Origin of the sequence: Pleomorphomonas sp. JP5, from assembly GCF_023721815.1 — a bacterium.
Taxonomy (GTDB): domain Bacteria; phylum Pseudomonadota; class Alphaproteobacteria; order Rhizobiales; family Pleomorphomonadaceae; genus Pleomorphomonas.
This window is the reverse complement of sequence record NZ_JAMDLI010000007.1, coordinates 425,237-482,907: the sequence shown is the minus strand read 5'-3', so window position 1 is coordinate 482,907 and position 57,671 is coordinate 425,237. Positions and strand designations below refer to the sequence as shown.

At 63.9% G+C, this 57,671-nt stretch carries 41 protein-coding genes, 1 tRNA gene and 2 pseudogenes (1 of these 44 cut by a window edge); 24 read left to right on the top strand and 20 right to left on the bottom strand.

The window, feature by feature from the left end; all coding sequences use genetic code 11:
- The 4 genes from nosZ to M4J40_RS09290 form a co-directional block, all read right to left on the bottom strand.
- A protein-coding gene (gene nosZ / locus M4J40_RS09305; protein WP_251753810.1) for a TAT-dependent nitrous-oxide reductase crosses the window boundary here: on the bottom strand, positions 1–261 show its start. The gene continues 1,653 nt to the left of window position 1, outside the view; only the first 261 of its 1,914 coding nucleotides appear in the window; it begins with the start codon at positions 259–261; its stop codon lies beyond the left edge, outside the window.
- A 23-nt stretch (positions 262–284) separates the two neighbouring features.
- Positions 285–2,534: a NosR/NirI family protein gene (locus M4J40_RS09300; RefSeq protein ID WP_251753809.1), complete on the bottom strand. Its 2,250-nt coding sequence runs from the start codon at positions 2,532–2,534 to the stop codon at positions 285–287.
- A gap of 101 nt (positions 2,535–2,635) precedes the next feature.
- On the bottom strand, positions 2,636–3,814 hold the full coding sequence (locus M4J40_RS09295) for an NnrS family protein (RefSeq protein WP_251753808.1): 1,179 nt from the start codon (positions 3,812–3,814) through the stop codon (positions 2,636–2,638).
- 1 nt (position 3,815) lies between these two features.
- Positions 3,816–4,244, bottom strand: a complete 429-nt coding sequence (locus tag M4J40_RS09290; RefSeq protein WP_251753807.1) for a pseudoazurin — start codon at positions 4,242–4,244, stop codon at positions 3,816–3,818.
- A gap of 233 nt (positions 4,245–4,477) precedes the next feature.
- Here M4J40_RS09290 and M4J40_RS09285 point away from each other — a divergent pair, with 233 nt between their 5' ends.
- From M4J40_RS09285 to M4J40_RS09270, 4 genes are all read left to right on the top strand, one after another.
- Positions 4,478–5,605: a GNAT family N-acetyltransferase gene (locus M4J40_RS09285; RefSeq protein ID WP_251753806.1), complete on the top strand. Its 1,128-nt coding sequence runs from the start codon at positions 4,478–4,480 to the stop codon at positions 5,603–5,605.
- Positions 5,606–5,679: 74 nt separating this feature from the next.
- Positions 5,680–6,639, top strand: coding sequence for an aldo/keto reductase family protein (locus M4J40_RS09280; RefSeq protein ID WP_251753805.1), 960 nt, complete (start codon positions 5,680–5,682; stop codon positions 6,637–6,639).
- A gap of 49 nt (positions 6,640–6,688) precedes the next feature.
- Positions 6,689–8,326, top strand: coding sequence for an FAD-dependent oxidoreductase (locus tag M4J40_RS09275; protein ID WP_251753804.1), 1,638 nt, complete (start codon positions 6,689–6,691; stop codon positions 8,324–8,326).
- On the top strand, positions 8,323–9,072 hold the full coding sequence (locus M4J40_RS09270) for a WecB/TagA/CpsF family glycosyltransferase (RefSeq protein ID WP_251753803.1): 750 nt from the start codon (positions 8,323–8,325) through the stop codon (positions 9,070–9,072). The genes M4J40_RS09275 and M4J40_RS09270 overlap by 4 nt, the downstream gene beginning before the upstream one ends.
- On the opposite strand, the gene M4J40_RS09265 is transcribed toward M4J40_RS09270, so the two are convergent.
- From M4J40_RS09265 to M4J40_RS09215, 11 genes are all read right to left on the bottom strand, one after another.
- Positions 9,035–10,261 (bottom strand): glycosyltransferase, encoded by a 1,227-nt coding sequence (locus tag M4J40_RS09265; RefSeq protein ID WP_251753802.1) that lies wholly within the window; start codon positions 10,259–10,261, stop codon positions 9,035–9,037. The two genes, M4J40_RS09270 and M4J40_RS09265, sit on opposite strands and share 38 nt — an antisense overlap.
- The gene (locus M4J40_RS09260) at positions 10,258–11,145 is read right to left on the bottom strand and encodes a glycosyltransferase family 2 protein (protein ID WP_251753801.1); all 888 of its coding nucleotides are present in this window, start codon (positions 11,143–11,145) and stop codon (positions 10,258–10,260) included. The genes M4J40_RS09265 and M4J40_RS09260 overlap by 4 nt, the downstream gene beginning before the upstream one ends.
- Positions 11,142–12,422, bottom strand: a complete 1,281-nt coding sequence (locus M4J40_RS09255) for an O-antigen ligase family protein (protein ID WP_251753800.1) — start codon at positions 12,420–12,422, stop codon at positions 11,142–11,144. Before M4J40_RS09255 ends, M4J40_RS09260 begins: the two co-directional genes overlap by 4 nt.
- Positions 12,419–13,663 (bottom strand): lipopolysaccharide biosynthesis protein, encoded by a 1,245-nt coding sequence (locus M4J40_RS09250; protein WP_251753799.1) that lies wholly within the window; start codon positions 13,661–13,663, stop codon positions 12,419–12,421. Before M4J40_RS09250 ends, M4J40_RS09255 begins: the two co-directional genes overlap by 4 nt.
- The gene (locus M4J40_RS09245; RefSeq protein WP_251753798.1) at positions 13,660–14,370 is read right to left on the bottom strand and encodes a polysaccharide deacetylase family protein; all 711 of its coding nucleotides are present in this window, start codon (positions 14,368–14,370) and stop codon (positions 13,660–13,662) included. Before M4J40_RS09245 ends, M4J40_RS09250 begins: the two co-directional genes overlap by 4 nt.
- A complete protein-coding gene (locus M4J40_RS09240; RefSeq protein WP_251753797.1) occupies positions 14,360–15,022 on the bottom strand; it encodes a sugar transferase in 663 nt (220 codons plus the stop codon). The genes M4J40_RS09245 and M4J40_RS09240 overlap by 11 nt, the downstream gene beginning before the upstream one ends.
- Positions 15,019–16,116, bottom strand: coding sequence for an endo-1,4-beta-xylanase (locus M4J40_RS09235; protein ID WP_251753796.1), 1,098 nt, complete (start codon positions 16,114–16,116; stop codon positions 15,019–15,021). Before M4J40_RS09235 ends, M4J40_RS09240 begins: the two co-directional genes overlap by 4 nt.
- Entirely contained in the window at positions 16,117–17,106 is a 990-nt protein-coding gene (locus M4J40_RS09230; RefSeq protein ID WP_251753795.1) for a UDP-glucuronic acid decarboxylase family protein, read from the bottom strand. It abuts the gene before it with no gap.
- Positions 17,107–17,135: 29 nt separating this feature from the next.
- The gene (locus tag M4J40_RS09225) at positions 17,136–18,596 is read right to left on the bottom strand and encodes a GumC family protein (RefSeq protein WP_251753794.1); all 1,461 of its coding nucleotides are present in this window, start codon (positions 18,594–18,596) and stop codon (positions 17,136–17,138) included.
- A 238-nt stretch (positions 18,597–18,834) separates the two neighbouring features.
- Entirely contained in the window at positions 18,835–19,293 is a 459-nt protein-coding gene (locus M4J40_RS09220) for a YbaK/EbsC family protein (RefSeq protein ID WP_251753793.1), read from the bottom strand.
- Position 19,294: 1 nt separating this feature from the next.
- Complete coding sequence (locus tag M4J40_RS09215; RefSeq protein WP_251753792.1) at positions 19,295–19,501, bottom strand: DUF1737 domain-containing protein; 207 nt, start codon at positions 19,499–19,501, stop codon at positions 19,295–19,297.
- 190 nt (positions 19,502–19,691) lie between these two features.
- On the opposite strand from M4J40_RS09215, the gene M4J40_RS09210 reads away from it, so the two are divergent.
- The 12 genes and pseudogenes from M4J40_RS09210 to M4J40_RS09155 all read left to right on the top strand — a co-directional run.
- Positions 19,692–21,614: an ABC transporter ATP-binding protein/permease gene (locus tag M4J40_RS09210; RefSeq protein ID WP_251753791.1), complete on the top strand. Its 1,923-nt coding sequence runs from the start codon at positions 19,692–19,694 to the stop codon at positions 21,612–21,614.
- Between the two features lie 33 nt (positions 21,615–21,647).
- The gene (gene bglX / locus M4J40_RS09205; RefSeq protein ID WP_251753790.1) at positions 21,648–23,933 is read left to right on the top strand and encodes a beta-glucosidase BglX; all 2,286 of its coding nucleotides are present in this window, start codon (positions 21,648–21,650) and stop codon (positions 23,931–23,933) included.
- Complete coding sequence (locus M4J40_RS09200) at positions 23,930–25,198, top strand: glucoamylase family protein (RefSeq protein ID WP_251753789.1); 1,269 nt, start codon at positions 23,930–23,932, stop codon at positions 25,196–25,198. The genes bglX and M4J40_RS09200 overlap by 4 nt, the downstream gene beginning before the upstream one ends.
- Positions 25,195–25,983, top strand: coding sequence for a S9 family peptidase (locus tag M4J40_RS09195; RefSeq protein ID WP_251753788.1), 789 nt, complete (start codon positions 25,195–25,197; stop codon positions 25,981–25,983). The genes M4J40_RS09200 and M4J40_RS09195 overlap by 4 nt, the downstream gene beginning before the upstream one ends.
- Before the next feature lie 336 nt (positions 25,984–26,319).
- A complete protein-coding gene (sdhC, locus tag M4J40_RS09190; protein WP_251753787.1) occupies positions 26,320–26,718 on the top strand; it encodes a succinate dehydrogenase, cytochrome b556 subunit in 399 nt (132 codons plus the stop codon).
- Positions 26,719–26,726: 8 nt separating this feature from the next.
- The gene (gene sdhD, locus M4J40_RS09185; protein ID WP_251753786.1) at positions 26,727–27,119 is read left to right on the top strand and encodes a succinate dehydrogenase, hydrophobic membrane anchor protein; all 393 of its coding nucleotides are present in this window, start codon (positions 26,727–26,729) and stop codon (positions 27,117–27,119) included.
- Between the two features lie 2 nt (positions 27,120–27,121).
- On the top strand, positions 27,122–28,963 hold the full coding sequence (gene sdhA, locus M4J40_RS09180; RefSeq protein ID WP_251753785.1) for a succinate dehydrogenase flavoprotein subunit: 1,842 nt from the start codon (positions 27,122–27,124) through the stop codon (positions 28,961–28,963).
- Positions 28,964–29,024: 61 nt separating this feature from the next.
- Positions 29,025–29,804 (top strand): succinate dehydrogenase iron-sulfur subunit, encoded by a 780-nt coding sequence (locus tag M4J40_RS09175; protein ID WP_251753784.1) that lies wholly within the window; start codon positions 29,025–29,027, stop codon positions 29,802–29,804.
- Between the two features lie 19 nt (positions 29,805–29,823).
- The gene (locus M4J40_RS09170) at positions 29,824–30,147 is read left to right on the top strand and encodes a hypothetical protein (RefSeq protein ID WP_251753783.1); all 324 of its coding nucleotides are present in this window, start codon (positions 29,824–29,826) and stop codon (positions 30,145–30,147) included.
- 431 nt (positions 30,148–30,578) lie between these two features.
- Positions 30,579–31,067 carry a hypothetical protein gene (locus tag M4J40_RS09165; RefSeq protein WP_251753782.1) on the top strand — a complete coding sequence of 163 codons (489 nt, stop codon included), beginning with the start codon at positions 30,579–30,581 and terminating at the stop codon, positions 31,065–31,067.
- A 235-nt stretch (positions 31,068–31,302) separates the two neighbouring features.
- Positions 31,303–31,392: transfer RNA gene (locus M4J40_RS09160), tRNA-Ser, on the top strand.
- A gap of 137 nt (positions 31,393–31,529) precedes the next feature.
- Positions 31,530–32,034: pseudogene (locus M4J40_RS09155) on the top strand (transposase); the annotation flags it as partial.
- Positions 32,035–32,509: 475 nt separating this feature from the next.
- On the opposite strand, the gene M4J40_RS09150 reads toward M4J40_RS09155, so the two are convergent.
- The 3 genes from M4J40_RS09150 to M4J40_RS09140 all read right to left on the bottom strand — a co-directional run bounded on the left by M4J40_RS09150 (position 32,510) and on the right by M4J40_RS09140 (position 43,626).
- The gene (locus M4J40_RS09150) at positions 32,510–33,073 is read right to left on the bottom strand and encodes an invasion associated locus B family protein (RefSeq protein WP_251753781.1); all 564 of its coding nucleotides are present in this window, start codon (positions 33,071–33,073) and stop codon (positions 32,510–32,512) included.
- Between the two features lie 43 nt (positions 33,074–33,116).
- Positions 33,117–34,925 (bottom strand): ShlB/FhaC/HecB family hemolysin secretion/activation protein, encoded by a 1,809-nt coding sequence (locus M4J40_RS09145; RefSeq protein ID WP_251753780.1) that lies wholly within the window; start codon positions 34,923–34,925, stop codon positions 33,117–33,119.
- Between the two features lie 88 nt (positions 34,926–35,013).
- On the bottom strand, positions 35,014–43,626 hold the full coding sequence (locus M4J40_RS09140; protein WP_251753779.1) for an MBG domain-containing protein: 8,613 nt from the start codon (positions 43,624–43,626) through the stop codon (positions 35,014–35,016).
- A gap of 906 nt (positions 43,627–44,532) precedes the next feature.
- Between M4J40_RS09140 and M4J40_RS09135 the strand changes: the two genes are divergently transcribed.
- Positions 44,533–45,471, top strand: a complete 939-nt coding sequence (locus tag M4J40_RS09135) for a LysR family transcriptional regulator (protein WP_251753778.1) — start codon at positions 44,533–44,535, stop codon at positions 45,469–45,471.
- On the opposite strand, the gene M4J40_RS09130 is transcribed toward M4J40_RS09135, so the two are convergent.
- Positions 45,428–46,714 (bottom strand): MFS transporter, encoded by a 1,287-nt coding sequence (locus M4J40_RS09130; RefSeq protein WP_251753777.1) that lies wholly within the window; start codon positions 46,712–46,714, stop codon positions 45,428–45,430. The genes M4J40_RS09135 and M4J40_RS09130 overlap by 44 nt on opposite strands.
- Here M4J40_RS09130 and M4J40_RS09125 point away from each other — a divergent pair.
- Together M4J40_RS09125 and M4J40_RS09120 are read left to right on the top strand one after the other, a co-directional pair.
- Positions 46,704–46,910, top strand: a complete 207-nt coding sequence (locus M4J40_RS09125) for a hypothetical protein (protein ID WP_251753776.1) — start codon at positions 46,704–46,706, stop codon at positions 46,908–46,910. The two genes, M4J40_RS09130 and M4J40_RS09125, sit on opposite strands and share 11 nt — an antisense overlap.
- Before the next feature lie 381 nt (positions 46,911–47,291).
- Positions 47,292–49,280, top strand: coding sequence for a methyl-accepting chemotaxis protein (locus M4J40_RS09120; protein ID WP_251753775.1), 1,989 nt, complete (start codon positions 47,292–47,294; stop codon positions 49,278–49,280).
- A 77-nt stretch (positions 49,281–49,357) separates the two neighbouring features.
- On the opposite strand, the gene M4J40_RS09115 is transcribed toward M4J40_RS09120, so the two are convergent.
- On the bottom strand, positions 49,358–50,974 hold the full coding sequence (locus tag M4J40_RS09115; protein WP_251753774.1) for a fumarate hydratase: 1,617 nt from the start codon (positions 50,972–50,974) through the stop codon (positions 49,358–49,360).
- Between the two features lie 460 nt (positions 50,975–51,434).
- Here M4J40_RS09115 and aspA point away from each other — a divergent pair, with 460 nt between their 5' ends.
- The 5 genes and pseudogenes from aspA to M4J40_RS09095 all read left to right on the top strand — a co-directional run bounded on the left by aspA (position 51,435) and on the right by M4J40_RS09095 (position 57,536).
- Positions 51,435–52,868, top strand: coding sequence for an aspartate ammonia-lyase (aspA, locus tag M4J40_RS09110; RefSeq protein ID WP_251753773.1), 1,434 nt, complete (start codon positions 51,435–51,437; stop codon positions 52,866–52,868).
- Positions 52,869–52,901: 33 nt separating this feature from the next.
- A complete protein-coding gene (locus M4J40_RS09105) occupies positions 52,902–54,218 on the top strand; it encodes a dicarboxylate/amino acid:cation symporter (protein WP_251753772.1) in 1,317 nt (438 codons plus the stop codon).
- 180 nt (positions 54,219–54,398) lie between these two features.
- Positions 54,399–55,220, top strand: a pseudogene (locus M4J40_RS22530) (cache domain-containing protein); the annotation flags it as partial.
- A 674-nt stretch (positions 55,221–55,894) separates the two neighbouring features.
- A complete protein-coding gene (locus M4J40_RS09100) occupies positions 55,895–56,212 on the top strand; it encodes an ATP-binding protein (protein WP_311134112.1) in 318 nt (105 codons plus the stop codon).
- A complete protein-coding gene (locus tag M4J40_RS09095; protein ID WP_311134111.1) occupies positions 56,199–57,536 on the top strand; it encodes a sigma-54 dependent transcriptional regulator in 1,338 nt (445 codons plus the stop codon). Before M4J40_RS09100 ends, M4J40_RS09095 begins: the two co-directional genes overlap by 14 nt.
- The last annotated feature ends 135 nt before the right edge of the window (positions 57,537–57,671 follow it).

Below are 57,671 nucleotides of genomic sequence, written 5' to 3'. Positions count from 1 at the left end.
CACCGGCACGCGCATCAGCTCGCGCATCGACGGCACGCCGAGGATGCGCAGCTCGCCGGTCTGACCGGACGACCAGAAGCCGTAGTATTCATCGAGTTCGCCGGGCTTCACCTCGACCTTGTTCGTCGACTCCGCCGCCTTGGTGCTGCCGGTGGCCATCAGGCCGCCGACGGCCGATGCCGCCACGCCGGCGAACACCGCCGTCTTGGCCGTGCCGCCCAAAAGCGACCGGCGGGACAGATTATGCGTCTCTTCAGTCATATCGCTCTCCTCGGTTTTCTTTTTCAGGCTTGCGCCGAACCGCCCACTTCGCTCCGGACGGCAGAGTTGCCTCCGGATGCTGCTGCCCCCGTCTGGGCGAGACCGTTCTGGCGTTCGAAGCGCTCCCGCTTGCGCAGTTTGCCAACCACCACCGGGCAGCGGGTCGTGCTGCGGTAGAGCACCTGGCAGTGCAGGCAGGAGACGCATTCGTTGGGGTTGATCTCACCCGTCGGGTGGATCGCCTGCACCGGACAATCGTGGGCGCAGGTCTGGCAGGGATTGCCGCACTCGCGGTAGCGCTTCAGCCAGCGAAACATGTGCAGCCGGGCCGGGATGGCAAGGCCGCCGCCAAGCGGGCAGACGTAGCGGCAATAGAAGCGCTCGATGAACAGGCCCGGCGCAAGCATGGCCAGTGCAAACAGCACGTAGGGCCAAGGGCGATCGAACTTCAGGATGATCGCCGTCTTGAAGGGCTCGACCTCGGCATAATGCTCGGCCATGTCCAGCGAATAGAAGGAGATGCCGAGAAGACCGAGGAAGATCATGTATTTGATCGGCCAGAGACGCTCGTGCAGCCCCCAGGGCAAGCGTATCTGCGGTATGCGCAGCCAGCGCGCGATCTGGTTGGACCATTCCTGCAAGGCGCCGAACGGGCACAGCCAGCCGCAATAGGCGCCCCGGGCCCAGAACAGCAGCGCCGTCGCCACCGCGAACCACAGGATGAAGATCAGCGGATCCATCAGGAAGGTTTCCCAACGGAAGTCGCTGACCAGAGCCGACAGGACGGCGAGCAGGTTGACGACCGAAAGCTGGGCGTTGGCGTACCAGCCAATGAAGACCAGCGTGAAGGCGAGATAGCTGAGCCGGATGATCCGGAACACCCGCTCGTTCTTCGTCGCAAAGGTCTGGAAGAAGAAGATACCGGTCAAAGCTGCCAACGCGGCGACGAGAATGGCAACCTCGGTACGCTTGGCTTCCCAGATGCGGAGCCACAGGCGGTCGCGGGCCGGCATCTCGTCGACCGAATCGACCTCCGCTGCGGGCGTCGCGGCTGGCGCGGACACGGTGGGAGCCGGTTTCGGCTGAACAACGAGATAGCTGGGCGGCAGCGTGTAATCGACGTCGTAGGTCAGAAACAGCTTGTCGATGGCGCCGACGGCCCGCGAGACCAAGAGTTGCAGCCGCCAGGGGTCCGCCGGGTCGAATCCGGTCCCCTTGGGAATGACGAAGAGATCCATCTCGGTGAAGGTTGGCGCATCTGAAGGCGCCATGCGGACGACGCGCAGATGGTCCTTGTCGCGAAAGCGGATGGTTGTCTCACCCTGCAGAAGCGTGATGCGGTCGAAGATGCCGCCGCGCACGTAGCCGGATCCCTTGAAGGACCAGTTTCCCGTGCTGGCCACGAAGATCGCCTCTCCATCGTCGCCGAGCCGGCGCGTCAGGTTGGCATAGGCGGCATCTCCAAGGAGGGTGCGACCGATCGATGGCTGGCTGGCCAGCCCGACGTAAATGTCGATGTAAGGATCGGTGTCGGCGCCAGTCTCGCCATGGGAAGCGGCACGCGGGTCACCCTGCTTTTCGAAGGCGGCGTTGATCTCGGCGACCGACATGCTGAACCGACGGATCGATCCGTCGCCGGTCAGCGTCGTCCAGTCGCTGACCACGTCCTTGCTGCGATCGACCGTCTTCTGGTCCATAGCGGGGGCGGCGCCGACTGCCTCGAAGCCTTCGAGGCCGAGCGAGCGCGCGGCCTTCAGCCCAGACCGGCGGACCGAATCGTCGATCACCATGATCGTCACGGTGGCGCCCGAGACGATATCGAGGTCGTGGGCCGGGCCGTCCGCCTCGCGCTTCAGATCGAGACCGGTGTATTTCTCGATCACCGCGGTGATCTTGGCCTCGGGAATGCCGACCAGGACGATAGGCTCCGAATGCTTGACAAGGCGGACACCGGTGATCACCGCGCTGTCGTCCACACCAACAAGAATATGGATAGGCTTGCCGGAGTAACCGGTTGCCGGCACGAAATCGGTGTTGAGGAACACCCAGCCGATGCGCTTCCCCGCCTTGAGTATTGGCGCGGCCGGCAAGTCGTCACGAACAGGGCCATAGGCATCCGCCCCGGAGGCCAGATCGGAAGGAGCTACCTTGCCAAGGAAATCGGTGAGACTGGCTGCTTGGGAAGGCATGGCCAGGAGCGCCAGGGCAACTGCCAGGCAGAAGGCCGCTACAAACCTGACAAGCCAGGGCGTCGCTGTATCCGTCGGTCTCATCTCGCCCCTCCACGGAATCGCGCGAACATGAACTATGCCATCATGTTTTCATGAGACGGCATGAACCTTCGTTGCGCTGGCACAAATTCGATTGATGTAGATCACAAGGCTTTGTCGGCTCGCGGCCCGACGAGCGTGCGGAGGTAGCCGATGGCGAAGGCCAGGAAAGCCGTCGCCCAAAGCGCTCCAGCGCAGGCGACGAGGTGGTAATAGGCGTTGCCTGCATAGGGTGCCGCCATGCGCACCAAAGCTCCCGCCGATACCAAGGCGTAGATTGCCACCTCAAGCTTGTCGGCGGCAAGCGGCCGGCCGGTGTGGCCTCGGCTCACGCGCGTCATCACGCCGAGCACGGTCAGGCCAACGCTGCCTGCCGTCCAAAGATGCAGAGCGGCGGCAGGGTCGATGACTGCCGGCCAAAGGATGGCCAGTGCTTCAACGACGAAGCCAACGGCGATCGAGGCAATCGCGACATGCAGCACCAGCAGCAGCGGTTCGCGCCGCGTGGCAAGTCCCCTCCAGCGGGTCAGCCTCGCCGCCGTCATCAGCCCGGCAAGCCCAAGCGCGAGGGCCGTACCGGACCCATCCGGCACGATCGTCCACGCCACGAAGGCAAACCCGGCAACACCCATTGCAGCGGCATCAAAGCGGTCGAAGGGCACGGGCAGCCTGGTTTCGCCGCGTGCCTTCAGCCAGTTGCGGGTAAAGGCGGGAGTGATGCGCCCACCCATTAGGAGGATGAGCATCAACACCGCCGACAGAGCGGCCCGGATGGAGACGCCGGCAAGGCCGTTGATAGCGGCCTCGGCATGGAAGCCGGCATCGGCCAATGCCAACATGAGAATGAGACCGACAACCCTGAGGTTCCGCCAGTTGCCGGCCAACACGATCTCGCGGCCAAGCACGGCAGCAAGCGCCAAGGGAAAAGCCAGGTCGATCACCGCCGCTGTGGTCGGCCCAATCAGGGTCGACACGGAAACAGCGATCCGGCCGACGAGCCAAACCAAGGCCAGGATGGCAAGTGGTCGGCCGGCCAGGGTGGGCCGGCCCGTCCAGCTTGATACGGCGGTCAGCGTGAAGCCGGCGATGATCGGCGGCAGGCCGCCGAACAACATGGCGTGGATATGCCAATCGCGAGGGGCGAAGGCGGTGGGCAGCTCGACGTGCCCCATGTAGAGGGGCACCCACAAGAGAATCGAGCCGGCCATCCATAGTGCCGCCAGCATGAAGAATGGCCGGAAGGCACCTGAAAGAAAGTGCGAACGCCCCACAGTGTCGGCCATATCAGAGGCTGCCGAGCAGTTCTTTGAACAGCTTGCCAGCCTTGCCAGGGTTCTTCGCCGCCTTGGCCGCCTCGAGATTGGGGGCCGGATCTCCCACGACCACGACGCCAACCATGCCCATGACGTAGTGCGGCTTGCACTTGACGCCGTAGACGCCCGGCTCGGTGAACGTCACCGTGAGGTCCTTGCCGATCTTGCCCTCGAAGGGCTGGGCGCCCTCGGGCAGCATGCCCGGAACGCTCTGGGCGTCATGCCCCGGGTCGGTGGCGACGAAAGTCACGGTATCGCCCGGCTCGACCTTCACGAGGTCCGGCTCGAAGACCATCATGCCCTTGGCGCCCTTGTTGAGCATCTTCACCTGAACGTCGGCGGCGGTGGCCGGAAGGATCGCGAGGGCGAGAGCGGCAGTCGCGAGGAGGAGAGTTTTCATTTTTTCAGCCTCGTTTGTGGATTCTGCCGCTCATATTAATGGACTCTGTCTCTCCGAACGTTGCGAAAACGCAAACTGCGGCCCCATGACTCCACTTTCTCAAATGCCGCTCCGCTGAACGGCCATGCGTTGGCTGGCCCTTGGCGGCGTGCGCTTGGTAAATGATTTCATTGTCGTTCCCGATGACTTGGTATGCGCTATAGTGTCGCCGTCAGGGACAGGCAGAGGTGGGAATGGCGCGCTCGGGAGGCAAGTGGATCGTCGAGATCCATGACAAGGTCGATCATCTGGAGGCCGAGTGGTCGGCGCTCGTCGGTCAGCACAATGCGACCCCTTTTCAAAGCCATGGCTTCACGCGCCTTGTCCTTCGGCAACTCGCCACAAACAACCAGGCCTCCCCGATCGTAGCTTTGGTGCGCTCACGTGATGGCCGTCCCGTAGCGCTCTTCGTGATGATGCGATCGCGCCGCCACGGTCTGCGCTGGCTTCTGACCGAAGCCCGGCCGATCGACTACTGCGCCCCCATGTTCGACAGTTCGCTCGAGGAAGCGGACCTTCCGGACATTGTCCAAGCCGTGCTTGCGGCGGTTCCCGGCGTCGACCTTCTCTACTGCAATCGGATGCCCGAGCGGTTCGAAGGTGGCCCCAACCCATTTGTTCGAGTGCCCAATGCGGCTCGCCTGCGGCTCTCCGCCTGGAAGCTCGAACTGGCGGGCCGCAGTGCGGAGGAAGTCGTCACCGCCCGCCCCGCAAGTTTTCGAGCCAATCTCCGCCGCCGGACACAAAAGCTCGCCCAGACGCACCGGCGCGCCTTCTCCCTGGCGATTGGAGACGCGATCGAAGAGGCCGACATTGCTGCGTTCAGGGAACTGAGGGCGACCAGTACCGAGGAGAAGGGGCGCGTCGACATACTCACACAGGAGGAGTGGTCGGACATCTACCTCGACCTTTTGAAAGGAGTAGGCGGGACGTGCCGAGGCTGGCTTTCGAAACTCACGGCTGACGGCGAACCCATCGCCTATCTCTTCGGAATCCTTCAGGGGCGCTGCGTCGTGGCGACGCTGCCCGCCTCGAAGATGGGAGATTGGAAACCCTACTCGCCTGGGCTTCAGCTGTTTTCAGACACGATCGAGCATTTTCGAGCCGCCGGATACGACTGCTTCGACCTTTCCATCGGCGACATGGACTACAAGCGCCGGTTCGGTTGCGAGGAAGTCGCGCTTTACGACGCACTCTTTCCCAAGACCGTCGCGGGTCGCGCCTACTATCTTCTGTGGCGGCTCAAGGTGGCCGTCCGCGCCCGCCTGAAACCCCTCGCCGAGGCCCACGCGACCGCGGGCAAGGTCACCAAACCCACCTGAGCCCCCAAGGATCGGTTGACGTGTCAAATCGACCGTCGCACGGTCCGAGGCGGCTTCATTGGAGATTGCGTGCGATGCGAAGGATCGTCATTCCGGGGACGGACATCAGGACGTCGCCAATCGGCATGGGGTGCGCCTCGCTTGGCTCGCGCATCTCGCCGGCACAAGGTCGGCGCATGCTGGAAGCGGCCTTCGAGCAGGGTGTCACCTGGTATGACGTCGCGCCATCCTATGGCGCAGGGCGCGCGGAAGACATCCTGGCGCCTTTCGTCGCCGCCCATCGCGACAGCCTGTTCATCTGTTCCAAGGCCGGCCTCGTGCCGCCGAAGAACAACGGACTGATGCGGCTTGCCTACGATCTCGGACGCCCACTGGTTTCGGTGGCGCGCGGGCTGTCGCGTCGCTTCCGGGCGATCAAGGCGACGCGAAACCGGCGCGTCGCACTCAGCAGCGATTTCCTCGAAGCGTCGATTGCCGCGTCGCTCAAGCGGCTGCGCATCGACCACCTCGATGTCTTTGCCCTGCACGATCCCGATCCGGCCGATCTCGAACGCGATGATGTCCTCCGGGCTCTTGAGCGAATTGTTGCGCGCGGCCAGGCCCACCATATCTCGATGGCCGGATCTCTCGACGCGGCGCTTCCGGCGGCGGCTAAGCCCATCTTCACCTTCTTCCAACTGGCGGACGATCCGGACAATCGGCAACTGCCGGTGCTCCGGGCCGCCCTCGCGCGACCGGCGGGCCTTGTCACCCATTCGGTACTCGGGGTCGGCGGCGCTCGATACCGAATGATAAACCGGCTAAAGACAAGGCCCGACCTTGTCGCGGAAGCCGAGGCCGGTGGCTATCGAAGCCGACCGGAGGAGATTGCCACGGCGCTGCTCATGCGGCGGGCCTTTGCCGTCAATCCCGACGGCGTGGTGCTCTCGTCCATGTTTTCCGCCGGCCATCTCGCCGACAACATTCGGCATGCCGCCGAACCACCGGATGCGACCGCGGCGCTCTTGGCCGAGAGAATTCTGTCCGCCCCTTGACGCCACCTACACCGCCGCCGATAGCTCTGGGGAAAGAAGGGAACTACCTTTGATCTCAGCATCCCTGAAAACGCCTCCAATCACCGATCATGATATCTGCATCATCGGGTCCGGTCCGGCGGGCCTCGTGCTGGCGCTCGAAATGGCGCGCCGGGGCAAGCGGGTGCTGGTGCTGGAATCAGGCTCCAGGCACCCCGATCGCTTGCAGCAATCCCTGTCCGACGCCGACATCGTCGATCCCGCGCGACACGACGACATGTCGATCGCCGTTTCCCGGCAGCTGGGCGGCACGTCCAACCTCTGGGCCGTCAGATGCCAGCCGTTCGATCCCATCGACTTCGAGCCTCGCCCCTGGTTCGTCGATGCGACCTGGCCGATCGGATACTCAGATCTCGCTCCCTATTACGACAAGGCCGTCGACTATCTCTCGGCCGGTGCCAACGTGTTCCGGGCGCCGATCGCCGGCATCGACATCGCCGACGAAGCCGTGGACTACACGCGCCTCGAACGCTTTTCTCGTATCGCGGCCGTTCAGACGGCGCATGCGGAGGAGATCGAACGGTCCAACTTGATCGACGTTCGCCTCAACGCCACGGTCGTCGACATGACCTACGAGCACGGGCGTATCGTTGGCTTGACGGTCGCCGACCGTGACGGCACACGCCACCCTCTGCCGGTGAAAGCCGTCGCGCTCGCCGCCGGCGGGCTCGAGAGCACGCGCCAACTGCTCGTGTTCCAGCGCAAGCATCCGGAACTGTTCGGCGGTACGGATGGACCACTCGGCCGATACTACATGGGGCATGTGATCGGCGAAGTGGCCGACATCACCTTCGCTTCCGATGCCCTCGACGTGGCCTATGACTTCTATATCGACGAGCACGGCTCCTATGCCCGACGTCGGTTGATTCCGGCGGACTCGGAACAGAGAAGCCATCGTCTTCCCAACGTATCCTTCTGGCCGGTGGTGCCGCCGGTGGCCGACCCCCGCCACAAGAGCGGGCTCCTGTCGGCGGTCTGCTTTGCCTTTGCGCTGAAGCCGATCGGTCGGCTGGTCATCGCCGAAGCCATTCGCAAGAGGCACATTCCCGACGACCTCGCCATCTGGCCGCATGTCGTCAACATCGTTCGAGACCTGCCGCGCGCGGCCCTAAGCCTGTCGACCTTTCTCTACCGGCGCTATATCGCCAAGCCGCCGATGCCGGGCTTCTTCGTGCGCAACGCGGCGCGGCGCTACGGCCTCTCCTACCACTCCGAACAAAGCCCGCAGGCAGACAGCCGAGTGGTGCTCGGCGACGACTTCGACCGGTTGGGCGTGCCGAAGCTCAGGATCGACTATCGCTTTGCCCGGGCCGACGCCGAGGCGATCTGGCGCGCCCACGAGCACCTGGCCCAATGGCTGGAGCGCACGGGGACCGGCCATCTCGAATACCGCCAGCCGCCAGAAGAGACGGTCGACGCCATCCTGGCGATCGCCGCGCATGGCACGCACCAGATCGGAACGGCGCGCATGGCATCCAGCCCCCAAGATGGCGTCGTTGACGAGAACCTGCGCTGCTTCGGCGTCGACAACCTCTACGTCGTGAGCTCGGCGGCCTTCCCGACATCGGGTCAATGCAATCCGACGCTCAGTATCGCAGCGCTTGCGGTGCGGCTTGCCGACCACCTTTGCGACGAGGAACAACCTTGACCGATGTCCGGAACTTCCTCGGCTTCGCATTCAGCACTGGGCCGATCGACGACATCGTCCAGCTGATCGTCACCGCCGCTCGCGGAGAGCGGACCACCGTGCTGGTGACGCCGAATGTCCATCATGTCGTCGCCCTCGACCGTCAGTTGCCGCCCGAAACCGTCGCCACCTACCACTCGGCCGACCTGTTTCTGTGCGACAGCAAGGTGCTCGGACGTCTTGGCCGCTGGAGCGACCTTTCCCTGACACCTCGAACAGGCACCGATCGGGTGGCCGACGTTCTGGCGGCACCGGGCAATCGCGATCTGCTCATTGCGATGGCCGGCCCAACAACGAGCCAGGCCGAAGCCATGGCCGCCCGCTTTCCGGACTGGCGTTTCCAGTTGATCGAAACGCCCGCTCGACTGGTACCGGGCACCAAGGAGTGGGCCGACGCCGTCACGAGTGCGGCGCAGGCCGACTGGCAGATCCTGCTCGCCTGTCTGTCGTTTCCCAAGCAGGAGCTGTTCGCCGCCAACGTAAGGGCCGCGCGGCAAGACAAGGGTGGCGTCATTCTCTGCGTCGGCGCCGCTGTCGATTTCCTGAGCGGCACACTTCCTCGTGCGCCTGACAGCTGGCAGAAATTCGGCCTCGAATGGTTGCATCGGCTCCTGTCGGAACCACGCCGCCTTTGGCGCCGCTATCTCGTCGACGGTCCCAAAGTGTTCCTCATCTATCTGAGACAGCGCCGCTCCGGTTCGCTCTGACGGCATCGGCCACGGCCTCCCGGTAGCGGGCGATCGTTCTCTCCGGAGCGAGGCGTTCGTAGAGAACCTCCGAAGAGGCGGCGATCCTGGAGCGATAAGTAGCGTTGTCCTCGACGAGCCTCACGAGGCCGGCGGCGATGTCAGACGCGTTGCCCGGACGAACGCCGACTCCCACATCGAGATCGTCAAGATAGCCATCGATGCCCGACCCCAACGTATGCAGAATGGGGGTGCCCGAAAACAACGCCTCCAGGTAGACCATGCCGAAGGTCTCCTGGTGAGATGGCAGAGCCATGGCGAGCGTTTCGCGGAGATAGTCGAGCAAAGCGTCATGCGGCATGAAGTCACGAAGCACCGCGCGCCCTTCGAGACCCTGGGCCGCAATCAAGGCTTTCACACGAGCCTGCGCCTCCTCCGGGCCTTCGCCGATCACCTCAAGTCTGACGCCCGGCAATCGGTCGCGAACGCTCGCAAAGGCGGCTATCAACTCCGGCAACCCCTTCTTGTCGATCGCCCGCAGCGACATCGGGCATACGATGACCGGTCTCGGCGTCGCCGGCTCGATGACAGCCGTTGCGTTGAAGACGATGTTGGGCAGCAGGTCGGTTTTTCGACGATCGACGCCGGTATAGCGTTCGAAGCCTTCGCGATACCAGGCTGACACGTGATAAATCCTGGCGGCGTCACGGGCGATACGGCGGAACAGCGGGCGATATGTCGGCTTGGAGCGAAACACCTTTCGCTCCACCTCGCCACGCATCGAACAGAAGAGTGCGGCCTTGAAGCGGCGGGCGAGGAGCCAGCCGGCGATACCTTCGAACGTGAATCGATGGGTGTGCACGACGTCGGGCTGGATCCGTTCCGCCGCCAGAAAACGACCGATGCGACGAGCCACGGCAAACTGGCAAGCCGCCATGCCGATACCGAAGGGTGGCGCGAAATAGCGATAGACGATCAGCCGCCGTCCCTGGAAATCGCCAAAATCGCGCCACTCCACACGGCGAGGATCGACGACGCGCTGCAGGGATACGACCACCTGGGGAAGGTCCGTCATGCGATCGACGAGCCGAACCACCGCGTCGGTGATCGGCGGAGGGCGGATGGGGTCGAGATAGTCGGAAGAAATATGCAGGATCGTCGGCCGACGGCCACCTTCCATTTTCAGCCCGTCGTTTGTTTCAACACTCATCCCCATGCCGCCATCGGTCGCGATCCGATGACGCCCTTGAGCTTGCCGATGTTGGTGGCAACGCGCTTTCCGTAGCGGAATGCCCGTGGCCGGTCGAATGGCCGCAGCGCCAGCCAAAGACCGGCACCGATCGCGACCTTGAGGAGAGCATCGAGAGTGAAAGCGGTCGCGGCGGCCCTGCTGCCTTGTCTGAGGCGTGTCTCGGCATAGATCTGGCCGCCCCGAACGGCGCGACGAAGGGCATATGCCGTCGTTGCCCGCTCGGAAGGAATCTCCTCGTAGGCGCGCGCGCGGTTGGTCACCACCATGCGGTGCCCATTGGCGGCAAAGCGCAGGAAGAAGTCATGATCCTCGCCGCCCGAACGGCCGAAGGCGGGGTCGAAGCGCAGCTCGCCGAGCGCCGAACGCCGGATCAGCGTGTTGCCGGTGCGACCGTTCGGATGCTGACGACCATCTTCGTCCCACTTCCAATCCTGGAAAAGCGGATCGGCGGCAACGAACCAGGCCGGCGTTCCCTCGGGATAGCGCGGAAAGACGGGCCCGAACACCGCATCGGCGGCAAAGTCCCGGGCGGCAGAAAGATGGCCTTCGAGCCAATCCGGTTCCACCGTCTCGTCGTCATCGACGAAAATGAGCCAGTCGCCGGCCGCCGCGGCCAGGCAAGCATTGCGGGCATACGAGACGTTGCCGGCCCCGACGGGAAGGACGCAAATCGGCAAACCGGTATTCCAACCGGCAATAAGCCGGACCACCGCGCCGTCGCGCGTGTCGTCGGCGATGATCACTTCGACGGTTTCGCCCTTGGGAACGCGCGCCTTGGCGATGCTGTCCAGCGTGGACAACAGGAATGGGCGCCCCATGCTGGCGATGAGAACGGAGATCAAGTCAGCGACCTCCCGTTACGAAGCGCCACCGCCGAGGCCATCATCAGCATCAGGAGCACGTTCGACGTGGTCGTGCCATGCAGCCAATCGGTCTCGAACAGGTTCTGCCATAGCATGTAGAGAAGACATGACGTCATCAGAAAGCCCGCGCCGACATCGCGGTCGACCAGGCGGTCGATCCACCATGCGACCATCATGATGATGGAGAGAAACAAGGAGACGGCGATCAGTCCGCCTTCGAGCGCCATGTCGATGTAACCGTTGTGGGAGTGCGGGGCGCGAGCGATGAAGGTGTCGGTCATCTTCGTTGCCGGAGATGCCGGCCCTATACCCCAGAATGACTGGAACCCCCAACCGGTCATTGGCCGCTCCGCGATCTGGGAGGCCGAGAACTTCCAGAGATCCGTTCGCCCGGTGAAGCTCGGGTCTCCACTCACCACGCGCGATATGTCTCGATAGTCGAAGCCCGGCACGCCGCCGCTCACGAAAAAGGCCGCCGGGATGGTCAGGACGACCATGAGGATCGGCAGTGCGATCCGGAGACGACGGCGCGTCGCGACGGCAAAAAGGGCCGCCGGAGGAACCAGCAGCAGAAGGCCGAGCGACGTCTTGGACTCGCTGATCAGCAGCAGACCAAGGATCGCCGGCAGGCACAGAAAGCCCGCCACCCGGATACGGTGGTCGGCGCGCGTCAAGGCGAAGATTGCGAACAGCCCGGCGATGGTGGCGTTGGCGCCGAGGGTGTTCTTGTGGGTGTAGATGCCAGGAAAGCCGATCGATGTCGTATGCACGACGGCGACCGAGGCGACGTTCACGGCAACAGCGGTCACCGTCACCCAGAACATCGGCCTCAGGATGTCGTCCAGGCGGTCGGCAAGCAAGACCGCCGGTATCAGGCTGATCAGCAGGAGAACATAGAGCGAGAGTCGGGTCAGAACCGTCGCCGGGACAAGCGCCCACGCGGACGTGAGCGCCAGATATCCGAAGAAGGCGACCAGCAGACAGGAGCCCAGCAGCCGGAGGCGACCGATCCGGTGGCGCTCGGCGATCAGCAGGATCACCGCGAGAGCCGCAAGGCCCGGAAAGAAAAGGCGGTTGAGCAACGCCGGCTGCGCCTCGGCAACCGGGCCGGAAGACAGGTCGGCCGGCACGTAGCCGCGCGCATAGATCAGCGGCCACACCAGCATGAGATAGGCGAGATCCATCGCTGGAAGCAGCGCGGCGAGCCGACGACGATAGCCTTGCCCGATACCTCCATGGACGACGGCGTCGCTCACGAGACACCGCCTTCCCGGGCCGCGCCAACAGCAGACGATCGCAGGTCACGCAGCGTCAGACCGCCGAAAACCACAAATTCCAGAAGCGCCACGCCGGCAAGGCCAAGCGCCGCAACAGAGGCGTCGAGCCCGACCGACAGCAGCCCGAAGACAAGAAGCGGCGCCACCACCGCGCCGACGAATCCGACGATGGCAAGGGCGCGGAACTTGCGGCGGGCCTCCATCAGTGCCGCCATGACCGACGTCTGGCCGACGACCAGGGCATAGAGCCACCAGCAGACGAGGTTACCGGCCATGTCGCCATAGCGGTCGCGGAAGGCGTAGGCGTCGATATAGGGCCAGGCCATCCAGAGAAACAGACCGTAGAGGATCGCGGCCCCCGCCGTGATCGCCATCCCGGAACGAAGCAGCCTAAACACCGAAGCAACCTCGCCTCTTGCCAGTTCCTCCACCATGCGCGGTCGGGCGACGCGGCACCAAGCCGTTCCGACGAGCAACAATGGCGACACGCCAACACGACCGGCGTTGAGCATGCCGAGCGCCGCGGCGTCGCGCATCCGTTCCACCAGGAAGACATGGCTGCGCGACATGACTTCGTTCTGAAGCGCCCCCTGCAAGGCCCAGCGCGTATCCTTCCAAACGCTCCGGTAGGCGGAGAGATGAGACGACAAGCTTCGGAAATCGGCCTTGAGGTTGAAACGACAGCAGACAAAGGACAGGCTGTTCCCAGCAGACAGGCCAGCGAGAGTGGCCGTGGCGGGCGGCAGGACTTGCCAGAACGCGACGGCGAACGCCACCGTCGCCGCCAGGGCAATCGCATCATAGATCAGCGTGAGGTGGACGCTTCCCTTCACCACCATGAGATTGCGAACATATTCGCGGATCATCAACGTACCGAAATAGGCGATCGCAGCCAGCGACAGCGGCAAGTCGGCGCCGATGACGGCGGCGAGACCGAGGCCTGCCGGCACCACCAGAAGAGTCAGCGCCAAATTGGCCGAGGTAAGCATCGACAGAGCCGCGTCCGCCTCTTCCTGCTCCCGTCCGGGGAGAAGGTAGTTGAGCGGCATGACGATGAGAGCATTCTGCGCCGAGGCGGCGAAGAAGCTGCCCGCCAGAAGAAAGGCGAAGCGGCCGAACTCGTCGGGTGTGGCAAAGGCGATGAAGGCGAGGTTCAGCAGCAGGTTGAAGGCGCTGTTCAGGGCCTGATCGACAAGAGAGATGAAAACGGCGCGCTTCATGGCACACCGGCAAGGGTTCTCAGACGCACCGATAGGGGGCGCAACCGGCAACGGGCCGCGTCGGACCAGTTGCCCCGACGGCTGGCCACGGCGCGCAGCGCCGCCTCGTTCCCCGTCTTCAGCATGTTGCGCGGCTTGATTGCCACCGAGGCCAGGGCAAGGCCTGGCCGGCATGTATGCACCTCCCGAAAGCCCATGGCGAACAGATGATCGAGGATGCGGGCGTCGAAGCGACCGAAGGGCGGGGCCACGATGTCGACCGGCCGTCCCAGGATCCCCTCCAGAGCAGCGCGCCCTTCACTAACATCGTCGATGAACTCCCGCTCGGATATCGCGGTCCAGTCCAGATGGCCCGCGCCGTGGACACCGATTTCCATACCGAGTGCATCGAGCGCGTGGAGATCGCCGGCAGAGAGACGGCCGGGACGACCGAGAAAACGGGTCGGCACGAAAAAGGCCCCGACGATGCCCTGCCTGACAAGCCAGGGGGCCAGCAATTCGACATCCGAGCGAAATGCGTCGTCGCTCGTAACCCGTAGCCGCGCCCCGGACCTGCGGCTCATCTCGACAAGCGTATCGAGCAGGGGCTCCGCACTCGAAAACGGCATCCAGGACTGCAGTTCGTCGCCCCGCGCATCCGGCTCTTCGGAAAGATCATGCACGCCTATGATCAACTCGAAACGCGCTTCGTCGCGCTCAACCGCCATCTCTCACCTCCGGCTTCAATGACGGCCACCAAGGCAGGATTGTCGCGAGGAGAATGCGAAGATCGAGACCGAAGGTCCAGTCCTCGATGTAGCGGAGATCCCGAGAGACTCGGGCGGCCATGGACTCATGCGTCGGCGTCGGCCCGCGGTGACCCGTCACCTGAGCCAGGCCGCTCATGCCCGGACGGACGGCGTAACGGGTCATGTAGCCGGGAATGGTCTTGCGATACTGCTCGTCGAGCGCCAGCGGGTGCGGGCGCGGGCCGATCAGCGACATGTCACCCTTGAGGACATTGAAGAGCTGCGGCAGTTCGTCGATGCTGGTCCGGCGGAGAATGTTGCCCAGGCGGGTGATGCGCGCATCGCCTACCGTCGCCTGGCGGAAGACCTCGCGGCTGGCCGTCGCCGTCATTGTCCGGAACTTGTAGATACGGAAAATTCTCCCGCCGAGACCATGGCGATCCTGTGGAAACAGGACCGGACCGGGACTGTCGAGGCGGATCAGCACGGCGACGAACATCAGCAATGGCGCCAGCAGGATCAGGCCACCCGCCGCGCCCAGAATGTCGAACGTGCGCTTCATCCAGGACTGGACGGCCGCCGGACGGGCAATCGCGGAGAGGTCGGTTTTGTCGTCGATGAGGTCTGTCATGTCGGGTGCCGGGTCTGGGTCGAAGCGAAGAGGGAGGCGAGCGTGTCTCGCAGCGGCGCCGATCTGTAGGCGTCGTCGTAGGGCAGTCCCTGGTTGTCGACCATGTCGGGCCCACGGTTGCGGAGCCAGCTGTCGTCGTCGGACAGCCCCCAGGTCACCACGCCTGCGAGGGCCGGGCTGTCGAAAGCCACGGAGAGCACCTTCTCTGCCTCGGCGGCAGCGCGAAGGCGGCGCCTGGAGATCGACCGACCGCGCGCGTTCGGCGCCTCGGTAACGTCCAGCTCGGTGATGCTGATATTCAGGCCAAGGTCTTCGATCCGTTTGAGAAAGCGGCGAAAAACGCTGTCATCAAAATGAAGTCGCGTGTCGAGATGGCACTGCATGCCGAGCCCATGAATGGGCACGCCCGCCTTGAGCAACCGTTCAAGCAACCCAAGCATGCCGGCTCGACGCCGCTCCTGCCATTCTTCGGCATAGTAGAGATGATCGTCGTTGAGGTAGAGCCGCGCCAGCGGTGCCGCCTCCTCCGCGAGACGAAATGCCTCGGCGACATAGTCCGAGCCAAGCATCGCATAGAAGGGAGTGCGTCGCATGAAATCCGCGCCGCCGTCATACGGCTCGATCGCTTCATTGACCACGTCCCACTCGAAGACCGCATCACGATAACGGCCTGCCACCGCCGTGATATGCGGCGCAACGAAGCGTCGCCAGTCGGCCGCCGTCGACAGACGCTCGGCGCCTGCCGGCAAGTGCTCGTGCCAGATCAGCGCATGGCCTCGCAGACGTTTACCGCGCTTCGCCGCACTGGCGACGATGGCATCGCAAGCGCGGTAATCCGGCACATCGCCCAGGGTGGGCACAAGCGCGCCCCACTTCATCTGCCACGTGGGTACCCACACCGAACACTCCCCATCGAAGAGGCGAAGATGAGGGCCTGCGTCGGAGACATCATCACGCGTTACCGCCGAACCGAAGTAGCGACCCGACCGGGCGGCCAGCTCGCCCAGCCCGACCGTCTGCGCCGACGCAAGCGCCGATGGGGCAAACGGAAGTCCCGCGAAAGCGGCAAGCAGGGAGCGGCGGGTGAACGACATTCAGGTAACCCGCTGAGTTGTGGAGCGATCGCCGGAGGATTGATCCGACACGATCTCGCGGAAATAAGTGATGGTCGGTCCAAGGCCGGCCTCCAGGGAGATGGTCGGTCTCCAGTCGAGCAGACGTTCGGCCTTGGAAATATCCGGGCGTCGACGACGAGGATCGTCGGACGGCAGCGGCAGATGGCTGATCGAGGATTGCGAACCGGTCATCGCGACCACCATCGCGGCAAGCTCCGTCACGCTGAACTCGCCGGGATTGCCGAGATTGACGGGCGTACGGACGTCACTTTCCATGAGGCGTACAAACCCCTCGATGAGATCATCGACGTAGCAGAAGGACCGCGTCTGCGATCCGTCGCCATAGATGGTGATCGGCTGGCCCTGCAACGCCTCGACGACGAAGTTGGAGACCACCCGGCCGTCCTCGGGCTGCATGCGGGGCCCGTAGGTGTTGAAGATGCGGGCGATGCGTGTGTCGACGCCCTTCTCCGCCGCATGGGCGTGGAACAGGGCCTCGGCGGCCCGCTTGCCCTCGTCGTAGCAGGCGCGCTCGCCAAAGGAGTTGACGTTGCCCCAATAGTCCTCCCGCTGGGGGTGAACCAGCGGATCTCCATAGACCTCGCTGGTCGAGGCAAGCAGCGCTCTGGCCCCGGTGCGCATGGCGAGATCCAGCACATTGAAGGTACCCAGAAGGTTGGTCCTGAGCGTGGTGACCGGGCTCTCCTGATAATGGGGCGGCGAAGCCGGGCAGGCGAGGTGATAAATCTCGTCGACCCGCAAATCGGGAAGCCGATCGGCGACATCTGCCTCGATCAGCTCGAAGTCTGGATTCGATACCTGATGGCGGTGGTTGAGACGGCTGCCCGTGTGGAAGTTATCGAGGCTGATGACCTTGCGTCCGTCTCGGAGCAGGCGATCGCAAAGATGACTACCCAGGAAACCGGCCCCTCCGGTGACGAGAACCGTCTTCTGACAGGATGAGCGCATTTATCTGTCTTGACCTTGTTGGTGGCGGGTTATTCGGCGGCGGCGAGAGGCCGCTTTCGCAACGACTGGAGGGAAGCCGTGCGACGTCGCTTCGGAGGACCCAGGATGAGATACAGAAACCAAGCCGCTCCGAACCCGGCAACACAGCCCACAAACGCGCTGGCAGCGAGTATCAGCGTGGCCCTGGGGGCGGTTGGCTTGGTCGCAGGTTGAGCTGGCGATATGACGCGCGCCGTCGTCGCCGGCAGCGAGATCTGCTCGCGAGCCTGCTTGGCCTTGGTGGAGAAACTGTCGAAAAGCGCGCGATTCTGACCGGCGATCTGCTCGAGTTCCCTGAGCTTCACCGACGCTGCGTTGGACTGGGCGAGACTTTCCTGCGCCTTGGCCAGCATATCCTTGAGAGCGGTCTGCTGCGCTGCGGCGGAACGGTAGTCCGCCTCCGCCTTGGCGAGTACACGAGCAACTTCGGCGTCGAGGGCCCTTTCGAGAGCCCTGCGGTGTTCCTGGGCTCGGATCAGTCTTGGGTACCGAGGACCGTAGGTGTCGGAAAGCATGCTTTCCTCCGCCCGGGCCTGGCTGATCTGCATGCGGATCTGGCCCGCCAAATCCGATGCCGAAGCGCTGGCTCCATTTTCGCGCAAAGCGTCCAGCGCGGCCTTGGCCGCTTCCGCGGCGACTGAAGCCCCCACGAGTTGGCTGCTCAGTTCGCCCACCTGCCGCTCGGCCAGCGGAACACCGTTGGTATCGAGAAGCCCATTCTGACGCCGATAGGTCTCGACAGCCTGCTCGGACTCCTCCGTGACCCTACCGAGTTCGGCAAGGCGCGCTTCCAGACTGGCCGCCGACTCGCGCGCGCTGTCGTCGACGACGCTTTGGCCGTTGCTGAGGTAGATGTCGCTGAGCGCATTCGCGAGCGTGGCCGACCGCGTCGGCGAGCCGGTGGTCACCGAAACGTTTAGAACATAGGTGTTGTCGACGCGCTTGACGTCCACGGCTTTCTGCAGGCCGGCAAGGGCCCTGTCGAAGGGAGAGACCTCGGCAACACGGCTCCGGTCCTCTCCGTAGAGCAATGTTGCAACCACTCTCTTCAACTCGCCGATCGGCCCGGTCGAGCTTGAAACGAAGGCCGGATCGACATCGAGTCGTTCTCGCTCGACCAACTGGCCAAGAACCGAGCGGGATGTGAGGATGGTCATCTGGCTATCGACCAGCGCTCCATCAGCGCCCTGCGACGACGACCCCATGCCCGTCGGCGCCACGCGAAGATCGACAAGACCGCGTTCCCGAGGATCGATGAAGATGGAGACGGTGGACGTGTAAGTCTTTGGGGAGAGCCAGACGAAGGCAAATCCTGCGAAGACGCACAGGAAGACGACAGCCGCGATGAGCCGCCAGCGCGACGAGAAAGCTTGCGCGAGAGTGCGCAAGTCTTCGGCAAGGCTGGCCTCGATTGCGCGGCCGCCCGGATAGCCCGGCTCAACGATTTTCATAGCACCGACCCATAAGTGACGCGTGCGTTTCGAATGGGTCTCGTAACACGAACAGGCCGCCACTGGAGCGATAGAGTGAAAAATTGGTTAACAGAAAAAATGCATTTTGAACACAAAATGACTAAAGAACAGGCGAACGACAGCTATGCACGTTGTGCATTACCGCCATCGTTCAACTGTTCGAAGGAAGCTTGAGCCGAGCCAAGGATGCGTCAGCGGCAGCCCAGGCCCGTCGCTTTCACTGGCAAACGTCGACCCAGCTGGCACCGACGAGTTCGGCCAGCCGCTCCGTGCCGATGCGGACCGCCGCGTTGGTGGCGCCGGCCGCCGGCAGCACTTCGGCAAAGAGCTGGAGCGACCGATCGCAATAGATCGGCAGTGACGTTTTCAGGCCGAAGGGGCACACGCCACCGATGGGATGACCGGTCAACTCGACGACTTCCTCAAGGCCGAGCATCCGGGCCTTGCCCCCGAAGGCCTCCCGAGCCTTGCGGTTATCGAGCCGGGACATACCCCCTGCCACCAGCAACATGGCTTGCTCGCCAACCCTGAGACAGATTGTCTTGGCGATCTGGGCCGGGTCGACGCCGTGGGCGGCGGCGGCCTCGGCAACGGTGGCCGACGAGGCCTCGGTTTCGATCACGGTGATATCGGGCGCGTTTTCAGCGAAGAAAGCCCTAACGCTGTCGAGGCTCATCTCACCACTCGCCGAGCTTGATGTCGGGCGTATAATCGACGCCATCGACTTCCTTGACCACAGGCTGGCCACAAATCACTCGTCCTTGCACAGGGTCGAAGGTGAGCGCTGGCGAGCCGGCGAGCTGCCAGCCCTTGTTGAGTGCGTCGGTAACGCGATGACAGAAGGACGCGTCATCGGGTCCGGTCAGAAAACGGTAGAGCTTCATGGGATATCATCTCGCAAAACAGACGGATCGATCGAATAGTTTAGGCCGCGACGGGCTTGTCAAGGTCGCGGCGACGGCCCACCACCACGCTTCCACCCTTAATCCCTTTTGGCGACGTCGCCCATCGATAGGCTTAAAGAGGCATTAAAGTTTGAGAGGCAGGCTTCGACCATCGGAGGTCCGGTCTGCCTTGGCGGGCGACGTAGGAGTGAATGCGCTGGCTACCCCTGTTTCCTCGATGCGCAGCTTCTGGGGGCTGCTCAGGGCCTACTGGATCTCGGACAGGTGGCGAGAGGCTTGGGCGCTGACACTGGCCGTCGTGCTTCTGTCGGCGGCGGCCAGCAAGAGCGGAGTCTGGCTGGCCCAGGCTTCCGGCTCGTTCATCGCCACCATCGCGTCCTTTCACGACGCCAACGCACCGACCATCGACGAGGTACTGATGACGGCTGGCGCGCTGGTCGCGCTGGCCCTGCTCAAGTACGTGGTGTTCATCGGCTTCCGGCACTATTTCTCGACCACGCTGCACCGCAAATGGCGCCAGTGGCTCGACAGCCAGTTCAACGCGGCCCTGCTCTCCGACCACCGCCCTTACTATCATCTTCTGGTGATGGGCGCCTCCGACGAGGGGGCGAACGTGCCGGACAACATCGACCAGCGCATCCAGGAATCGATCAAGGCGATGACCGGCAACGCGCTCGGGATGGCGATGGGCCTCATCTCGGTGGTGACGTCGGTCTATTTTGTCGGCGAAACTCTGCTGGCCAGCTCGGTCGCCATCAAGGGCCTCGAGTTTCTGGGCACCTATGCCAGCGCCGTCTTGGTGTTCGCCTTGGCCGTCACCTACGTGCCACTGTCGACGGCGATCGCGCTTCGGATCGGCCGTGCCATCGAAGCGCTCAACATGGCGATGCTTCGCGCCGAGGGCAGCTATCGCGCCGAACTGTCGATGCTGGTCCGCCGGATCCTGCCGATCGCCGCTGCGCGCGGGGAAAGGGTTCAGGCCTCGATCCATCGGCGGCAATATCAGGCGATCGATCGGACCTGGGGCCTGCAGAACAAGGTGTCGGCGATCTTCCTGGCGTTCAATGGCAGCTACAACTACATCACTCAGCGCGTCGTGGCCTACATGCCCAACCTGCCCGCCTACATGCAGGGCGGCATATCCTTTCGCACCTACATCACCGGTTCGGAGCTGGCCAGCGAGCTGATCAGCGACTGCTCCTGGGTGATCCAGGTGATGCCGGACATCGCGAACCTGCGCGCCAACGTCAACCGCGTCGTCGAACTGGCCGATGCCATCGAGCGCGTTCAGGATGCGCAGGCTTTCTATCGCGAGACCGGCATTTCCGAGTTCCGTTACGAGCAGCAGGCGCCAGAGAAGGGGCTTTCGGTTCAGGGGCTCGAGCTGATGTTCTCGGGCAAGGAAGCGCAGCCCTTCCTGCGTGTCGCGCGTCTGTCGATCAAACCGGGTCAGTGGATCTTCGTGCGAGGCCCGTCGGGCTCGGGAAAGTCCTGCCTTATCAAGGCACTCAATGGCCTATGGCCTTACGGGCGCGGTCGGGTGATCATGCCAGAAGGAATGAAGGCGCTCTATGCTTGCCAGGACACCCGGCTGCCTCAAGCCAGCCTCAAGCAACTGATTGCCATTCCCGAGGACGAGCACGAGCACCGCGATCTCGAGGTGGCCGCCATCATGAGCGCGGTGGGCCTCGGCGAGTTCATCCCCTCGATGGGCAACCCCTACTATCGCGGCCGGCGCTGGGACGACGTGCTGTCCGGCGGGCAAAAGCAGAAGGTCGTGCTCGCCCGCATCCTGCTGCACACGCCGGACGTGCTTTTCCTCGACGAGGCGACAGCAGCCCTCGACCCCGAGGCCCGGACGGAGTTCCACCGCCTTGTTCGGCAATACTGCCCCAAGGCGACGGTGCTATCGGTGATGCACGAGCAGACGCCGCCCGCCGACAGCCTCGGCCGCTCCTTCTATCACGCCATCCTCAACATCGAGAACGGACGCGCCGGCCTTGAGCCGGTGGTCGTCCCGGCGCCAGAGCCGGTTCGCGACCTGCGCGGCGGTCTTCGCTCGATGCTGTCTGTGATGCGCCATCGCCCATGACCCCGAAACGGGGACCAACTCGGACGTCCGGATATGACAAAGGACTTGGACTTCATCGACGACCTGCTTGATCGGATGACCCTTGCGGAAAAGATCGGCCAGCTCAATCTCGTCACCCCCGGCGGGGAGACGCTGACCGGCACCGTCGTCAACACCGACGTGGCCGAGAAGATCAGGACCGGCCGCATCGGTGGCATCTTCGGCGTGAAATCGGCCGAGGCGGTGCGCGTCTTTCAGGATCTCGCACAGGAAACGCGCCTGAAGATCCCGCTGATGTTCGCCGAGGATGTCATCCACGGCCAGAAGACCATATTCCCCCTGCCCCTGGCGCTCGCCGCCAGCTGGGACATGGACCTTGTCCGCGCCACCGCCCGCGTGGCCGCGCGGGAAGCGGCGTCGATCGGCATCGACCAGGTCTACTCGCCGATGATCGACGTCTGTCGCGATCCGCGCTGGGGGCGGATCGCAGAAAGCCCCGGCGAAGACCCCTACCTGGCCTCCCGTTTCGCCGAGGCGATGGTCGAAGGCTACCAGGACAACGATCTCTCCCGCCCCGACGCGGTGATGGCCTGCCTCAAGCACTTCTGCGGCTATGGCGGCGGCATGGGCGGCCGCGATTACGACGCTGTCGATCTCTCCCCGGCCACGCTGCACGACGTGGTGCTCCCCCCCTTCGTTGCCGGCATGCGGGCGGGTGCCGGTTCGATCATGGCGTCCTTCAACACACTGAACGGCGTGCCGATGCATGCCAACCGCGCCGTGATCACCGAGATGTTCCGCGAGAAGCTCGGTTTTGAAGGCCTTGTCGTCGCCGACTACACCGGAATCCTCGAACTGATCGCCCACGGTGTCGCGGCCGATCGAGCGGATGCCGCCCGCCTCGGCCTCACGGCCGGCGTCGACATGGACATGGTATCGGAAACCTACCTCGAGACCCTAGAGGACAGCGTCGGGAAGGGGCTCGTCACCCAGGCCGAGATAACGGCCGCCTGCCGCCGCGTACTCGAAGCCAAGCTGAAACTCGGCCTGTTCGACGATCCCTACCATCGGCTCGACTGGGGGCGCTCGGCGCAACCCATCCTGACCGCGCCCAACCGGCAGCTCGCCCGCGAGGCGGTGGCCGCCGCAACGGTCGTCCTCAAGAACGAGGGCAATCTCCTTCCCCTGCCGGCGCCGGAGAGCGGCAAGATCGGCACCATCGCCCTTGTCGGGCCCCTCGCGCTCGATCGCGTCAACATGAACGGCACCTGGGCCGTGGCCGCTTCGCCCTCCACAGTCGTCCCCATTGCCGACGGACTGCGTGAGGCCGTGGGCAACGCGGTGAGCGTGCTCACCGCCAAGGGGGCCAACATCGTCGACGAACTCTGGCTCGCCAGCCGGCTCAACGTCCACGACTGGAAGGACCTGTCCGTCGTCATCGACGTCCGGTCGCCCGAAGCGATGATCGCCGAGGCTGTCGCCACCGCGTCGAGCGCCGATGTCACCATCGCCGTCGTCGGAGAGGCGCGCGAGTATTCCGGCGAGTCCTCCTCCCGCAGCGATCTTTCGATCCCCGAGCCACAGAAGAAGCTGCTCCGCGCCATGAAGGCGACCGGCAAGCCGCTCGTCGTCGTCGTCATGACCGGACGGCCGCTGGTGCTCGCCGAGGAAGCCTTGCTTGCCGATGCGCTTCTCGTTGCCTGGTTCGGCGGGACGGAGATCGGTCACGGGCTTGCGGACGTACTGTTCGGCAAGGCCGAGCCCTCCGGCCGCTTGCCGGCGACCTTCCCCTACAGCCTCGGGCAGGTGCCCATCACCTATTCTCACCGGCCAACCGGCCGGCCGGCACCGGGTCGCTTTCAGAAGTTCACCTCCGGCTACGTCGACCTGCCCGACGACGTGCCCCAGAATGATGGCCTCTATCCCTTTGGTTTCGGCCTCGGTTACGGCACGGTGGCTTACGGCCCACCGCGCGCCGACCGGACGGAGCTCACAGGCGAGGACCGCCTCGAAGTGACCGTCACCGTCACCAACCTCGGCGACCGCCCCACACTCGAAACGGTGCAGCTCTACATTGGCGATCCCGTGGCAAGCGTCAGTCGACCGGTGAAGGAGCTCAAGGCCTTCCGAAAGCTGACGCTCGCTCCCCGCGCCGCTGAAGCCGCCAGCTTCATCGTCACCGCCGCTGATCTCGACTACTCCGTGGCGGAAACGGTCACCGATACTCGCCGGCGCCTGGAAGGCGGGGCATTCGACATCCACGTCGGCCCCAACTCTCGCGAGACCCAAGCCGTACGCGTCGTCTGGAACGAGCCGCGGCGCGAAGGAAAGCGCTCATGAACTTCTCGCCGGCCACCGTCGCGGCCATGAGCGACGACGCCTTGCTGGACCTCGTGCAGCGGGCCACACTGAGCTACTTCTGGGACTATGGCCATCCGGTGAGCGGCATGGCCCGCGAGCGTGACAACGACGCCTTCGGCTACTCGCCCGACGACACCGTCACCACCGGCGGCACCGGCTTCGGCATCATGGCCCTGATTGCCGGCGCCGAGCGAAGCTTTCTCGTCCGCGAAGACGTCATCGAGCGCATCGCACGGATCGTCGGCTTTCTCGAAACGGCGGATCGGTTTCACGGCGTCTTTCCGCATTTCCTGAACGGAGAGACCGGCAAGGTCATCCCATTCGGCGAGAAGGATGACGGCGGCGATCTCGTAGAAACATCCTTCCTGGTGGCCGGTCTTCTGACGGCACGACAGTGGTTGATCCCGGCCCGGCCGGATGTTGCAGCCCGCATCGACCGGCTGTGGCGCGAGGTGGAATGGAGCCACCATCTGAGGGCTGACGGCGCCCTGCTCTGGCACTGGAGCCCGGTTCACGGCTTTGCCATGAATCACGCGATCACCGGCTGGAACGAGTGCCTGATCACCCACGTGCTGGCCGCCGCCGCGCCAACCCATCGCGTACCGATCTCCACCTATCACCAGTCGTGGGCCAAGGGCCGCGACTTCCTGAACGGCCGGAACTACGGCGGCGTGACCTTGCCGCTCGGCCCCGACTATGGCGGACCACTGTTCTTTGCCCACTACTCCTTCATGGGCCTCGATCCGCGCGGCCTCTCCGACACCTATGCCAACTATGTCGCCCAGAATACCGCGCACGCGCTTATCAACCGCGCTCACTGTCTGACAAATCCCGGCGGATTTTCTGGTTACGGCCCGGACTGCTGGGGGTTGACCGCATCCGACACTTTCGACGGCTATAACGCCCACTCCGCGACCAACGATACCGGCGTGATCACGCCGACGGCGGCGCTCGCCTCGTTTCCCTATGTTCCCAGGGAAGCGATGGAGGCTCTGCGCGGCTTCCTCACCGCCATGGACGGGCGGCTGTTCGGCCCGCGCGGCTTTGTCGACGCCTTCTCGCCGGGGCGGAACTGGGTGGCTTCGAGCCACCTCGCCATCGACCAGGGACCTATTGTCGTTATGATCGAGAACCACCGCTCGGCGCTTCTCTGGACGCTGTTCATGTCGGCGCCGGAGGTGCTGGCCGGCCTTAGCCGCCTTGGCTTCTCGAGCCCCCACCTCGACAAGGTCGCCGTGGCATGACGCCCGACATCATCCCGCTCGGCGGCTCAGACGATCCGGACGCGGCCGATGCCCGCATGAGCATCGAGCTGTGGCGGACCGATACGCGATCCCCTCGCCTTGCCATCACCGCCCACGGCCGCAACGGCGCGGCCCGGGCACCCCACATGCAGAAGCTGATCGATGCCTATCGCGCGCGCGACTACGTCGTCGTCTCCCCCAACTGCTGCGCTTCGGCCTGGAACGACAGCGTCGGCAGCGAGGCCGACTTTCTGCTTGAGAACCACGTTCGCGACGTGCGCCGTACAATCGACTGGGCGATGGTCAATGCAGCCACCATAGGTTGGAGCTGCGACCACCTTGCCCTCTGCGGTCACTCCATGGGGGCCTACGCGGTCGCGCGCCTTGCCGCGCGTGAGTATGCGGGGAAGGCCTCCCATCTGCTGCTCGTGTCGCCCTTCACCTCCGGGGCCCGCCAGATCGAGGCGCGCGAGAAGTATCATCCGAACGGCATCGCCAAGCTCAAGCGCGAGGTGCCACGCGCACTCGACGAGTGGCCTCGCCACGACATTTTCACCGTCATCGACCTCCTGAGAGTGCCGGTGGCGGTGTTTGCCGGCGGCAAGGACATCGTGGCGCCGCCGGAGAATGTCGATGAGTTCGTGAAACGGCTACCCAGGCCGCCCTTCTGCCGGCTGCTTCCGGACGCCTCTCACTGCCTGGAAGGCGGCGATTACCGGTCCGAGCTTCTGGCCGCCATCGACTGGCTGGACCTAGGCGAGACATCCTCCGCTCCGCCCGCCTGAGCCGCCGCAGCTCGGGACGGTGCTTCCGCGCCTCTTGAGAGGCGTAGGCATTTAGTCGTATTTACACGTAGCTTGTTTCGCCGTTTCACGGTCGAGGCATGGCTTGGCGTCTATCCGCTTTGCCGGATTTTCCGGAAAATTCCGGCGCGCAACCGCCGGGGCCGACTGGAACTGTATCGTTTTGCATCGGGGCCTTGGCGATTTGGCTTTGACGGCCCACCTCCGAGAAGGTACTTACGACTCAGGCTCTTTCCTATTGCTTGACGTTAACGTCAACGTAAAGTGACCATGCCAAAGGGAGCGCTCGTCTCCCGCCTCATGAGGGAACTTCATCCGATGGCCGACGCCCGTCTGGCGGCTTCCCGCCCGCTCTCGCCGCACCTGCAGGTCTTTCGCTTCATCCTGACCATGGCGATGTCGATCGTCCACCGCATCACCGGCGGCTTCCTTTACGTCGGCACGCTGTTCGTCGCCGTCTGGCTGGTGGCGGCGGCGAGCGGACCGGAGTGGTTCGCCCTCGTTGACGGCGTCTATCAGAGCTGGATCGGCCGCCTGATCCTCCTGGGCCTCGTCTGGTCGCTGATCCATCATGCCATCGGCGGCGTTCGTCATTTCATCTGGGATCTGGGCTACGGCTTTGACCCGAAGACGGCCGACCGCCTGGCCCTGTTCAACCTCGTGGCCGGCGTGGTGCTGACGGGCATCGTCGCCATCGCCGCCCTCCTCTTCGCTTGAGGCCCGCCATGAGCAAGTCCTTTCGCTTCCAGACACCGCTGAAGCAGGCCCGTGGCTTCGGCTCGGGCAAGTCAGGCACGACGCACTTCTGGCAACAGCGGGTGACCGGTGTCGCGGCCCTGCTTCTGTCGCTCGTCTACGTGGTGCTGCTCGTCAAGCTGCAAGGCGACGACTATCCCACGGTGATCGCCACGCTCGGCAACCCCTTCGTCGCCGTCCTGATGCTCGCCTTCCTGGGCGTCAGCGTCTGGCACATGAAGATCGGCATGCAGGTCATCATCGAGGACTACGTCAACCAGCCGATGCTGCGCGTGCTGGCGCTGATGGCCAACTCCTTCTTCTCGGCGCTGGTCGGCATTGCCTCGGCCGTAGCGCTCATCAAGATCACCTTCGGAGCCTGATCATGGCCGTTGCCTCAGAGAATGCCGGCGGCAAGCAGACCGCCTTCAACGTCGGCGGCCGCGCCTATCAGTTCATCGACCACACCTTCGACGTGGTGGTGGTGGGCGCCGGCGGCGCCGGTCTCCGGGCCGTCGTCGGCGCCTCGGAGGCAGGCCTCTCCACCGCCTGCATCACCAAGGTGTTTCCCACCCGCTCGCACACCGTGGCCGCCCAGGGCGGCGTTGCCGCCTCGCTCGGCAACATGGGGCCGGACGACTGGCGCTGGCACATGTACGACACCGTCAAGGGGTCGGACTGGCTGGGCGATCAGGATGCCATCGAATATCTGGTACGCAACGCGCCGGCCGCCGTCTACGAGCTCGAGCACTGGGGCGTGCCCTTCTCCCGCACCGAGGAAGGCAAGATCTACCAGCGGCCGTTCGGCGGCATGACGACCAACTTCGGCGAGGGCATCGCCCAGCGCACTTGCGCCGCCGCCGACCGCACCGGTCACGCCATGCTGCACACCATGTACGGCCAGGCGCTCCGGCATTCGGCTGAGTTCTTCATCGAATACTTCGCCATCGACCTGATCATGGAGAATGGCGCCTGCCGTGGCGTGGTCGCGCTCGACATGGAGACCGGCTCGATCCACCGCTTTCGCGCCCACAAGACGGTGTTGGCGACCGGCGGTTACGGCCGCGCCTATTTCTCCTGCACGTCGGCCCACACCTGCACCGGCGACGGCAACGCCATGGTGCTGCGCGCCGGTCTGGCCTTGCAGGACATGGAGTTCGTGCAGTTCCACCCGACCGGCATCTATGGCGCTGGCTGCCTGATTACCGAGGGCTCGCGCGGCGAAGGCGGCTATCTCACCAACTCCGAAGGCGAGCGCTTCATGGAGCGCTACGCGCCGTCGGCCAAGGACCTTGCCAGCCGCGACGTCGTCTCCCGCTCCATGACCATGGAAATCCGCGAGGGACGCGGCGTCGGCAAGCTCAAGGACCACATCTACCTGCACCTCGACCATCTCGACCCGGCGATCCTCGCCGAGCGCCTGCCGGGCATCTCGGAAAGCGCCAAGATCTTCGCCGGCGTCGACGTGACGCGCGAGCCGATTCCGGTGCTGCCGACCGTCCACTACAACATGGGCGGTATTCCCACGAACTACCACGGCGAGGTGCTCGCCAAGATCGATGGCGATCCCGACCGGATCGTGCCGGGCCTGATGGCCGTTGGTGAGGCCGCCTGCGTGTCGGTGCACGGCGCCAACCGCCTCGGCTCCAACTCGCTGATCGACCTCGTGGTGTTCGGCCGCGCCGTCGGCCACCGCTGCGCCGAGACCATAGACAAGGGCGCCCGCATCGCCGACCTGCCCAAGGACGCCGGCCTCTATGCCCTGGAGCGGCTCGACCGCGTGCGCCATGCCTCAGGCTCGACGCCGACGGCTGAGCTCCGGCTGTCGATGCAGAAGACCATGCAGTCCAACTGCGCCGTGTTCCGCACCGGCGAAGTGCTGGAAGAGGGCGTCAAGCTGATCCACGACTGCTGGGCGGCCGGCGACGACCTCAAGACCACCGATCGCTCGCTGATCTGGAATACCGATCTCACCGAAGCGCTCGAATACGAGAACCTGATTCTGCAAGCCGTGGTCACCATGGAAGGCGCTGCCAATCGCAAGGAAAGCCGTGGCGCCCATGCCCGCGAGGACTATCCCAACCGCGACGACGGTGAGTGGATGAAGCACACGCTGGCTTCCATCGACGCCGGCGCTCGCACCGTCGGTCTCGATTACCGGCCGGTGCATACCTACACGATGACCTCCGAGATCGACTACATCCAGCCGAAGGCGCGCGTGTACTGAGCGTCAACTGCCTCGACACAAACGTCGATCGGCCAACGAAAGCTTTCGAGGAAACAATTCCATGGTTCAGCTCACGCTGCCGAAGAACTCGAAGATCAAGGCTGGCAAGGTCTGGCCGAAGCCGGAGGGCGCCGCGCGCGTTCGCGAGTTCCGCATCTACCGCTGGGACCCGGAGGATGGGCGCAATCCGCGGCTCGACACCTTCTTCGTCGATGTCGACGATTGCGGGCCGATGGTGCTCGACGCGCTCTTGTGGATCAAGAACAAGGTCGATCCGACGCTGGCGCTGCGCCGCTCCTGCCGCGAGGGCATCTGCGGCTCCTGCGCCATGAACATCGACGGCATGAACACGCTGGCCTGCACCAAGGGCATGGAAGAGATTTCCGGCCCCATCAAGGTCTATCCGCTGCCGCACATGAACGTGGTGAAGGACCTGGTGCCCGACCTCACCCACTTCTACGCCCAGCACAAGTCGATCGAGCCGTGGCTGCACACCTCTTCGCCGACGCCGGAGACCGAGTGGCTGCAGAGCCATGACGACCGCCAGAAGCTCGACGGCCTCTACGAGTGCATTCTCTGCGCCTGTTGCTCGACGTCCTGCCCGAGCTACTGGTGGAACGGAGACCGCTACCTCGGTCCGGCGATCCTGCTGCAGGCCTACCGCTGGCTGATCGACAGCCGCGACGAGGCGACCGGCGAGCGACTCGACAACCTCGAGGACCCGTTCCGCCTCTACCGCTGCCACACCATCATGAACTGCGCCCAGACCTGCCCGAAGGGCCTCAACCCGGCCAAGGCCATTGCCGAGATCAAGAAGATGATGGTCGAGCGGCAGATCTGACGGTCATTTCCCTCGTTCGATGAAAAAGGCGGCCCGAGGTGATTCGGTGCCGCCTTTTTTGTGCGCCTTGCCGCCACAACACCTTGCCCGCGACCGGCTTCCGTCCTTTTTCCACCTCAATAAAGACGGCTTCCGATGGCTTATATCCCAGTCGGCGCTGGGCTTTCCGGCGCTGCTGAAAGCCAAAGAAATGTTCGCCCGTAAACTCCTCGTCAGCCTCGTCTTCGCCGCCGTCTTTGCCCAGGCTCTCGCCGCCCTTGCCGAGTACGCCGCCGTGAAAAGCGCCGCATCGATGAGCACGGTTGTGGAAACGACTGCTTCTCTGGAAGCACCGACATCCTGATCGAATAGCTGCCGCTGGCTGCCCACAAAGCCAGCAGACCGGCGCCAGCGGGTCGCCGGCGATGGCGCCCGATCAAGACTAGCGCGCATGCGCTACGCCCTTCGACGGGCTTGAAGGCACGTCCTTGAGACTATACCTCGCCAACGTCCGACTGGCGGCACGCCGATTCTGCCTTGAAGATGAAGGCCTTAGACTTTGGTCTAGGTTGGTTGTCCGGGGAAGGCGAGTGGGTGGCGCGCTTTATGCATTTGAGTTTTGCGAGAGGCGCGTCATCGGCCTGTCTCGCAAACGTCATGGAGAATCCATCGGCGCGGCGCAGAGGAGTGTGGGGACTGATCGCGCCCTGAGAGCGCGCGCTTCCCTGGAGCATGGTGAAGAGAGACGGAACGATGGCGTTGATGACACCTCCGAGCGGCAGGGGCTTGTTCAGGATGCAGACCGTCGATGTACTGTTTCTGTGCGAAACCAACAGTGCAACCAGCCTGATGGCCGAAGCGCTGCTCAATCAGCGTGGCGACATGCGCATCCGCGCCTTCAGCGCCGGAAGTCGGCCGGCAACGGCCCTCCTGCCCGAAGCGGAGCAGGCGCTCTGTCAGCGCGCCATCCCGACTGACGGGCTGGAGCCAAAGTCGTGGACCATCTTCGCCCTGCCCGGCGGGCTTCGCCCTCACATCGTCGTCGATCTGGCCACCGTCACCTGGACCGAACCGGATTGCGCCCGTCTCGCAGAATACGCGACGCTTCGCTGGCCGTTGCGCGACCCCGCACTGGTCGAGCGCAAGGCCGACCGTCGCGCCGTGACCGAGACGGTGCTCAACGCCCTGCAGACCCGAATCTCCGGCGAGCTGATGCGACGCATCGACAGCGTGCGACAGGCGATCGACGGCGAGCAGTCGCCGACCTCCCGGCAGTGGGCCTGATCGACTCCCAGGGATTCGCCGACGATAGCGCACGATGATGCACCGGCAACGCCTTACCGTGCGCTCGCCACGCTTTTTTGCCATTCGGCCACTGACGCAATTCCAATTGAAATCAGTCAATTAACCCAAACTCTCAGCCGGGAATGACGGAGTTTTCTATTGAGCCGCATACCCTCTTGCGCTCGCACCGAACATCGTTATAGTGCGCGGCCACGAGCCGGTGCGCTGGCCGTGTGGAGAGGTGGCCGAGTGGTTTAAGGCGCACGCCTGGAACGCGTGTATAGGGGCAACCCTATCGAGGGTTCGAATCCCTCCTTCTCCGCCATAAGTACTTAATTTTATTGGTATTTTTCAATTTTGCCACATAGGGCAAAACTCGTCGCATGTTCAAAGGCTTGCGGTGGGTGGTCAGCAGCTGGACTCCTCCAAATACCTCAGCAAACCGGCGCTTGAAGTGATTCAATGGGTTGTGAATCCGAGGGGGCCGACCATGCGCGAGGGATGCCCGGCTTTTCCGACATCGATGAGCTATTGATGGATCTTTCCGCCAAGGGCGACGATCTGGAGCGGATCAAGGCCGTGGTCGGCTTTGAGATGCTTCGCCTGACCTTGAAGCTGCGGTGCCGTGCGCCGATCGTTCGAAGGGAGGTCGGCCGCCGTTCGATCATGTGCTGATGTTCAAGGTCTTGATCCTGAAGGCGATGCATTCGCTTTCCGACGAGCGCACCGAGTATCTGATCAAGGCCGTCTGCCGTTCATGCGCTTTCTCGGGCTCGGCCTGGTCGATGTGGTGCCGGACGCCAACACGATCTGGACATTTCGCGAGGCGCTGAAGGAGGCGGCGGCGATCGGTGGCCTGTTCCAGCGCTTCGATGCCGCCCTGCGGGCCTCGGGCTTTCTTGCCATGTCCGGCCAGATCGCCGATGCCACGATTGTGGCGGAGCCCAAGCAGCGCACCACGTCGGCCTAGAAACGGGTAGCGCTTCACAGTAACATCGCCACATCACAAAGCGCGGCGGGAGGACGGGGCAGACCATCTCATTAGTGGTAGCGCCCTCTACCGAGCGGAAAGCTGCCGCTCACCTGATAGAGCATCGCGGGATGAGAAGACGGCAGACGTGTAAAGCCATCGGCTGTTGTCGCATGACGGAGAGATACCAATCGATCTGTCCCAATGATCGGGAAGTCCGGGATCTCTTAACTGCGTTTGCCCACGAGCGCCGTTGCGCCGTCTCCCGACGTCTGCATGTGCAGACCCGTCGGGAGGGTTTTGAGGCCGACCACAAATAGCTTTTCGGGATTTATCGGGAGAAGAGCTGAGGATGCGACGGCGTGACGGCCCGCGTCTCCTTCTGGCTTCCTGGATGCAGAAGCTGTGTCTCCATGTCAGCGAGAGCGCATCCCGGTCGGCCCGAAGGCCGACCGAGAACCATACCAAGCCATCAAATACCGGCATCCATGGCATTCTTGAATCCCGCGAGTGAGAGCGGGAGTGCGACAGGCTGGCGCTGTGCATCGACGAAGGCCAGCGTCGCCGGCTTGTCGGAGGTTTTCATTGCCCCGACAGTGGCGTCATCGATATCGGTCTGCGCAAAGCAGACCTGGACGCACTGCTTGAACTCAGCTTTGAGCGGGGCCTTGGCGCCGGGCACGCTGAGGCTGACACCCTCCGGCAACCAGACGCCCGGGGCAAGCTGAATGACGATCTGGATCGGCTCGGAAGGAGCCGGGCGACCGACGACCACGCGAGCGGCAACACCCTTGCCGTCGACGGCGAGGACGGCCCCGGCAGCCTCGCAGGTCTTGCCCCCGTCCTTTCCAACAACGCAATGCAACTGCCAGTCCCGGTAAAGTGCCGTGGTCGCCTGGGGCGTATCGGCGCCAGCGTCGTTCGTGGCGCCGGCTGCCTGGGCGCAAGCCGGGCCAAGCGAAGCCGAGCCCAGGGCGGCAAGGGCAGCCAAAAAGAGCAAGCGGATGGGAAAGCGGCAGGACTTCTTGTCGTTCATGGGTATCACCTTTGAGTTGTTGGAGAAGTGGCCGGCAAAGCGATCAGAACTTGACGTCGAGCTGACCAAAGACCGTCCAGCTTCCGGCCTTGGTCGGACCAGCGTCAGTCATGGCCCGTCCGGCGACGAAGCGCCCGGTCAAATAGTCGGAAATGGCGACGTCAACGCCCGCGCCGAGCGAGACCATCGTTTCGGAGGTTTTGCTCGAAAGGTCCTCGCCCCAGGCAGCATCTGCGAACAGATAGGGTGAGAGACTTGCCGCCACCGAGAAGTCGGCCGGGGTGGAAAGCGTCGGCGCGTGCAACTCGTTGCGCAAGACGACCCCCTGGTCCACCGCGACAGCGGAAAAATCGTAGCCGCGTGAACCGGAGGTCCCCCCGAGGGCCAGCCGTTCGGTGTCGGGCAACGCCGTACTGGAGAGCACGCCGGTGAACTGATTGACAAGCGAAAAGCCATCGTTCCCGAAAAGCGGCGGCAACTGGGTGTGCCGCGTCAGGTTGACGACGCCGTAGAGATAGGAGGCGTTGGTGACCCGGCCGTTGGTATAGCTCGACCACGCGGCGTCATCGGAGTTTGCAAGGGTAGCCCCGGGATTGGCGACGAGACTGACGTCGAACGCGGTCTGTCCATGGGAATCGCTGATGGTGTCGGTCCAGCCGAAAGCGAACTCCATCAGCGCGGCGCTGCCGGAAGACACCTCGGAACCGGAATAGTAGACTTTGCGCTCAAGGCCCTTGAAAGTGACGACGCCGTAAAGATCGCCCCAGTAATGCCCTGGCAAAAGGTTCGAAACCGCCGTGCGGTAGGTGATCGGCAGCTCGAAGGTGAGGTTCTGAACCGAGGTGAGGGCGTCGATATCCTGCCTTGTGGCCACGAGGTTTGGTGCAAACTCGATCTCTTGACGTGCAAGGGTCGGGACAACGATCCGCGCCGCTTCGCTGAGGTAGGCCGGATAGTCGCCATCGGAAAGCAGGAAACGGTCCAGATGGGCAATCAGATCGTCACCGCTCGTCAATAGCACCGAGAGCGTCGTGCCGTTGGCCCAGGGTAGGAAAACGCCGGCGCCAACCGAGTAGCGCTGGAGGCCGGTGGCATTCGACCCGCTGTTCGACCAGCCGGCCGACAGCGTCCAAGGCTTGGCCTCGTCGACTTCTAGCGAAAGGTTGGAGAGAGCAATCGCCTCGCCGGGCGAGAAGACCGCGCCGACGTGGCGATAGGGATTGCGGTTGAGCCAATCGATGTCTTCGCTGAGCTGACCCCCATCAATCGTCTCACCGCTCTCGAGGCGGATGCCAGCAGCGATCAGGCCAGCGTCGGGTGGCGAGCTTCCGCCGCTGCCCTGGACCGTGACTGTGCCAGCTCGGAAGGCAATCACTCTGAGCTGGATGACACCGTCGGTGATCTCCTGCGGCGGCGCCGTCACCGAGATGAACGGCATCCCGAACGAACGATAGACTGCGGCGACCGTCGCCTGCAGCGCGGCGATCTCGTGAGCGGAAAGAGGCCTTCCGAGGGTGGGGAGGAGTGCCGAGGCCAAGGCTGCACGCAACCCGTCCTTGCCTTGAGGCTGAGGGGCGGCCTCGACGATAACGCCGCCGGCTGGCTGGACCGAGACCGCGTCATCCTCTCCGATCAAGGTGACGCCGACCAGGTTGACGCCATAGGGCGTGGTGTCGTCCGACCCGTAGGTCGCGGCGTCGATGGTGATGGCGCTCGGCCTCGGGGACGGCACCACGACCCGATGGCGCTCGATCGGTGCGCCTTGCGTCACCGGCTGGGCCTGGCCCGGCGATACCGAGGCAATTATCAGCGCTGCAAGAGCCCCCCCCTTCCACCTCATGATCCGTCTCATGCGTTGCATTCGGCCTTGACCCCTACATTCTTCATCAACCCCGGCCCCATCGTCTCTCTGGCCAGGCACTTGCGGCTTCCGAGCCCGTCTATCCGCCATCGCTCGCGACGTTGCAGGGATAGGGCACGCCGGCAGATGCCGCTCCGGCGACACCCACGGTGCACACCGGCTCGGCAAGGGAGGAAGCCGTTGACGTTTGGCCGTCGCCTTCCTCGGCTGAGACGGCCAGGATGGAGAACGTCCCGGGAGCGAAAATCAGAGTCCGCCCCCCAACGTCGGCCTGCGAAGTTGCATCTTCTGGCGTGGCGTCGCTGGAAATGGCCCCCGTGACCATATTGTAGGTATCAAAGGCGAAACTGCCTGATGCAAACTCTGGAGTCGGGGACTCTGATACCGTGCGCCCCTGCCCTGAAGTCCCAGGCATGACAAAGCTCAGCGTCGTTCCAGATGTCGGGTTGGCACGCCCTTGTGCGAAGGCGTGGGAATCCGGCAGGCTCACATCGGCGAACGGCCCGACGATCGGCGCCGTCGGGTTGATGGTCAGAGCACCCGCGACATAGCTGATGTCGTAGTTGCCGGAGGTGAGACCGGAGGCGGTGAGCGTGTAGCTACCTGCGTTGACCGCACCTTGCGACGTGCCGTCGTAGGAGAGCGTCCCGCCGAGCACCGAGGCCGTCTCGCCGTTGACCAGACCGGCGTAGGTCACGCCGTTGCCGCCGCTGTAGGCGAGGCCGTCGTAGGTCTTGGACGCGCTGCTCGCCGTGATGGTCAGAGCGGCCTTGTTCACCGTCAGGGCGCCCGTGACATAGCTGATGTCGTAGTTGCCCGACGTCAGCCCCGAGGCGGTGAGCGTGTAGCTACCTGCGTTGACCGCACCTTGCGACGTGCCGTCGTAGGAGAGCGTGCCGCCGAGCACCGAGGCCGTCTCGCCATTGACCAGACCGGCGTAGGTCACGCCGTTGCCGCCGCTGTAGGCGAGGCCGTCGTAGGTCTTGGACGCGCTGTTGGCGGTCACCGTCAGAGCAGCCTTGTTCACCGTCAGGGCACCCGCGACATAGCTGGCCGTGCCGCCGTAGGCGAGGGTGCCACCGAGCACCGAGGCCGTCTCGCCGTTGACCAGACCGGCGTAGGTCACGCCGTTGCCGCCGCTGTAGGTGAGGCCGTCGTAGGTCTTGGACGCGCTGTTCGCCGTGATGGTCAGAGCAGCCTTGTTCACCGTTCCGATCGTGCCGGAGATCGAGTCTGAGGCCAGTATGTAGTTGCCGGCCGAAGCCCCACTCAGGGTGAGGCCGGAGACCGACACGGTCTTGCCGGTGCCGGCGTCGGCGCTGTCGTAGCTGCCCGATGTCGGGGCGACCAGCGACACCAGATCGCCAGCGACCGTCAGACTGGACAGCGTGTAGTTGCCCGAACCAAGCGTCGCTGACGCTGTCCCGTCATAGGTCTTGGCGACTAAGCCGGTCAGCGAGGCCGTCAACACCGCCGGGGTGACCGTCAGGCCGTTCGACAGTGTCTGGTAGGTGATGGTGTAGTTCGACGCCGAGCCCGACGAGAACACCGCGTTCGACGCCGTGATGTCGTAGCTGCCGACATTGGCGGTCGCCGCCGCGCCGGCGCTGGACAGCGTCACCGAGCCGATGGCATCGCCGCCTTGCAGTGTGCCCAGCACCGAGTAGGCCGAAAGCGCTGCCAACTGGCCATAGGTCTTGGACACCGCTGCCGGCTTGATCACCAGCGTTAGCGCCGCCGGGTTGATGGTCAGGGCGCCGGCCACGTAGCTGATGTCGTAGTTCCCCGACGTCAGACCGGAGGCGGTAAGCGTGTAGCTGCCGGCATTGACCGCACCTTGCGACGTGCCGTCGTAGGAGAGCGTGCCGCCGAGCACCGAGGCCGTCTCGCCATTGACCAGACCGGCGTAGGTCACGCCATTGCCACCGCTGTAGGCGAGGCCGTCGTAGGTCTTGGACGCGCTGTTGGCGGTCACCGTCAGCGAAGCCTTGTTCACCGTCAGAGCACCCGCGACATAGCTGATGTCGTAGTTGCCGGAGGTGAGACCGGAGGCGGTGAGCGTGTAGCTGCCGGCATTGACCGCACCTTGCGACGTGCCGTCGTAGAAGAGCGTCCCGCCGAGCACCGAGGCCGTCTCGCCGTTGACCAGACCGGCGTAGGTCACGCCATTGCCGCCGCTGTAGGCAAGACCGTCGTAGGTCTTGGACGCGCTGTTCGCCGTGATGGTCAGAGCGGCCTTGTTCACCGTCAGCGATCCCGCGACATAGCTGATGTCGTAGTTGCCGGAGGTGAGACCCGAGGCGGTGAGTGTGTAGCTGCCGGCATTGATCGCACCGTCGGCCGTGCCGTCGTAGGAGAGCGTGCCGCCGAGCACCGAAGCCGTCTCGCCATTGACCAGGCCAGCGTAGGTCACGCCATTGCCACCGCTGTAGGCGAGGCCGTCATAGGTCTTGGACGCGCTGTTGGCGGTCACCGTCAGCGAAGCCTTGTTCACCGTCAGAGCACCCGTGACATAGCTGATGTCGTAGTTTCCGGAGGTAAGACCGGAGGCGTTGAGCGTGTAGCTGCCGGCATTGACCGCACCTTGCGACGTGCCGTCGTAGAAGAGCGTCCCGCCGAGCACCGAGGCCGTCTCGCCGTTGACCAGACCGGCGTAGGTCACGCCATTGCCGCCGCTGTAGGCAAGACCGTCGTAGGTCTTGGACGCGCTGTTCGCCGTGATGGTCAGAGCGGCCTTGTTCACCGTCAGCGATCCCGCGACATAGCTGATGTCGTAGTTGCCGGAGGTGAGACCCGAGGCGGTAAGCGTGTAGCTGCCGGCATTGACCACACCTTGCGACGTGCCGACGTAGGAGAGCGTGCCGCCGAGCACCGAGGCCGTCTCGCCATTGACCAGGCCAGCGTAGGTCACGCCGTTGCCACCGCTGTAGGCGAGGCCGTCGTAGGTCTTGGACGCGCTGTTCGCCGTGATGGTCAGCGAAGCCTTGTTCACCGTCAGCGATCCCGACATGGCGATGTCGTAACCGAACTGATCGGAATAGAGCCCGCCGATGGCGTAGGTGCCGGCGTTCTTCACCGAGGCCAGATTGCCGCCGAGCGTGCCGAACAGTACCGCCGATGGGTCGGAATAGCTGGCGGTAAAGCCGCCCGCGTAGGTCGTGCCGTCGTAGGTCTTGGAGACGTCGCTCGCCGTCACCGTGGTGGCGGTCAGGAAGGTGCGCAGCAGAGGCGCGGTATAGCCGTCGTAGATGCGCCAGACCGACGACGTCCCGCCGTTGGTGGCCAGGTCCCAGCCGGCGTAGGACGTGGCGTCCATCATTTCGGCGCTCGTCAGGCCGGTACCCTTGCCGGTGTCGGACTGGCCGGTGGACGAGCTGTCATAGAAGGAACCGGCCACCGTGCCGGAGCCCGCGTTTACACCGACCAGCCCGCCGGTGAAGCCACTGCCCGTCACGGCACCCGTCGCGTAGGCGTTGCTGACTGCACCGTTGTTCTGTCCGACCAGTCCGCCGACATAGAAGCTGCTGGTGGCGCTGCCGGTTGCATAGGCGTTGGCGACCGTGCCGTTGTTCAGGCCGACGAGACCGCCCACATTGGATGAGCCGGCACCGCCGACGGCGCCGGTGGCAAAGGAGGTGCCGATGGTGCCGGCGTAGAAATTGCCGCCGACGAGGCCGCCCACATAGCCGGTCCCCTTGACCGTTCCCGTCGCATAGGACGCGATGATGGCGCTGGCATTGCTGCCGACCAGTCCGCCGACGTAGACCGTACCGCTGACATTGCCGCTGGCATGGACGTTGGTGAGGGTGGACGACGTGGCGCTGACGCCGACGAGGCCGCCGATGTAGCCGCCGGACGTCGAGGTGACGTTGCCCTCCGCGTAGGAGTCGCGGATGGTGTTGCCCATGCCGTAGCCGACGAGCCCGCCTGCCTTGGTCGTCGCCTGGACGGCGCCGGCCGCATGGGAGCCGTCGATCGTGCCGTAGTCAAGGCCCACCAGGCCGCCGACAGACGTCGTCCCGTTGACGTCGGCCGTCGCATAGACGTCGGTAATGGTTCCGGCGTTCTGGCCGACCAGAGCGCCCACGTTGGTCTGGCCGGTAACGCTGCCGCCGACAAGCCCGACATCGCGGATCGCCGCGGTCGAAAGAGTGACGCCGAACAGGCCGACGTTGTCGGTCGTCGCGCGACTGATCGTCAGACCGGTGATCGTGTGGCTCTGGCCATTCAGCGTGCCGGAGAAAGCGATGGTCGCGCTGCCGATCGACGCAAATCCCGCGCCGGAGTTCCAGCTGGCGGTACCCGAGGCATCGATGTCATTGGCCAGCACGAAGTTCTTGAAGAGAAGGCTGGTCGAAGCCATGCCCTGCAGACCGTAGGCGTCGAACAGCTGATAGGGGCTGGCCGATGTGCCGGTCCCCGCCAGCGCCCGCACGAAGCTGGCGCCGGACGCAATGCGGAAATCGGTCACAGTGAGGGCGGGCAGCGCGCTGCCGATCTGGCTCCACAGGCCGGACGAAAGCGTGAGCGTGCCGACGGCGATGTCGCCGAACGCGTAGACCCGATTGCCAGCCTGGAGCGTCAGGGAACCGGATGCCCCGGTCACGCCCTGCATGCTGATGCTTCCGGCGCTGGACAGCAGCGACAGGGTGGAGCCGTCGCTCCAGCTGATGGCGGAGGCGAGGGTCAGGTTTCCGCTGGCGCTCAAGGCGCGGCTGCCGCTGATGCCGAACGTGCTGCCGACGCTCTGGAGATTAAGCTCACCCGCCGACGAGATCAGATCGCCGTCCAGAGAATATTGAGTCCCGCCCTTGGCGTAGAGCGCAACGCCAAGGCTCGTAGTGATTCCGCTTCCAATAGCCGAAATCGTGCCGAGATCACTGTCCGTATACGTGCCCAACGTGTTCTGAAGGGCCGCAACCGTCGTGGACAAGGCATTGTTCTGCGTCTGGATGCTTAGGACACCGCTACTGATATTAAGACCGGTCTGATTGGACGAAGGCGTAATGCTGTCCTTGAAGGCAATCCCTTGGGTGGATTCGCCGTCGAGATAGGTCAGTACGCCGGTGCTGGCGAGCGCGCCGGATGAGGTGAGGATGTAGTAGTAGCCGTTGGCGCCGGTGGAAGCGCTGCCGATGGAACTGCCGTTCGAGACCGCGCTGACGGTGGCGTTGGTCAGCGCCGTCAAACCGCCGGCGGTGTAGGCCGTGCCGGTGACGGCGATCGGTGTCGCGGAATAGGCCCAGGACAGATAGGGATAGAGCCCGGTACCGGTCTTCCAGACGCTGCCGTCGAACCCGGACGGCAACGTACCCTGGAGCTCGGCCGTGGTCTTGGCCGTGCCGTAGGAGCCGGAGGTGATGCCGGTGGTCTCCTTGTCCCAGTAGGAGTTGGTCACGGTGAGCGCGGCGGTTCCCCGCCCGATGATCCCGCCCACGAAGGTCCCCGACGGTATACCGGTCGCATAGCTCTGATCGATGGTCGCCGCGAAGAGGGACCAGCCGACCAGCCCGCCCGCATAGCCAGATCCCGAGGTTGCCGACACATTGCCGGTGGCATAGGACTGCGTGATCACCGCCCCGTTATAACCGATCTCACCTACCAACCCGCCGGCCACGGCGTTCTGCGCACTCGCTGTCACGTCGCCGGTGGCAAAGGACTGCGAGATCGTACCGACCAACTGGCCGACAAGGCCGCCATTGCCCGAGACGGTCACATGCGCGTAGGAGCGCGTCACCGTGGCGTTGCCGGCCACCGAGCCGACCAGACCGCCGGTCTGCCACGTGCCGGAAACCGAGCCGGTTGCATAGCTGTTGGTGACCAGCCCTCCCGTGTTGAGCACCCCAACCAGCGATCCGATCATGCCGGCGTTGGTATTGGTATTCCTGACGTCGACGTCGAGAAGGCCGACGTTCTTGATGGTCCCGCTTGCCGAACCGAACAGACCCACGTTGCTGGCGGTCGAGACGATGGTCAGCCCGGAGATCGTATGGCCTTGGCCGCCGAACGTGCCTGTGAAGCTTGTCGTGGTGCCCCCCAACGGCACAAAGCCCTTGGTCGACCACATGTCGGAGGCGTTGCTGCCGGAGGTCGCCGAGGCGTCGATGTTGGTGGCGAGCGTGTAGTCGGCGGAGAGGTCCAGCGCCATCAGCTGGAGCTGATGGGCGTTGGTGATGGTGGTGGAATACTCGCTGCGCAGGAACGGCCGGGTCTGGCCGTCGATCATGAACCAGATGCCGGAGTTGCCGAAACTGAATGCCGAATAGCTCGACGCCGTGCGGGCTTGGGCGGTCGTCAGGCCAACGGCAACATTGTAGGAGGCGGCATTGGTGTAGGACCCGATGCCGACAGACTGTCCGGTGGTGTCGATGTCGTAATAGGAGTCGAAGACTACGTTGTTGTTGGCCCCGACCAACCCGCCGACATTGCTCGTGCCGCTGACCGCGCCCGAGGCGTAGGTATACTGAATGTATCCACTGAGTTGATTGTAACCGACCAATCCGCCGACATTGCTCGTGCCGGACACATCTCCGATCGCATACGAGTTCCGGAGCGTAGCGCGGTTTATGCCGATCAGTCCGCCGACGTACTTCGTGCCGCTGACATTGCCGGAAGCGTAGGAGGTCTGAACCACGCCGGATACCGCGAATCCGATCAGCCCGCCGACCGAAGTGCCGCCGCTGACATTGGCCTCGGAATACGAAGCGAAGACGCCCCCGCCGTCCACAGCGCCGACCAGACCGCCGACATACCCCGAGGCGATGGTCGCGTCGCCCGTCACGGTGCCGGTGACGTAGTCGTTCATGAGCTGCGCAAAACTGAGGGCGCCGGCTATGCCACCGACCGTGCCCAGGCCGGTTATGTCGACATCGATGAGACCCAGATGCTGGACCCAGGTTGTGCTCGGACTGGTGGCCGAGGTGCCGACCTTCCCGAAGAGACCAACGTAGCTGGTCGTGGGGCGGTCGATGGTCAGGCCCGTGATGGTATGATCCTGACCGTTGAACGTGCCAGTGAACGCATTCGCGTTCCCGATCGGAACGAAGCCGGCGCCGGAATGCCAGCTCGCGGTGCCGCTCGCATCGATGTCGTTGGCAAGCGCCCAGTTCGCCGCCCGGTAGGTCGACGACGAGCCGACGCCTTGCAGGCCGTAGACGTCGGATATCAGATAGGGCGTGGCGCTGGTGCCGTCGCCGCCGGTGACGCGCAGGAAGGAGCCGCCCTGAATATCGAAATCCGTCGCCGAGAAGGTCGGCAGCGTGGCGGCGATCTGGCTGAAGGCGCCGGCGGTCTGGATGTAGCTGCCGACGGAAATGCCGGCGCTGGCGGAAATGGCGTTGCCCGCCGTCAGCGTCAGCCCGCCCGAGGTGGCGGTGATCGCCGCGTCGATGGCGATGTTGTTGTAGGCGTCGAGCGTCAGCCTGTTGCCGCTCGACCATGAGATCGCCGAGGCGATGGTGATGTCGCCGTTACCGCCGGCGGTGACGACGCCAGTGCCGCTGGCCGTCGTGGAGGTGGTTTGCAGCGTCACCGATGTGGTGGCGAGGTTGGACGAGATGGTCGCCGCCGAGGCGGCATCCACCGTCAGATCCTCGGGGTCGACGAGCCAATTGCCGGTGGTGCCGCCGACCGCAGAGGTGTTTACCGAAATGCCGGTGAAGTCGACGCTGTGGCCCGATGTTTCCACCGTGCCGCCAGCGCCGCCGGTACCGCCCTGCGCCAGGAGGTCGCCGCTGTAGATGCCCTGACCCGAGGCGATGGCGATGATAGAACCGCCCGAATTTCCCTCTCCTTCGGCCGAGGCGTCTACCGTGCCGGAGAGGTCGACAGTGCCGCCGGTGACCACCACCTTGCCGCCGTCAAGGTCGGCAGGTCGGGGCAGTGGCAGGACCGTAACCTTGGGGGCACGCGCGACGATGTGCGCAGTGCTCTTGACGGTGCCGCTGTCACCCGCGGTCAGGAAGATCCGCCCGCCGGAAGAGGACACGCCCGTCGCCTTGATGACCGACTCCGTATTGCCGGCCAGCGCGTAGACGTTGCCGCCATTGGCGCGCATCTCGATCTCGGCGGCCTTGACCGTCCCGGAGTTGACGGCCGCCGTGTCCGAGCCACCGACCCTGACGGCAAACTTGCCGTTCTCGCCGGAGCTGTCGCTCATCAAGACGTCATAGCCGGCCGCCAGCGCCGCTGTGCCGTTGGACGCACTGATGGCGCCGGTGTTCTCGACCCGGCGGGCGATCAGCGCCACATCGCCGTTGGCCGACGCAATCGTACCGTTATTGACGACGGAAGCGGTCGAGTTACCGGAGAACGTCGCCGCCCCACCATCGAGATAATCCTGGTCGGTAATGTCGTGGGTCGAAGCGATGAACGACCCGCCAGTGGTCACCTTGCCACCGGGGCCGACAACGACGCCGGCCGGGTTCACCAGATAGAGGGTGCCGGTCGCGGACAGCTGGCCGTCGATCTGGCTGGTGACGTTTCCGGTGACCCGCGACAGCGTCGAGCCGGAGCCGTTGTTGAACAGCACCGAGCCACCGGCTCCGATGGAGAAGGTGTTCCAGTTGACAATCGCTGCGGAGGAGGTCTGGTTGATGACGAGGCCGTCGGAACCGGCGGCAACGGTCGCCGAGCCGGTCACCACATGAGCGCCCGTGGGCAAAACCGCGCCGGCCAGAACCTGGGCAGGCATGACCACAACCAACGTCACGACCGCCGTTGTCCGCATCAGCAGCCCATGCCGCGGCCTCGCTCCCCGATATGCGCTTGACGACGAGAGCCGACTCCTGACCGCGACGGGGGCAGCATGCAACGCCTTACGTCCCAACATGAAGCCACTCCAAACTCAACGGCCGCCAACTCACATCGCGACGCGGCTCAGCCTCTGCCGCGCATGACTCCGCCGTTCGCGGACGTCATGCGTCGACCACGTTTTTGTCTTGTCCATTGTCCTCACGGACGAAAAGTCTATCGCACCCAGCCCAACCTAAAGACAAAACCAAGTTTTTCTTTCAGGTGCGTCCGATTCCAACAGAAGATCTCCTGGACAGGCGGCATAGGCTTTTGGTGATCGACATCAGAAACACCAACCCGCACATGCTTTCCTTGCCTGCCTAGGCAATCCTCCTAATGGGGCTTTTCCTCGTTTTACGGAACCTCAATCCGCCGGACAATCCCAGCGGGGAAAATAGAGATTATCTCAAATCTGAATAATTCCCACCACAAGGGGTGGGTACTCACCGAGTGGAAAATAAAAAGACATTTGAATCAAATAATTGGGAGCTTTGCAGCCACCTTGGCGCTCGACGGGTGACGGCATTCCCTCGTCCAAAAAGGTAACCATTTTGAAACGCAACGTCATTCGCTCCCGTCACAACGTCAGTCAAGACCAATGCGAACTCGCCGTGGCGGCAATCATGACGTGCACCGCCAAGCCAGAGTCGCGCGCCAAGAGTCGCAAACTCCCTTGCGGCTTCGCCATCTTCATGTCGAATCTGAATAGTGTTAGTGGTCGTCGAGGCTGAGACATCAGCGGCTCGAACTCGTCTGGCTCCAACGATGGAAGCGGCGACCGATTGGGTATTTCTGGGAGAGCGGGATGGATCTGCGTGATATCGACTTGAACATCCTCCACATATTCGAGGCGATCTACACCACCGGCAATATCACGCGCGCGGCACGGCAACTGGGCATGAACCAGCCGACGGTCAGCAACGCGCTCGGGCGCCTCAGGGACCAGTTCAAGGATCCGTTGTTTCAGCGCGTCGACAAAGGCGTCGCCCCGACGCCTTTTGCCGAGAGCCTGATCGACCCGGTGCGACGATCGCTTGCCATCCTGCGGGACGGTATCTCACTCAATCGCGATTTCGACGTGTCTCAGGCGGTCCGCACCTTCCGACTGGCCCTCAACGACTTCGCGGTGGTTTCGCTGATCCCGGGCCTTCTTGAGGACATCTCGAAACGATCGACCGGGCTCAAGCTCTATGTCATGGGGCAGGAGGTCATGCAGCCGCTTGAGGCCTTGCTGGCCGGTGAAGCCGACATCGCCGTCGACAGCATCATGCGTGAAGTGCCCGGCGTCGATCTGATGCCGCTCCATGTTCCGTTGGCTGTCATCGTCGCCCGGCGCGGGCACCCGCAGATCCAGGGGACGATCACCAAGCAGCAGTACTGCGATGCAGCGCATATCGTCCTGAAGCAGGACTCGCGCTTGCGTGCGCACGCCGAAGCCGTCCTGCTTTCGCAAGGGATAACGCGGCGTGTGGTCTGCGAAGTTTCGAACTGCATCCAGATTCCGTCGCTGATCGCGTCAAGCGACCTGATCGCCATGCTCCCTGGCCCCTATGCCAGGACAGCCGCCCAGCATTACGATCTGCAGGTGTTGCCCACGCCCTTCGAGTCATCCGGCCATCGCATCCAGATCGCAACACTCGCCGAGAAGGCGACCGACCCGGGAATCGACTGGCTCCGCCAGCACCTCTACCGCGCCGCCCTCAACGCCGCGAGTTCGGAGAGCTGGCTGTCGCAGCCTGGGTAAGCCCTGTTTCAGACCGGTCGGAGTCGAGCCGCCGGCCCGCGAGCCAGTAGAGCATGCATGCGACAAGGCCGACGGCCTGAAGTCCGACAAGAGAGAAGCGAAGCGAGGCACCATCGCCATTGCCGACGATCGAACTTGCCCACCCGACGAGCGCTGGGCCAACCCCCATTCCGGTGACCGTCGCCAGCGACAACAGCAGCGCCGATGCGAGAGGTCGCTGGCCCGGGCTAACGGCGCCATGGATCAGCGAGATGGTCGGCGCGTAGGTTGAAAGAAAGAAGGCGGCGGGTACCAGGAAGGCCGCGAGAAAGACGGCGGGCTGGTCCGATAGCAGAAAGACTGCCGCAAAAGGTTTGGTCACCGCGATGAGGACAGCCGGTCCCCAAGCCAGCCAAGCCTGACGACGCGACGAAAGCCGCTGGATGAACCGGCTGCTGAGAAGCGTTCCGGAAATCGCCAACAGACTGGCTACCGTTATCAGAGCCGCGGTCTGCGTCGGGGAGAACCCGTGAACGCGCATCAGGAATGCCGGATACCAGACGACCGCCCCGGCGACGACGATCTGGTTGGTGGCTTCGGCAACGGTCACCAGCCATGCGGCAGGGTTGCCGAGAATGGTTCGCGCGACATCGCGAAACCGCGATGGCTCCGGCGGCGACGCGGTCTCGGCCTCCTTCGCCTCTGACCAGTAAGCACGCGACGGCTCGCGGGCCAGAAACAGCAACAGGCCCGGCACGCTGCCGAGAACTCCGGCAACGATCATCGCCGAACGCCAGCCGTAGGCTTGCCCGATCACGCCACCGATGAACACTGCCAGCACGCCACCGATCGACGGACCGGTCATGAACCTGCCAAACGCCTTGAGGCGGTTTTGCTCGACCGCTCCGTCGGAAAGAAGGGAGTGTGACCCAGGCACGGCGCCAGCCTCGCTCAGCGCCATGGCCGCGCGGGCACTCACGAGCTGCCAAAAGCTGGTGGCAAGTCCACAAGCCACGGTCATAGCCCCCCACAGCAGCGCCGACAGAGCCACCAGGTTTCGCCGGTTGCTTCTGGCTGCCAGATAACCGGCCGGGATCAGGCCGACGGCATAGACGATCGAGAACGCCAGGCCGGATACAAGTCCCACTTCCAGATCGGTGAAGTTCAAGTCTAGTCGAATCGGTTCAAGCAGCAGGCTGAAGATCTGTCTGTCGAGGTAACTCGAGGCATAGACGGCAAGCAGGAGCAGCGGCATGGCCCGCATGAACGAGATCCTTAAACAAGCGCGGTGCAAAGGCTCACATCAGAAGTCGTCGCGGTGCAAGCGCAAAATAGGCGGCGAAGGGCGCAACACCCGCGTCGAAAAGCAGTGCGAGGATGACAGCGTAAGTTCACTCTCTGTGCCCGATGTCGACCTCGGGGCAGCGGCAGCCGAGGTCTTCGACTTGGACCGTGTCTGAGTTTCATTTGGCTTGCCACAAGCGGTGTCCCACAACTTCAATGAAACAGAGGGGCCAAACCCATTTCTCGGCTTACCTGGATAACTCGGGCCAGACGTGGTTAGCGTTGATCGACCCACCAACGTGGGCACAATAAATCAGAGAAACAACGAATGTTATTTTCAACAATACATGCGAACTTCACTCACTGAAAATGTATCGAACAAAATCATAAAAAACAGAAATAGCTTCGGCGCCCGCTTAACTAAACGACAGGATTTATAGTTCAGCCTGACTACTTGCCATGAGTGACGTTCGGCGGCGTTGGTCACGTCGCTGGACCGTTCTCAAGCCGAGACCGGGCAAAGAACCCGAATCTCGGAAGTCTTGGCCGGAGGTCTCATGTTCGATCGTCTGCGCATTATTTCCCGCATCGCCCTGATCTGCGGCGTCATGATCATTCCGGTTCTCACATTCGGCACACTGTTCTTCGAGCAATCGCGAGAGCAGAGCCGGCAGACGGCAGCCGAGATCCGAGGCATGGAGCACTACAGGCTCGGCTTCGCCTTGTGGGAGGCGCTGCTCGTCGAAGAGCGGGCACCGGGCGCCACCATGTCGCAGCCAGTCGCCGATTTGCGCAAGGCTTACGCCGAAGGCGCGACAACCTACGATGGGCTGCATGGCACCGACAAGCTATCCAAGGATTTCGTGGCCGCCGCCGAGGTGGGGCGTGGAAACGAGGCCAAGGTCACCGGCCTGGAGTTGCTCAATGTCGTGCGCAACACGTCCGAACTGACGCTCGATCCGAAGGCATCCAGTTATTACCTGATCGACGCGGCGACCTTGCAGATGCCCACGCTGCTGATGGCCTCGAGCAACCTCGGCGATCTTTTCGCTCTCGCCGATCGCACCAAGGGCTTCATCACGCCGCAGCAACGCATCGACATCGTGGGCGCGCTGCACGAGCTCGACAAGAGCGCGGCCGCCCTAACCTACGACTTCCAGATCGGCCTCGCCGATGTCAGCGACGCCAAGGCCGCAGATCTCATGGCCAAGGCGGAAAACCTGGCGAAGACGGCCACCGGATTTGCCGACAAGCTCAGGCCGGCCGTGCAGGTCCTGGCGACCGGGAAGTTTCCCAAGGATCTCAACGTCGGCGTCGCGGATGCAAAAGGTGCCCTGCGCACTGAGACTTTGGCGCTTTGGCACCAGACGGCGGATGAGATAGACACCTTACTTGGCAACCGCATTAGCGGGCTCAGTTGGGCGCTCTACGTCAACCTCGCCATCATTGGAGCGATCCTGACGATCGCCGGCGTGCTCGCCTATGTCGTCACTCGCTCGATCTCAAAGCAAATGGCGCACCTCACAGGCGTTTTGGGCGACATCGAGGCCGGGCGCTTCGACGTCGAGATCCCCTATGCCGGTCTCCGCAACGAAATCGGCACCATGGCCAAGAGCTTTGCGGTCTTCCGCGACGGCCTCGCCGAAGCCGAGCGCATGCGGATCGAGCGCGAAAATCAAAGTGCCGATGCAATCCGGGCCGCCAGCCGCCGAATAGAGCTGGTCTCGGCGTTCACGGACCGGATGACCGGGCTGGCGGGAGCCTTCACCGCATCGTCGGGTGAGGTCAACACCGCCGCCGAGGGGCTCTCGGAGAATGCCCGCCATTCCGCAGACCGAACGGATGTAGTGAACACCGCCGCCGAGGAAGCCTCGGTCAACGTCAACACCGTCGCCTCGGCCACGGAAGAGTTGGCAGCCTCCATTGGCGAGATCGCCGGCCAGGTTCGCAGGTCAGCCGACGTTGCCGCCGCAGCGGCCGACGACGCGACGCTTTCCGAACAGAGCATCAGCGCCTTGTCGCTGGCGGCCGAGAAAATCGGCGACGTCGTCAGCCTGATCTCGGCAATTGCCGAACAGACCAATCTTCTGGCGCTCAACGCCACCATCGAGGCGGCGCGGGCCGGCGAAGCCGGCAAGGGATTTGCCGTGGTGGCCTCGGAGGTGAAGCAGCTCGCTTCGCAAACAGCCAACGCCACCGCCGACATCTCGCAAAAGATCATCGAGATCCAGACACAGACATCGACCTCTGTCGATGCCATCTCTCGCATCGTCAGCACTGTCCGGTCGCTGGGCGAGATCACCCAAACCATCTCGGCCGCCGTCGAACAGCAGGGGGCCGCCACCCGCGAGATCGCCGTCAACTGCCAGCGCGCGGCTTCCGGCGCCGGAGCCGTCACCGAGAATATTGGCGAGGTGGCCGCCGCAGTCGACCTGACCGGAACGTCAGCCGGCCGACTGACCAATCTCGCCCACGATCTTGCTCGCCGTGCCGAGGAACTCAATCAGGAGGTCGGCGCCTTCGCCGAACAGCTGGCCGCCGCCTGAGGTTTCACACCCGGTCCGCTTGAACTGGACTCATCCAGCTCAAGCGGGTTTCGGCCTGACCGGTCGAGCGCCGACCGTCAGCCGAGCCCGAGCTCGGAGAAAAAGTCGTTGCCCTTGTCGTCGATGACGATGAAGGCAGGGAAATCGACGACCTCAATCCTCCAAACCGCCTCCATGCCAAGCTCGGGGAACTCGACGAGCTCGACCTTTCGGATGCAGTCACGGGCAAGCCGCGCGGCCGGCCCGCCGATCGAGCCGAGATAGAAGCCGCCATGACGGGCGCAGGCGTCGCGAACGGCGGCGGACCGATTCCCCTTGGCCAGCATGACCATCGAACCGCCCAAACCCTGGAACTGATCGACGTAAGAGTCCATTCGACCCGCCGTCGTTGGCCCGAATGAGCCCGAGGCGTAATTCTGTGGTGTCTTGGCCGGACCAGCGTAGTAGATCGGGTGGTTCCGGAAATAGTCCGGCAGCGGCTCGCCGCGCTCCAGCCGCTGGCGCAACTTCGCATGGGCGAGATCACGGGCAACGATCATCGGACCGGTGAGGCTGAGGCGGGTTCGGATTGGATGGCGCGATAACGACCTGAGAATCTCAGTCATCGGCTGATTGAGATCGATCTCCACAACGGTGCCGCCGAGCATGTCGGCTTCGACATCGGGAAGGAAGCGGGCCGGGTTTTGCTCGAGCTCCTCGAGGAAGGCCCCGTCTCTTGTGATCTTTCCCAGCGCCTGTCGGTCGGCCGAGCAGGAAACGCCGATGCCGATCGGCAACGAGGCGCCATGGCGCGGCAGGCGAACGACACGTACGTCGTGACAGAAATACTTGCCGCCGAACTGCGCTCCAACGCCAGTGGACTGGGTCGCCTTGAGGACTTCTGCCTCGAAGGCCAGATCGCGAAAGGCGTGCCCTGCCACCGAGCCGGCCGTCGGCAAGCCATCCAGCGCCTTGGTCGAGGCGAGCTTGACCGTCTTCAGGTTCATCTCCGCCGACGTGCCTCCAATGACGATGGCCAGGTGGTATGGCGGACAGGCGGCCGTGCCCAGCGTCAGGATCTTCTCCTTGATGAAGGCCAGCATGCGATCGTGAGTCAGCAGCGACGGCGTCCCCTGGAACAGGAAGGTCTTGTTGGCCGAACCACCGCCCTTGGCGACAAACAGGAACTTGTAGGCGTCATCCCCCTCCGCGTAGATGTCGATCTGAGCCGGAAGATTGTCGCCGGTGTTGATCTCGTCGAACAGAGTGAGCGGGGCGAGCTGGGAGTAGCGCAGATTCCTGGCGGCGTAGGCGTCACGCACGCCCTGGCCGATCGCCGCGTGGTCGCCGCCGGGGGTCCAGACGCGGCGCCCCTTTTTGGCGGAGACGATGGCGGTGCCGGTGTCCTGACACATCGGCAGTACGCCGGCGGCCGAAATGCAGGCGTTCTTCAGGAGATCATAAGCGACGAAGCGATCGTTGTCGGTAGCCTCGGGATCATCGAGGATGCTCGCGAGCTGCGCGAGATGGGCCGGCCGTAGCAGGTGATTGATATCCCCGAAGGCGGTTTCGGAAAGGAGTCTCAGCGCCTCCGGCTCCACCTTGAGTATGGTTTCACCCTCGAACACCGCCGCGCTGACCAGATCGCCAGTCAACTTCCGGTAGACGGTGTGGTCGGCTGCGAGGGGAAACAGGCCACTCTTGTCGTCGGGCATCGGATCGTCCTTGGCTGAGGGAGTCGGCGATCGAACAGTTGCCGCCGAGCATGCATCGCGGCCTCTCTAGCGCGCGCCCGCGGCAGGGCCAATACGAGCGGCATCGTCCAATGGGATGATTGAGAATGGCCACGTTTTTGCCGCCGTTCGCGCATCCGAACGCGTCGAGCGCCGCGTTCGGTTTTCCGAACAAGAGCTCGATGCCCATGGAAAATCCTTTTAAAACAATTGGATAAATAATTGCCCATAAGAGTTCTTCGCAACTGGGCGAACTCAACGACCAAGAGCTCCGCCACAATGACGCCACATCGTTCGGTTTTCCGAACGAAGTTCGAGAGGCGTTGAAAAAATGGCCTATATAACAATAGCTTGCGAGACACCTTCGAGATAGCCGGGTGGCACACCTCTTGCCGATACCAATTCGTCCCCTGGGCAAAGGGGGCGAAAACGGGAGAGAGAAATGCCCACCGACAAAATGAGGATCGAACACGATCTGCTCGGCAACCTGGAGGTTCCCGACAGTGCCTATTACGGGGTTCATACCCTGCGGGCCGTCGAGAACTTCCCCGTTACCGGGACGCCGATCTCGCATTATCCGGATCTGATCAAGGCGCTGGCCATGATCAAGCAGGCCGCCGCGCGGACCAATGCCGAACTTGGGCTCTTGCCGGCGCCGATCGCCGACGCGATCGTCGGCGCTTGCCGGGAGATAAGGGAGGGGCAACTCAACGATCAGTTCGTTGTCGACGTCATCCAGGGGGGCGCAGGCACCTCCACCAACATGAATGCCAACGAGGTCATCGCCAACCGGGCGCTCGAACTCATGGGAGCCAAGCGGGGCGACTACAAGCGCCTGCATCCCAATGAACACGTCAACATGAGCCAGTCGACCAACGACGTCTATCCGACGGCCCTCAAGGTCGCGACCTATGCCGGCATCTATCGTCTGGTTGATGCCATGGCTCACCTCCGCGCAGCGTTCCAGCGCAAGGCGGACGAGTTCGGCGACGTGCTCAAGATGGGGCGCACCCAGCTCCAGGATGCCGTGCCGATGACGCTCGGCCAGGAGTTCGCAACCTATGCGGTGATGCTCGAGGAGGACGAGGATCGCCTGAAGGAAGCCGCGCAGCTGATCCGCGAGATCAACCTCGGGGCCACGGCAATCGGCACCGGCATCAACGCCCATCCCGGCTATGCCGCGCTGGTCTGCCGACACCTCGCCGAGATCTCCGGCATTCCGGTCATTACAGCCCTCAACCTGATCGAGGCGACGCAGGACTGCGGCTCCTTCGTACAGCTTTCGGGCGTGCTGAAGCGCGTCGCCGTCAAGCTGTCCAAGGTGTGCAACGACCTGCGGCTGCTGTCGTCCGGCCCGCGCGCCGGCTTTGGAGAAATCAACCTTCCCGCCCGTCAGGCCGGTTCGTCGATCATGCCCGGCAAGGTCAACCCGGTCATTCCGGAAGTGGTCAACCAGATCGCCTTCGAGGTGATCGGCAACGACATGACGGTTTCGCTCGCCGCCGAAGCAGGCCAGCTGCAGCTCAACGCCTTCGAGCCGATCATCGCCCACAGCCTCTTCAAGTCGATCACCCATCTCCGGCAAGGTTGCTACATCCTGGCCGACAAGTGCATCGACGGCATCACCGCCAACAGGGGCCGTCTCGAGGCGATCGTTCGCGATTCGATCGGCATCGCCACCGCTCTCAACCCGTTCATCGGATACGCCAATGCCACGGATGTAGCCGTTGAGGCGCATCGCACCGGGCGCGGCGTTGCCGAGCTGGTGCTCGAACGCGGGCTGATGAGCCAAGAGGAACTCGCAGACGTCCTTCGTCCCGATGTCCTCACCCACCCGCGCCTGTTCAAGGCCCGGGCCGAGGCCTTCGCAAAATAAGAAGCGGAACACTGGGAACCCAAGGAACGCACCATGCACGCCATAGACACGACACCCAAGAAGTCGCGCCAGTCGACCTACATCCTGCTCGCCATGCTGCTCGGCATCGTCGCCGGCTACGTCTGCAACAAGATGGCCGCCAGCCCTGAGGAAGCCAAGTCGATCGCCAGCTACTTTGCCATGCTGACCGACATATTCCTCCGTCTCATCAAGATGATCATCGCGCCGCTGATTTTTGCGACGCTGGTGTCCGGCCTCATCAACATGGGCGACGCCAAGACCGTCGGCCGCATCGGCGGCCGGGCCATCGGCTGGTTCCTGATGGCCTCGCTCACGTCGCTCACCATCGGCCTCGTTCTGGCCAACGTCTTCCAGCCGGGTGGCAGCCTCAGTATTCCGCTACCGGACGTGCACACCGCCGTTGACCTCAAGACGTCGTCACTGAATCTTCAGAACTTCCTGACGCACGTCTTCCCGCGCAATATCTTCGAAGCCATGGCCGGGAACGAGATTCTGCAGATTGTCGTGTTCGCGGTGTTCTTCGGTCTGGCGCTCGGCAACGTCCGCCACATCAAGTCGGCCGATACCCTGGCATCCACCATCGAAGGTGCTGTCCCCGTCATGCTCAAGGTGACGGGATACGTGATGCTGTTCGCCCCCGTCGGCGTGTTCGCGGCCATCGCCAACGTCGTCACCACGCAGGGCCTTGGCGTGCTGATGGTCTACGGCAAGGTGATGGGCGGCTTCTACACCGCCCTGCTGATCCTCTGGGCCGTGCTGATCGGGCTCGCCTACCTGGTCCTGAAAAACAAGGTGTTCCCGCTTCTCAGCGCCGTTCGTGACCCGATGATCCTCGGCTTCTCGACCGCGTCGAGCGAGGCGGCCTATCCGCGCGTCATGGAGGCCCTGAAGCGCCTTGGCATTTCCGAGCGGGTCATCGGCTTCGTGCTGCCGCTCGGTTACTCGTTCAACCTCGACGGTTCCATGATCTACACGACCTTCGCCGCCCTGTTCGTGGCGCAGGCCTACAACATCCCGATGGATCTCGGCACCCAGATCACCATGCTGCTGGTGCTGATGGTGTCGTCGAAGGGCATCGCCGGCGTGCCGCGCTCGGCCCTCGTCGTCGTTGCCGCGGTCATGCCGATGTTCAACCTGCCCGAGGCCGGCGTGCTGCTGATCATGGGCATCGACGTGTTCCTCGACATGGGCCGGACCGCCACCAACGTTCTCGGCAACTCGATCGCCACCGCCGTGATCGCCAAGTGGGAAAACGCCTACGACGATCAGGACTGCATCGCCGAAATCGAGACAGGCGACGCTCCGGCGATAGCTCCCGAAGTCGCCTGACGATCCGATGCGCCGCCCTCACCGGAAGAGGCGGCGCATCCACACGACAGCCGGACGGCAGCCAGCGCTTTCACGCAACCTCGCCGCCCGGCGCCTTGCTCGACCGGCCGCTATGGACAACCGGCCCGGCCGGTGCCAATCAGGATCGCAAAACGAAGCTGGCCGGAGGCTTTACGCCCCATGACCCAACGCCACGCGCAGCGATCGCTTGCCCTCCTGTTACCCGCCATCCTGATGCTGGCGCTGGCGATGAGCTTCGTCGGCTTCAAGGTCAGCGAGGACACCAGCATCGCGCGGCTGGCCGAGCGGGGGCGCCAACGGCTGGACCTCTACGAGACCAGCCTGGAACGCGAGATCGACAAATATGCCTTCTTTCCGGCGACGCTCGGCCTTGAGCGCGATGTCGTCGATCTCCTCGTCAACGGCGGGCAGGAACAAGCCTCCCGCATCAACAACTACCTGGCCGAACTCAACAAGCGCGCCGGTTCGCTGTCCATCTATCTGCTAAGCTCCAGCGGCCATGTGGTTGCCACCAGCAACTGGAACCAGCCGGACAGTTTCCTTGGCGAGGACCTGTCCTACCGCCCCTATTTTCGCGATGCGCAGGCCAAGCAGACGGGCCGCTTCTTCGGCATCGGCACCACGCGCAGCCAGCCCGGCTATTACCTGTCGTCGCCCATTCTGGCCGATGACCGCCTTCTTGGGGTCGCGGTGGTGAAGGTAAGCCTGGAGCAGCTCGAGACATCCTGGTCGACGGTCGAAGCGCCGGTGCTCGTCAGCGACGAGAATGGCGTGGTCATTCTCGCCTCGGTCCCTTCCTGGAAGTTCACCACGCTCACCCCGCTCAGCGAAGAGCGGCGAAGCGAGCTCGCGCAATCCCTTCACTACAACGCCCGCCCGCTGCCCCCGCTCGGCCTGCAGTCGCAAGGAAATGTCGGCTCCGAAAAGGCAGAGATCGTCCAGCTGGTTCGGCCGGCGGCGGAGGCGCCCCATACTTTCCCGATCTACGGGCGCTTCCTGGCGCAGTCGGCGCCGCTCAAGGGCACGAACTGGCGCCTTACCGTGCTTTCGCCCTTTGGCGACCTGCGCACCATGGCCTGGCTAAATGCCGCCCTCGCCGCCGCCGGCGGCGTCATATTGTGCATCGCTTCGATCGCCCTTTACCTGCGACGGCTCCGCCAATGGGAACGGCTTCGCGCCCGCGAAGCGCTTCAACGCGCCCATGACGAGTTGGAGCGCAAGGTCGAGGAACGCACGCGGACGCTCAAGGAAGCGCAGGAAGAACTGATCCACGCCGGCAAGCTCGCGGTCATCGGCCAGATGTCGGCCGGGCTGGCGCACGAGCTCAACCAGCCGCTCGCCGCGCTGCACACGCTGTCCGACAACACCGTCAAGTTCATGCAGCGAGGAATGCTGGACGAGGCAGGGAGCAATCTCGCGCTGATTTCGGATCTGGTGACCCACATGGGCACGCTGACCAGCCAGCTGAAGTCGTTCGCGCGCAAATCGAGCGGCAAACCGCGCCCGGTGAACGTGCGACGCTCGCTGGACAACGCGCTGTTCTTTCTCAACCGGCGTCTGTCTCAGCGCTCCATCGCGCCGGAGATCGACGTTGACCCCGCCGATCTCGCCGTCCTTGCCGATTCCAACCGGCTGGAACAGATCCTCGTCAACTCATTGCCAACGCGCTCGATGCGACCGACGGAGCGGAGGCGCCGCGCATCGGCCTGTCGGCTCGCAGGGGCGGCGACCGCGTGTTCATCGAAGTTCGGGACAATGGTCCGGGATTTGGCGAAAGCGAGCGTGAGCGCCTGTTCGAGCCGTTTTTCACGACCAAGGACTCGGGCGGCGGACTCGGACTGGGGCTTGCAATTTCGGCCGGGATTGCCAGAGACTTCGGCGGCTCGCTGTCAGCCACCAACCTCGTCGAAGGTGGAGCGCTGTTCGTGCTCGACCTGCCGCTCGCCGCCGCTTCGGAGAATGCCGATGCCTGACACGCTCAAGGTGCTGATCGTCGAGGACGACCCGAACGTCAGGCGCGGTTGCCAGCAGGCGCTGGTGCTGGAGGGCATCGTCGCCGACGCGGTCGACAGCGCGGAGAATGCCTGGCGCTATATCGCCGAGAATCCTCCGGCGGTGGTCATCTCCGACATTCGCCTACCCGGCATGGACGGAATGGCGCTGATGGCGCGCATTCGGGCCTTCGATGCCGACCTGCCGGTCGTCCTGATGACCGGGCACGGCGACATCTCGCTCGCCGTTCAGGCCATGAAGGACGGCGCCCACGACTTCATCGAGAAGCCGTTCTCCTCGACCCATCTCGTCGAGATCGCGCGGCGCGCGCTCGAAACGAGGCGCCTCGTCCAAGAGGTGCGGGACCTGCGCGCGCAGATCAACAGCGGCCAGAACCTCGAAACCCGCATCATCGGCAAATCACCGCAGATCCAGATGGTGAGGCGGCGCATCATCGACCTCGGCCAGGCATCGGCCGACGTGCTGATTACCGGCGAAACCGGCACCGGCAAGGAGCTGGTCGCCCAGTGCCTGCATGACCTCAGCCCCCGCCGCGCCGGCAACTTCGTCGCTCTCAACTGCGGCGGAATGCCCGAGAACCTCATCGACAGCGAGATTTTCGGCCACGAAGTCGGCGCGTTCACGGGCGCTGCCAAGAGGCGCATCGGCAAGATCGAGCATGCCAACGGCGGCACGCTCTTTCTCGACGAGATCGAGAGCATGCCGATGCCCATGCAGATCAAGCTGCTGCGCGTTCTCCAGGAACGGACGATCGAACGGCTCGGCTCAAACCAGGTCCTGGACGTCAACTGCCGGGTTATAGCCGCCTCGAAAAGCGATCTGCGCGAGCTTTCAGACCAGGGGCGCTTCCGCGCCGACCTCTACTACCGGCTCAACGTCGCCACGCTGCGCCTGCCCCCGCTACGCGAACGACGCGACGACATCGGCCTGCTGTTCGAGCATTTTGCCCACCAGGCCGCCGCGCGCTACGGGCGCCCGGCGCCCCGGCTCGACAGCGAGAAGCTGCAAGCCCTCATGGCCTGCGAATGGCCGGGCAACGTGCGCGAACTCAAGAACGCCGCCGACCGCTGGGTTCTGGGCGACATCGACGGCTTTCCCCTCGACGATCCCGACGGCGACAACCGCCGTTCGCTAACGGAAACCCTGGAAGTCTTCGAACGCCGCCTGATCTCGGAGGCATTGCGCCGCAACGGCATGTCGCTGTCGCGCGCCGCCGAGGACCTGAAAATGGCCAAAACCACGTTGCACGACCGAATTCGGAAGTACAAGCTTTCGGGACGATGAGCCCTCTGGGCTTTCTCATCACCCTGCCGGACGGCTGGTGTGTCCTCTTAAGCTTCTTGGCTGATGAATTTGCTGACGGTTTCCCATGGTCTTCTTCCCATGTTTCGGTATCCGAGATGGGGCCGCTCGGTGTTG

Excerpts from the sequence above, each read along its gene's own strand:
- M4J40_RS09300 (WP_251753809.1), bottom strand. The coding sequence starts at position 2,534 with ATGAGACCGACGGATACAGCGACGCCCTGGCTTGTCAGGTTTGTAGCG.
- M4J40_RS09295 (WP_251753808.1), bottom strand. The coding sequence starts at position 3,814 with ATGGCCGACACTGTGGGGCGTTCGCACTTTCTTTCAGGTGCCTTCCGG.
- M4J40_RS09290 (WP_251753807.1), bottom strand. The coding sequence starts at position 4,244 with ATGAAAACTCTCCTCCTCGCGACTGCCGCTCTCGCCCTCGCGATCCTT.
- M4J40_RS09285 (WP_251753806.1), top strand. The coding sequence starts at position 4,478 with ATGGCGCGCTCGGGAGGCAAGTGGATCGTCGAGATCCATGACAAGGTC.
- M4J40_RS09280 (WP_251753805.1), top strand. The coding sequence starts at position 5,680 with ATGCGAAGGATCGTCATTCCGGGGACGGACATCAGGACGTCGCCAATC.
- M4J40_RS09265 (WP_251753802.1), bottom strand. The coding sequence starts at position 10,261 with ATGAGTGTTGAAACAAACGACGGGCTGAAAATGGAAGGTGGCCGTCGG.
- M4J40_RS09250 (WP_251753799.1), bottom strand. The coding sequence starts at position 13,663 with ATGAAGCGCGCCGTTTTCATCTCTCTTGTCGATCAGGCCCTGAACAGC.
- M4J40_RS09245 (WP_251753798.1), bottom strand. The coding sequence starts at position 14,370 with ATGGCGGTTGAGCGCGACGAAGCGCGTTTCGAGTTGATCATAGGCGTG.
- M4J40_RS09240 (WP_251753797.1), bottom strand. The coding sequence starts at position 15,022 with ATGACAGACCTCATCGACGACAAAACCGACCTCTCCGCGATTGCCCGT.
- M4J40_RS09235 (WP_251753796.1), bottom strand. The coding sequence starts at position 16,116 with ATGTCGTTCACCCGCCGCTCCCTGCTTGCCGCTTTCGCGGGACTTCCG.
- M4J40_RS09230 (WP_251753795.1), bottom strand. The coding sequence starts at position 17,106 with ATGCGCTCATCCTGTCAGAAGACGGTTCTCGTCACCGGAGGGGCCGGT.
- M4J40_RS09225 (WP_251753794.1), bottom strand. The coding sequence starts at position 18,596 with ATGAAAATCGTTGAGCCGGGCTATCCGGGCGGCCGCGCAATCGAGGCC.
- M4J40_RS09220 (WP_251753793.1), bottom strand. The coding sequence starts at position 19,293 with ATGAGCCTCGACAGCGTTAGGGCTTTCTTCGCTGAAAACGCGCCCGAT.
- M4J40_RS09215 (WP_251753792.1), bottom strand. The coding sequence starts at position 19,501 with ATGAAGCTCTACCGTTTTCTGACCGGACCCGATGACGCGTCCTTCTGT.
- bglX (WP_251753790.1), top strand. The coding sequence starts at position 21,648 with ATGACAAAGGACTTGGACTTCATCGACGACCTGCTTGATCGGATGACC.
- M4J40_RS09200 (WP_251753789.1), top strand. The coding sequence starts at position 23,930 with ATGAACTTCTCGCCGGCCACCGTCGCGGCCATGAGCGACGACGCCTTG.
- M4J40_RS09195 (WP_251753788.1), top strand. The coding sequence starts at position 25,195 with ATGACGCCCGACATCATCCCGCTCGGCGGCTCAGACGATCCGGACGCG.
- sdhC (WP_251753787.1), top strand. The coding sequence starts at position 26,320 with ATGGCCGACGCCCGTCTGGCGGCTTCCCGCCCGCTCTCGCCGCACCTG.
- sdhD (WP_251753786.1), top strand. The coding sequence starts at position 26,727 with ATGAGCAAGTCCTTTCGCTTCCAGACACCGCTGAAGCAGGCCCGTGGC.
- sdhA (WP_251753785.1), top strand. The coding sequence starts at position 27,122 with ATGGCCGTTGCCTCAGAGAATGCCGGCGGCAAGCAGACCGCCTTCAAC.
- M4J40_RS09175 (WP_251753784.1), top strand. The coding sequence starts at position 29,025 with ATGGTTCAGCTCACGCTGCCGAAGAACTCGAAGATCAAGGCTGGCAAG.
- M4J40_RS09170 (WP_251753783.1), top strand. The coding sequence starts at position 29,824 with ATGAAAAAGGCGGCCCGAGGTGATTCGGTGCCGCCTTTTTTGTGCGCC.
- M4J40_RS09165 (WP_251753782.1), top strand. The coding sequence starts at position 30,579 with ATGCAGACCGTCGATGTACTGTTTCTGTGCGAAACCAACAGTGCAACC.
- M4J40_RS09150 (WP_251753781.1), bottom strand. The coding sequence starts at position 33,073 with ATGAACGACAAGAAGTCCTGCCGCTTTCCCATCCGCTTGCTCTTTTTG.
- M4J40_RS09145 (WP_251753780.1), bottom strand. The coding sequence starts at position 34,925 with ATGAGACGGATCATGAGGTGGAAGGGGGGGGCTCTTGCAGCGCTGATA.
- M4J40_RS09140 (WP_251753779.1), bottom strand. The coding sequence starts at position 43,626 with ATGCCTGCCCAGGTTCTGGCCGGCGCGGTTTTGCCCACGGGCGCTCAT.
- M4J40_RS09135 (WP_251753778.1), top strand. The coding sequence starts at position 44,533 with ATGGATCTGCGTGATATCGACTTGAACATCCTCCACATATTCGAGGCG.
- M4J40_RS09125 (WP_251753776.1), top strand. The coding sequence starts at position 46,704 with ATGGCCCGCATGAACGAGATCCTTAAACAAGCGCGGTGCAAAGGCTCA.
- M4J40_RS09130 (WP_251753777.1), bottom strand. The coding sequence starts at position 46,714 with ATGCGGGCCATGCCGCTGCTCCTGCTTGCCGTCTATGCCTCGAGTTAC.
- M4J40_RS09120 (WP_251753775.1), top strand. The coding sequence starts at position 47,292 with ATGTTCGATCGTCTGCGCATTATTTCCCGCATCGCCCTGATCTGCGGC.
- M4J40_RS09115 (WP_251753774.1), bottom strand. The coding sequence starts at position 50,974 with ATGCCCGACGACAAGAGTGGCCTGTTTCCCCTCGCAGCCGACCACACC.
- aspA (WP_251753773.1), top strand. The coding sequence starts at position 51,435 with ATGCCCACCGACAAAATGAGGATCGAACACGATCTGCTCGGCAACCTG.
- M4J40_RS09105 (WP_251753772.1), top strand. The coding sequence starts at position 52,902 with ATGCACGCCATAGACACGACACCCAAGAAGTCGCGCCAGTCGACCTAC.
- M4J40_RS09095 (WP_311134111.1), top strand. The coding sequence starts at position 56,199 with ATGCCGATGCCTGACACGCTCAAGGTGCTGATCGTCGAGGACGACCCG.